The sequence below is a fragment of the Herbidospora sp. NBRC 101105 genome (assembly GCF_030269205.1).
In the GTDB taxonomy this organism is placed as follows: domain Bacteria; phylum Actinomycetota; class Actinomycetes; order Streptosporangiales; family Streptosporangiaceae; genus Herbidospora; species Herbidospora solisilvae.
This window is the reverse complement of the sequence record NZ_BSSX01000001.1, coordinates 1-57671: the sequence shown is the minus strand read 5'-3', so window position 1 is coordinate 57671 and position 57671 is coordinate 1. Positions and strand designations below refer to the sequence as shown.

Genomic DNA, 57671 nt, shown 5'->3' with positions numbered 1-57671 from the left:
GGACTGGTCCGCGTCGGCGACGAGGGTCGGCGCGTAGTAGTAGCCGGGAGCGTCGAGCGGGTCGCCCCCACGGACGACCCGGCCCGACGCCCGCGCGACGAAGCCGTGCACCCTGTCCCGGTGCTCGGCGGAGATGAGCGGACCGATGTCGGTCCCCTCGGCCCAGGGATCGCCCGGACGCACCTTCTCCAGCGCGGCCGCAAGGGCGTCCACGGCCTCGGCGTAGCGTGATCGCTCCACGTAGACCCTGGTCGCCGCTGTGCAGTCCTGTCCTGTGTTGTACGTGGCCCCCATGGTCACGCCGAAGGCCATGGCCTCCAGGTCGGCGTCGGCGAACACCAGGGCCGGGGCCTTGCCGCCGAGTTCCAGGTGGACGCGCTTGAGGCCGTCGACGGCGCCGCGCATCACGGCCTTGCCGGTCGCGGTCGAGCCGGTCACGCTCACCATGTCGACGCCCGGGTCGGTCACGAGGGCCTGGCCCACGTCGCCGCCGCCGGTCACCACACCCAGCAGGCCCTCGGGGGCGCCCGCCTCGGCCATCAGCTCGGCCAGGCGCAGCGTGGTGCGCGGGGTGCGCGGGGCGGGCTTGATGACCACGCCGTTGCCCGCCGCGATCGCCGGGCCGACCTTCCAGACGGCCATGATGAACGGGAAGTTCCACGGCGCGATCGAGCCGACCACGCCGACGGGCCGCCGGATCAGCACCGACGTGTAACCGGCGCTGAGCACGCCCGCGCCCGTCCCGTCGAGCGAGCGGGCCGCGCCGGCGAAGAAGCGCAGGTTGTCGGCGGCGAACGGGAGCTCGCCGTCGCGGAAGACCGCCGCGGGCTTGCCGGTCTCCTCGACCTCCAGGCGGGTCAGTTCGTCGGCGTCGCGTTCGACCAGGTCGGCCAGGCGCAGCAGCACCCGCGCCCGCTCCGACGGGGTGGCCTCGCGCCACTGCTCGAAGGCCGCCCGCGCCCGCGCCACCTTCGCCGGGACGTCGGCGCTGTCGGGGATCTCCTCGATGACCTGGCCGGTCGCGGGGTTGATCAGAGTCGTCATGTGCACGTCTTCTAACTGTCGAAACCGATGCCGAAGCGGTCGAGCACGCGGAGCCACGGCCCGCGTCTGCCCTCGTTCGCGTCGGCGCGGGCCAGCGCCCGGCGGGTGAACTCGACCACCGGCCACCTGATGGGCTCGGGCGGGAACGGCACCGGGCGGCGGCGCACCATCTTCAGCCGGGTACGCCGGGTCTCCCGGCGCGCCAGCAGGTCGAGCCCGGCGAGGGCGCCGAAGCGCGAGGCGCCCACGCCGAGCCCGGTGTAACCGAGGGCGTAGGCCACCCGGCCGCCGAGTGCGGTGCCGAAGAACGGGGTGAAGCGGCTGGTCGAGTCGATCAGGCCGCCCCAGCGGTGGGTCGCCCGCACGCCTTCCAGCTGCGGGAAGGTCTCCAGCAGGTGGCGGGCGAGCAGGGCGTGGGATTCGGGGCGCTGGTCGGTGCCGCCGCCCGCGAAGTTGTAGACGGCGTCGTACCCGCCGAACAGCAGCCGGTCGTCGGCGGTCAGCCGGTAGTAGTGGAACTGGTTGCCCGAGTCGGTGATGCCCTGCGCCTCGGCCCAGCCGAGCGAGGTCCGCCGTTCCGTGTCGAGCGGCTCGGTGACCAGCACGTAGTCCCACACCGGCAGGACGTAGTTGCGCAGCCGCCGCAGCGGCGACGGGAACGCGTTGGTCGCGATGAGCGCCTGGCGGGCCTCGAACACGCCCTGGGGCGTGGGGAGGCGTACCGACGAACCGGAGCGTTCCATGCCGGTCACCGGTGTGTGCTCGTAGATCCGCACGCCGAGGTTCTCGGCGACGCGGCGCAGGCCCCAGGCCAGTTTGACCGGATCGACGAGCCCGCCGGTGCCGCGCAGCCGCAGTCCGCCCAGGTAGGTCGGCGAGTGTACGTCGGCCCGCATGTCGCCGGCGTCCAGGAATGTGGCGTCTTCGCCATGGTCCCGATGGCGCTTTTCGGCGGCCCGCAATTCCGCCACGTGATGGGGCGCGACGGCGACCGACGTCTTGCCGACCAGCCGCAGGTCGGCGTCGATGTCGTGGTCGGCCACGAAATCGGCGATGGCGGCCAGGTTCTCCCGGCCGATCGCCAGCAGCAGATCGATCTCCCCAGGCCAGCGGTGCGCGCCGTGCGTCAGGCCGTGGGTGATCGAGTCGGCGATGAAACCCCCGTTGCGGCCGGTGGCGCCGAACGCGATACGTTCGGCTTCCACCAGAACGACGTCGCACGCGGGGTTTTCTTGTTTGGCCAGCACAGCAGCCCAGAGGCCGGTGAAGCCGCCGCCCACGACCAGCAGGTCGGCCGTCGTGGCGCCCGACAGCGGCGGGTACGCGGCCGGACCGGGCCGGTCGGTCCAGAAGACCCGCGGCAGTGCGTCCGTAATCACGATCCCCTCCGACCGATATTTGTTGAATCGTGATTCAAATACTTATCGAGCAACCACGTCAAGAGCTGCGACACTAGTTGTGAGATCCTCCATACGGGGCGGGGTGCGATGACTCAGCGCAAGAGCAGGGCAGACCGGCGGGTCGAGCTGATCGACGCGGCCAGGCGGGCGATGATCCAGCACGGTGCCGAGGGCGTCCATCTGAACCAGATCGCAGAAGAGGCGGGTCTCACGTCGGGCGCGGTGCTCTACCACTACCCCGATCTGCGCGACCTGCTGATCGAGGCCCACCACGCCGGCATGGAACGCTTCTACGAGCAGCGGGTCAAGAAGATCAGCGGCATCGCCGACCCGGCCCAGAAGCTCATCACGACGATCCGCTCGGGCCTGCCCGAGGGGCCCGACGACGCGGGCGTGCGCCTGCTGTGCGAACTGGGCGGCGCGGCCGGCCGCAACCGCGTCTACGGCACCCTGCTGACCACGCTCTACGACCGCCAGGTGGCGATGTACCAGACCATCCTGGAGATCGGCGCGGCCCAGGGCGTCTTCAAGCTGGCCGGCGACTCCGAGCAGATCGCCCGCAACCTGGTCGCCCTCGAAGACGCCTACGGCTACCGCATCATCGCCCGCCACCACTCGATCGGCCCCGACGAGGCCGTGGGCCTCATCCTCGACTTCGCCCGCATGTCGACCGGCCACCCGCTGAAGGAGACCCCGGCGGCCCGCCCGAAGACGACCCGGACCCCCCGCCCCAGAAACGGCGGCCCGGCCCGCCGCGCCACCACGACCCCGCCCCCAAAGGACGCCTCCTGAAACCGGCGGCAAGCCCTGTCGCGCCGCCGGAGACCTCAGGCCCAGGCAGGCCCGCCCGGGCCGCCACCTGGTTCGGGCCGCCGGACACCTCACGGCGCGGAAGGGCCCAGGCAGTCCCACCCGAGCAGCCCCTGGTTCGGGCCGCCGGACACGTCACCGCGCGGCCGCGGCTTGGCGTCGCAAACCGCCGCAGTTAAGGCGTGCACGGCCGGAAAAGAACCGCCGCGTCCCGGAACGACCGGAACGCGGCGGTGGTGGATCTGAAGCGGTCGTCAGTTCGTGATGAGGACCGCGTCCTCCGGGCGCCACGTCACGCCCACGACGGTCCCGGGGGTGATGCGGGCCGAGCCCTGCGTCGCCGCCAGGACCTTGCGGCCCAGGCCCGTGACCTCGACCGCGATGTGGGAGACGCCGCCGTAGAAGCTCACGTCGACGACCACGCCCTGCACCATGCCGGGGGTGGGTTCGGTCAGCCGGACCCGCTCGGGGCGGATCGCCAGGGCCGCCGAGCCGTCGGCCGTGGTCGCCTTGGACGGCAGCGGGCCGAGACCCTCGGCCGAGAAGACGCCGCCGCGGATCGCGCCCGTGAACAGGTTGTTCGCGCCGATGAAGTCGGCCACGAAGTAAGTGCGGGGGCGGTCGTAGAGGGTCACCGGGGCGTCGACCTGCTCGACCCGGCCCTGGTCCATGACCGCGATGCGGTCGGCCAGCGACATGGCCTCCTCCTGGTCGTGGGTGACCACGACGAAGGTGATGCCGACCTCGTGCTGGAGGCGCTTGAGTTCGAGCTGCATCTCGGCGCGGACCTTCTTGTCCAGGGCCGAGAGGGGCTCGTCCAGGAGCAGCAGGCGGGGGCGCTTCACGATGGCGCGGGCCAGCGCCACACGCTGCTGCTGGCCGCCCGACAGCTGGGCCGGACGCCGGTTCGCCATCGGCTCCAGGCCGACCTTCTCCAGCACCTCGCCCACCCGCGCCTTGATCTCGGCCCTGGGGAGGTTCTCGCGCTCCAGCCCGTACGCGACGTTCTTGGCCACCGTCATGTGGGGGAACAGCGCGTAGGACTGGAACATCAGGTTGACCGGGCGCTTGTGCGGGGCCAGTTTGAGCAGGTCGGCGCCGTCGAGGCGGACGCCACCGCGGTCGGGCGTCTCGAACCCGGCCAGGATGCGCAGCAGCGTCGTCTTGCCGCAGCCCGACGGGCCGAGCAGCGCGAAGAACTCCCCCTGCTGGATGTCGATCGAGACGTCCGAGAGGGCCGTGACGTTCCCGAACTTCCGGGATACCCCCTCGATGGAAAGCAGTGTCATTTGAGGGACTCCGTGATTCGGGTCATGCGCTGGACGGCGAGCACCGCGACGACGCTGACGGTCAGCAGGAGGGTGGCCAGGGCGTTGATGTCGGGGGTCACGCCGAACCTGACCATCGAGTAGATCACGATGGGCAGCGTCGGGTCGGTCGGGCCGGCCGAGAAGAAGGCCAGCACGAACTCGTCGAGCGAGAACGTGAACGCCAGCAGGGCGCCGGCCGCGATGCCGGGGGCCAGGCCGGGCAGGGTGATGCGGAAGAACGTCTGGAGCGGGCTCGCGCCGAGGTCGGTCGAGGCCTCCTCCAGCGAGGTGTCCATCGAGGCCAGCCGCACCCTGACGACCACCGCGACGAGCGGGATGCCGAAGGTCAGATGGGCCAGCAGGATCGACGTCAGGCCCAGCGTGAAGTCGATCGCGGTGTAGAAGATAAGCAGGCCGATGGCCAGCATCAGCTCCGGCAGGATGGCCGGCATCGTGGCGATGGCCTCGATCACCTTCGAGCGGGTGTGCCGGGCCAGGCCGACGGCGAGGAGTGTGCCGACGACCGTCGAGACCAGGCAGGTGCCGACCGCGACGATGAGGGTGTTGCCGAGCCCCTGGAGGATGGTCTCGTCCCCGGCGAGCTTGCCGTACCAGTCGAGGCTGAAGCCCTTGAAGACGTAGGGGTTGTCGCCCGAGTTGAACGACATGAAGACCACGACCGCGATGGGCACGTAGAAGAACACGTAGACCAGCCACAGGGGCAGGAAGACGATACGCGACGGCTTCTTACGCACTGCGCGTCCTCCGCGAGACGACCGCCTGGGCCAGCAGCAGGATCACCGTGACCACGACCATGACGAGCGCGATCGTGGCGCCGAAGGGCCAGTCGCGGGCCTTGAGGAACTGGTCGCGGATCAGGTTGCCCACCATGATCGCCTTTCCGCCGCCGAGGATCTCCGGCACGACGAAGTTCCCGAAGCTGGGCACGAACACGAGCACGGCCCCGATCAGCGCGGACGGCAGCGTCAACGGCAGCGTGACGCTGAAGAACGTGCGCACAGGAGAGGCGCCCAGGTTGGCGCTGGCCTCCCGCAGGCGCGGGTCGAGCCGCTCGACCGCCGAGTAGATCGGCAGGATCATCAGCGACAGATAGCCGTAGAGCAGGCCGACGACCACGGTGCCCCGGTTGTAGAGCAGTTCGAGCGGCTTGTCGATCAGGCCGATGCCGGTGAGCGCCTCGTTGACCAGGCCGGGACCGCTGAGCAGGATCGTCCAGGCGTACATGCGGATCAGGAAGTTCGTCCAGAACGGCAACATGATGGCCAGCAGCGCGATCGTCTTCCACTTCGGCGGAAGCTGCGCGATGGCGTAGGCCGTCGGATAGCCGATCAGCAGCGCCAGCACCGTCACCAGGCCCGCGACGACCAGGCTGTCCTGGATCACGTTCAGGTAGAGCGGCTGGAACAGCCTGCTGAAGTTGGCGGTGGTGAACTCGTAGACCACCCCGCCGAAGCGACCGCGCTGGAAGAACATGGTGCTGAGCATCAGCAGCATCGGCACCACGGCCAGCAGCGTCAACATGATCAGCCCAGGTCCGAGGAAGATCAACCGCGCGAGGTTCGAACCTCGCCCACGCGACATATCGGGCCCCCCTTCTGATGTTTGGCGAGTGTTGCAGGAGACATCAAATTAGACAAGACTGTGCCGCGCGGGGTGAGCTCTGAGTTTGTGCTTCCAGTTGAACCGACATTCAGGAGATCGCGGTGGAGTCCGCAGACTGGGCGTTGCCGGGGAACGTCGTGCTGCGCCTCGGCGAGGAGCTTGAGGCGGGTCCCGGGGTGACCGAGCAGGTCCTCAGGAACCTGGGCGCCGCGCCGGCGCCCTTCAGGGTGCGCGAGATGCGCCCGCTGCCGGACTTCCCGGCGGGAGAACGCGCGATCACCGTCGACCAGACCCACCGGTCGGTGGTCGTCGGCGAGAAGGTGATCGTGAAGTGGTTCCCCCGTCCGTCGGAGGGCCCGCATCCCGGTCTGGAGATGCTGACCCATCTGGCGAGCACGGGGTTCACCCGCACGGCCGAGCCGTATGCGGCGATCTTCTGCGGGGCGGCGCTGGCCGGGCTGGCCACGGCGTACCTGCCGGGGGCGCGCGACGGCTGGGAGTGGTGCGCCGAGCAGGCCGCCGCCGGACGGACCGCCTTCGCGGCCGAGATCGGCGCCCTGGCCGCCGACCTCCACCTGGCCATGGCCACGCCCTCGGAGGTCGTGCCCGAGCCGGTGCGCCTGATGCCGGCCACCGACGGCTGGGCGGAGCGGGCCGGGCGCGCGCTCGACGAGGCGCTGGCCCTGACGACCGACGAGACCGACGGGCGCTGGCTCGCCGACCACGTCGCCGACCTGCGGCGGGAGCTCGCGCCGTTGCAGGTGGCCGGGGAGACGCAGGTGATGCGCGTCCACGGGGATCTGCACGTGGGCCAGATCCTCGAATGGGAGGGCGGCTTCTCGCTGATCGACTTCGACGGCAACCCGACCGTGCCGGACGCCTCCCCCTACCAGCCCGCCGCCCGCGACCTGGCCCAGCTCGTGATCAGCGTCGAGAACGCCGGGCAGGTGGCGATCAAGCGGCGCGGCGCCGATCCGCAGGCGGTCTCGGCCTGGGTGTGGGGCGCGCGGGAGGGGCTGGAGAACGCGTACACGAGACGGCTGGAGGAGGCCGGGCGGGGCGACCTGCTCGACCGTTCGCTGCTGCGGCCGTTCGAGGCCGAGCAGCTCTGCCGGGAGCTCATCTACGCGGGCCGGTTCCTGGAGCGCTGGCGCTACGCCCCCATGGGCGTGCTGCGGACCTGGTTCTGAAAGGCTGACGAGATGGACGCCGGAAAGTTCCTCGACGACCTGCTGAAGAAGCCCGAGTCGCTCGACCGGCTGGCCGCCGCGCTCGACGCGGGCGGCCTGTTCGACGGCCTGCCCGCCGACCCTCGGCGGGTGTTGTTCCTGGGCATGGGCAGTTCCCGGTACGCCGCCCGCGTCGCCGCCCTGCGCCTGCGCGCCCTCGGGATCGACGCCGCCGCCGACTACGCCTCGACGGCCCTGGGCTACCCGCCCGACCCGGCGACCCTGGTCGTGGCGATCTCCGCCACCGGCGGCAGCCGCGAGACCCTCGCCGCGGTGGCCCGCCACCAGGGCGTGTCGTTCGTGACCGCGCTGACCAACAAGGACGGGTCGCCGATCACCGAGGGCGCCGACCACGTCGTCCCGATGCTGGCCGGCCCGGAGGAGGGCGGGGTGGCGTGCCGGACCTTCCAGCACACCCTGGCCCTGCTGCTCGCCCTGACCGACCGCACCATGGACGGTTCCCTGGTCAGGCGGGCCGCCGAGGCGACGCAGGATCTGCTCGACCGGCGGGCCGACTGGCTGCCGGGGGTGCTGGAGCTGCTCGACGGCCCCCACGGTGTCTACACGATCGCCCCCGCCGAGCGCCTGTCGTCGGCCGACCAGTCGGCGCTGATGGTGCGCGAGGGGCCGCGCCGCCAGGCCACCGCGTGCGAGACCGGCGACTGGGCCCATGTCGACGTCTACCTCACCAAGACCTACGACTACCGCGCCCTGCTGTTCCCCGGTTCCCCCTACGACGACCAGGCGATGGAGTGGGTCAGGGAGCGCGGCTCGACGGTCGTCGCCGTCGGCGGCGAGGTGGCCGGGCAGGCCGGGAGCGTGCGTTACCGGCATGACGACGATCCCGGCGTCGCGCTCCTCACGGAGACGCTCGTGGCCGAGCTGGTCGCCGCGTCGTGGTGGGCGCACGGGTAGGAAAGCTACCGGTGTTCCGGCTCCGCCCGGACCCTAAGTGGCTCAATAGTGACATTCCACACCAATTCATAGAGGCCCACCGGGGCGGGGCGCGATCCGTCCCGGTGGGCCCAAATCACGCTAATCCCGGACGATTTCCCACTCAAGTGCCGGTTGGCGTGATGCGATATTTCGCCATACCAGTGAGTCTGATGCGGTTTAGGATCGCGGCGTGACCCTCGAAAAGGCACCCCCCGGCGTCGACCCCCTCACGCCGAGTGTGGCCCGGATGTACGACTACTTCCTGGGCGGCAAGGACCATTTCGCGGTCGACCGCGAGGCCGCGGAGGCGATCGACGCCATCTCCCCCGACGCGAAGGACCTGGCGCGGGCCAACCGCCGGTTCCTCGGCCGGGCCGTCCGCCACCTGGTCGACCAGGGCGTGCGGCAGTTCCTCGACGTCGGCGCGGGCCTGCCCACCCGCGACAACGTGCACGAGGTGGCCCTCCGGCACGCGCCCGACTGCAGGGTCGTGTACGTCGACAACGACCCCATGGTGCTGGTGCACGCCCGCGCGATCCTGGCCGACAACCCGCAGACCATCGTGACCGAGGGCGACCTGCGCGAGCCCGACTGGATCGTCGGCCACCCCGGCGTGCGCGCCCACCTCGACTTCTCCCGGCCGGTCGCGGTGCTGATGGTCGCGGTGCTCCACTTCGTCACCGACGACGAGGAGGCCCGTCGGCACGTCGCCGGGTTCCGCGACGCCCTGGCCCCCGGCAGCCACCTGGTGATCTCCCACATGAGCCCCGGCACGGCCGGCGGCGACGACCTGGCGGCGGGCCGCGAGATCTACGCGAGGAGCACGGCCGGCGGCCTCGCCTTCCGCACCCACGACGAGGTCCTGTCGCTGTTCGACGGCTTCAACCTGGTCGAGCCGGGGCTGGTCGAGGTCGCCGACTGGCGCCCCGACGACCCGGCGGCCCGGAGGCCGGCGACGCCGTCCAGCGGCGCGATCGGGCTCGCCGGAGTGGGCCGCTTGGATAGCTAACATATCCAGCGTGCGGATCTCCCAGCTCAGCGAAACGACCGGCGTGCCCATCCCGACCATCAAGTACTACCTGCGAGAAGGGCTCCTGCCGCCGGGCGAACAGGTCTCCGCGACCCGTTCGGTGTACGGCGCCCCGCATGTGCGGCGGCTCCGCCTGATCAGAGCCCTCCTCGAAGTGGGCAAACTGCCCATCTCCGCCATCCGGGCCGTGATCGAGGCCGTCGAGGACGAGACGATGGGCGTGCACGAGATGCTCGGCACCGCCCACTACGCGCTGTCCCCGAAGACCGAACCCGAGGACACCGAGGAGTGGGAGGCCGCGCGGGCCATGGTCGACGAGCTCATCCGCGAGCGCGGCTGGCGGGTCGAACCGGCCGCCCCCGGCCGGGCCGAACTCGCCCAGACCATCGTGACCCTCCGCCGCCTCGGCCAGGAGGTCACCCTGCCCGACCTGCGCCCCTACGCCGCCGCGGTCGGCGGCCTGGTGCGCGACCACGAGATGGCCCGCATCCCGTTCGACGGCCCCCGCGAGACGGCGGTCGAGGCCCACGTGATCGGCACCGTGCTCTACGGCCGGGTCCTGGACGTCGTGCGCCGGCTGGCCGAGGAGTCGGAGTCGGCCCGGCTACTCGCAGATGCCGACGGGCTGGCGAAGTAGCCACTGGGCCGCACGGCACAACAGCGTGCGGTGGACCGGCGAGTCGTAGGAGCGTGTGTCGTGGCCGAGGGCGTCGTACACGAGCCGCCCCCTTCTGACGTTCCGCGCCCACAGGACGGGCTGGCCCATCGACGTGGCCAGCGGCGTGACGTCGGGGAGGACGTCGAGGTCGCTGTAGACCTCGTCGACGACGTCGAAGTCGCGCAGCCCGTCGGTGATGACGTGGTCGCGGTTGACGTGGACGGTGGTCCAGCCGATCGGCGGATGATGCGACTTGCCCCACTTCCACGAGGCGCCCAGCACCCGCGGCCAGCCCTGCCAGTCGTCGAAGCAGATGGAGGCGGTGTGCATGGCGAGCAGGCCGCCGCCCTTGTTCAGGTGGTCGAGCAGGACCGCGCGGGCGTCCTGGCCGAGCGGCAGGTGCCACTGGTCGCGCTGGTCCTCGAAGTGACCACGCTGGTTGCACCAGCGCATGGCGTTGAGGGTGATCAGGTCGACCTGCGGGGGTTCGGAGAGGGCGCCCGCGATGTCGTCGGTGATCTCCGACTCGACGCCCGCTTCGAGGAGGACCTCGGCCAACGTCCGGGACGTGGCCGCGAAGTCGTGGGCCACACCTCCGGAGAGAATGAGATTTCGCGCCATACCCGCAACTGCATCACACGTCCCTAGGATCGGGGAATGGCCAAGCGGGTGACCTACGCCGACGCGGTTGAGTTACTGGGCGGCGATTCGAAGGTGATCAGAGCCCTCGACAACGCGCTGGGGGTGGCCCTGTTCGCGGGCGGCCCACTGACGCTCAGCCTGTTCGACGCCAAGACGGAGGCCGTTCGGCTGGCGAACCAACTTCTGGGGAGCCTGCGCGAAAAGCTGGGCCGGGCACCCCGCGCGACCCGGACCGAACGGCTGGTCGCCGCCCACGAGATCATCATCACGACGGCCTTCTTCGAAGCGCTCGACGACGTGAAGCTGCCGGTTCGGCTCGAAGACCTGCGGATCGACGAACCAGCCGCCGAGTCGCTGATGAGCAGCGTTAGAACGTTGCGTTCCTGCCTGGTCGAACGCGATCCGGTGACACCGACATCGGTCCATCTCGACGAACTGCGGCGGACCTACGCGCTCGCCGGCAGCCAGATGAACATGATCATCGAGGTCGTCGACCCGGGCCAGGTCAGCCCCGGCCGGTGGGAGCAGTTAATGTACGCCTTCTCCAGCCGGCTGCCCGACGCCGCGACGCGCCGTTACGAGGACCTCTATCACCGGCTCGCCTCCGACTTCCCCGAGTTCGCCTTCTGGGCGCAGATGCGGGCCCACGAATCGACCCAGACGGCGCTCGCCGGCCTGGAGCAGATGCTGATGGAGGTGACGGCCGGGCGGACGCCGTCGGCGAAGGTGCGGAGCATCCACGCGCTCAACGCCGGGGCGCTGATCCGGCCGATCACCCGAAGCGACGAGCAGGTCGGCGACCTGCGCATCCCCAGCCTCGGCGAGGGCTACGTCGTGCCGCTCTTCCGGCGGGTCGGCGACCCGAGCGGCAGCGACCTGAGCCTCGAGTCGACGTGGGAGCAGGAGGAGGTCCGCGGCGACCTGGGCCGGTTCCTGGCCGGGCACCTCACCTCGTTCGAGGCGTTGCGCGCGCCCCTGCTCGTGCTCGGCCAGCCCGGGGCGGGGAAGTCGGTGCTGACGCAGATGCTCGCGGCCCGGCTGCCACCGAGCGACTTCCTGCCGATCCGGGTGCCGCTGCGGCAGGTGCCCGCCGACGCGGGCATCCAGGAGCAGATCGAGGCGGGTGTCCACGTGACGACCGGCGAGACGATCTCGTGGCCCGAGCTGGCCCGATCGGCGGAGGGCGCGCTGCCCGTGGTGCTGCTCGACGGCCTCGACGAACTGCTCCAGGCGACCGGCGTCAACCGGGCCGACTACCTGCGGCAGGCCATGGAGTTCCAGGACCGCGAAGCGTCGCTGGGCCGCCCGCTCGCGGTGATCGTGACGACCCGGACCGCCGTCGCCGACCGGTGCCGGGTGCCCCGGGAGTCGGTGGCGCTCCGGCTGGAGCCCTTCTCGAACGAGCAGGTCGAGGCCTGGGTGGATTCGTGGAACCGCAGCACCGGCTCTCGCCTGTCGTCGCACGACGTGCTCTGCTATCCCGACCTGGCCCGGCAACCGCTGCTCCTGCTGATGCTCGCCCTCTACGACGCCGACGGCGCCGCCCTCACCGGCCGGTTGCGCCAGTCCGAGCTGTACGAACGCCTCCTGCGACGGTTCGCCGCGCGGGAGATCCGCAAACACGAGCAGGACCTCGACGACCCAGGCCTTGCCGAATCGGTCGAGTTCGAGTTGCTGCGGTTGTCGGTCGCCGCGTTCGCGATGTTCAACCGGGGCCAGCAGTGGGTCACCCACGACGACCTGAACCGCGACCTGTCCGCGCTCATGCCGCAGGGCACGGTCGCGACGACCGGGTTCCAGCGGTCACTGACCGCCGCGCAGAAAGTGCTCGGGCGGTTCTTCTTCGTCCACCAGGCACAGGCACAGCAGGACACCGACGCCTTCAGCACCTACGAGTTCCTGCACGCCACTTTCGGCGAATATCTCATCGCCCGCCTGATCAGAAGTCAGGTCACGGAGGAAGCCGAGCAGGAGGGACGCCGCAGGGCCTTCCAGCAGAGGTCACAGACGATTCTGGCCGATCTCCTGTCGTTCGCCGTCCTCGCCGTCCGGACGCCGATTCTGCGTTTTCTCAGCGAGATGCGCGAGGACGATCCGCGCGAACGACTGCTCCTTCTGCGCCTCTTCCGAGACGCCTATTTCGATGCCACCGTGACCGTCGGCGACTACCGCCCGAGTCCGGTCTCCGCAGCGCAGAACGTGGCCCGCCGCACGGCCAACCTCGTGCTGCTGCTCAGCGTGCTGAGCGGGCCGACCCGGGCCGGCGAGCTGTTCGGCGCGCCGCCGGCGCACATCCACCACTGGCAGAACCTCGTCGACCTGTGGCGGGCGGGCATGGCAGGCGAGGAGTGGCACGCGCTCAACGACTGGCTGACCATCGTGCCGACGTGGGAGGAGGGGAACGAGCGGGAGATCACCGTGATGCTCGGCGAACCCCTTGTCGAGGCCACCATGCCCGACGAGATCGCCAGATGGACCTATGAGATACCTCCAGGCGACCAAGAGGCGGCCTGGGTGGTGCGACCGGCTCGCACGTCTCTGGACACCGGAAGCGGACGCCACCTGATAAACGCCCTCGCGGGCGCGGTGCTCCGCCACCGGCCGATGCTTGCGAGGACCTTCGTGAGCACTTCCGCCCAGTCCGCCGACTCGCTGATGGGCGCGCTACTCGACGCGTGGCTCAGGATCTCTCCACGCGCACGTCACCTCGGTTTCCCTTTCCAAGACGACCCCTGGATGAATCGTCGTCTTCTGCAGCTTGTCCAAGGTGAGCGACAGCACCTGTCCGTCGATTTCATCGCCACGATCTGCAACCGGTACTCGGATTTCGAATACTCGGCCGAGCTGCTCGACTGCGTTTTGTATGTGATCGCCCACGACAGGAGGAATCTCGACCTCGTCGACCAGGTGCTCCGAAAACACCAGGCCACGCCCTCGGGCGCGTTGCTGGCGGCCGTGACGTTGATGGAACTCGATGTCGACCCCTCGCAGATTCCGGTGGTGGCGTTCGACTGGGTGCGGCAGATGACGCCCGAAGACTTCGAGGAGATCGCCCGGTCCGACCCGCACCTGTTCGCCCGCGCCCGCCGTGTCATCCGCGCCGAAGGCGGTCGCTACCGCCTCATCTGGCCTGGACCAAGCCCATCACCTTCCGGATGACCGTCTCCCCCGACACCCGCAGCCCGTCGTGCTCGAACTCGTTCGTGACCCACGTCGTCACGTTCGCGACCTCGCGGGCCGTCTGTGCCGACAGGCCCTCGTCCACGTACATGTCGTCGTAGTAGACGACCGCGCCGACCGGCACCTCGTTGGCGGCCAGGCGGGCGGGGTCATACAACGCCGGCCAGGTCATCCGGGCCAGGCATTCGGCCGTCTCCCGGAACGGGCGCAGCGCGCGGATCTCGTCGAACATCCAGGGATAGATCATCTCCCCGGTCAGGGGCAGGTCGAGGGCCAGGCGGGCCGCCGACCAGTTCGTGGGGGCGCCCTGCGAGTAGATGGACTCGTGCATGACCGCGTACAGGGGATTGCCGGCGAAGGACGTCTCGGCCATCACCTGGTAGAGGAACTCGTCGGACAGTTCGCCGCCGACCCATGCCTCGGTCAGGAGCCAGTGCAGGGACTCGGCGCCGCTCGCGGTGCCCAGTTCCATGCCGAGGAACTTGAGGCGGTGGGGGGTGAGGCGGTCGCCGTCCGGGAGGCGGACGTCGTTGGCCGCCAGGTGGGCGAGCAGGCCGTCGAGGGCGGCGCGGTCGTCGGGGTAGCGGGTGAAGTAGCGGCGGAGTTTGTCTTCGACGCGGCGGTAGGTGCGGCTGTAGACCTCGTCGGCGTCGGCGTGCAGGCCCGCCAGGCCGCCCGTCACGTAGCAGGCCGACAGGGAGCCGGGGGCCTTGGACAGGTAGGTCAGCGTCACGAAGCCGCCGTACGACTGGCCCAGGGTCGACCACCGTTCGACGCCCAGCGCGCGCCGGATGTGCTCGGCGTCGTCCACGATCGCGTCGGCGCGGAAGTGGCGCAGGTAGGCGGCCAGTTCGGGGCCGTCGGGGGCGGGGAGGGACTTCGCCGTCACGGGGGTGCTGCGGCCGGTCCCGCGCTGGTCGAGCAGGAGCACACGGTGGGTCAGCAGCGCGTGTTCGAGCCAGGCGTCTCCCGACATCGGGCGGGGGGCCTTGCCGCCGGGGCCGCCCTGCAGGAACAGCAACCACGGCAGGTCGTCGCCCGCGCGCCGGGAGTCGGCCGCCTCCCGGGCGAACAGCTCGATCGAGCCCCGGGAGGGGTCGGAGTGGTCCAGCGGGACGGTGAAGACGTGGTCTGTCAGGGAAACGGTCACCGCGTCACGATAGCGACTCGGCCTCGGCGGCCGCCGCGTCGGCTTCGGCGGGCCGTCCGGCCGCGCGGAGCACCCGCGACAGGGTCGCCAGGGAGACGATCAGCGACGGGCCGCCGAGGCCGCGGGCCAGGGTGACGGCCTCCTCGGCCAGGGGCAACGCCATCGCGGGGCGGCGGATGAGGGTGTCGGCGCCCGACCGGAGGGCGCGTACCAGCGTGCCCTCGTGTTCCTCGGCGTCGTGTTCGCAGAGCAGCCGGGCCGCGCGGATCGCGCCGTCGACCGAGGCGGGGGAACGGGCGACCCGGGCGTGCGCGAGGAGAGCGTCGACGACCTCCGGGCCGGCCGCTCTTCGGGCTATCGCCGCGAGGTGCAGGCGGATCTGCTCCTCGTACTCGTTCGGTTCCACTCGGCCCAGCGTCTTCCCGACGCCGAGTCACACGCAACCCTCAGAGCCTTTGGAGTCCCAGGTCTTCTGTCACGCGGCGGAGGTCGCGGGGGTTGCCGAAACCCAGTTTCACCTGGATGCGGACGACCAGTTGGTCGACCGAGAGCTCCTCGATGTTCATCGCCTTGGCCGTCTCGGGATGGGTGCATCCCTTCGCGATGAGCCGCAGCGCCTCGGTCTCGCGCGGCGACAACGCGGGGCGCAGGCAGAGGGTCGAGGTGGCCGACGCGAGCTGGCCGCGCAGCACCAGGGCCAGGCCCTGGCCGAGCACGAAGCCGCCGGAGGCGACCTGGAGGACGGCCTGGCGGAACTCGTCGGGCGTGGTGTTCCTGGGGAGATAGCCGGACGCGCCGGCCTGGAGGGCCTCGACGACGTCGGAGGGATCGCCCCCGGCGGCGGTCACGAGGACGCGGGCCCGAGCCGTCCACCCCTCGATCGCGGCGATGGCCGGGCGGCGGTCGTCGCCGTAGAGGGCCAGCAGGACGACGTCGATCTCGGCGTCGGCGGGCGGGGCGGCGACGATCGACCCCACCTCGGGCATCCGGGTCAGCAGGCGGCGGATCCCGGCCTGCGCGTGCGGGTGATCGTCGGCAACGGCGACTCTGATCATGGTGTCCCACCCCCAAAATTAGATTCTGGACACGCGATACGGTCCTGGACAAGGGGATATCCGGACGAACTTTTTCGCTAATTGCGCACGTCCGCGATACGGACCGGGCATACCGGTCACCTCTGTCTTCCAGTATCCCCAACGGACATCCATGCTCGGGCCGAGTTCGCCAAGGTCGCGCCAACTTCGCAGGTCAGCGGCTCGCGACTGTCGGTTACGCCCTATGCCCAACCGGTTTGCAGCGACAAGGTGACATTTCTAGTCCGGTGACAAGCTGACGATGCGGTGAGACCTTCGTATGAGTACGCGGCGTTAGGTGACATTTCGCGCCGGGTGCCCGATGGAGGGGGCTTCGCAGTTGAGCACGTGGACGGTCCCGGGCTACCGGGAGGTACGCGAACTCGGCGCCGGGGGTGGCGGCCGGGTCGTGCTGGCGACCTACGAGACGACCGGAGCTTACGTCGCCATCAAGTATCTGAGCGAGACGCTGCGACGTGACCCTGGCTTCCTGGCCAGCTTCCAGCGTGAGGCCCGGCTCATGGTCGAGCTGGAGAACCCGAACGTGGTGCGGCTGTACGAATACGTGCAGTCGCCCCAAGGCGACGCGGCCATCGTGATGGAGCTGGTCGACGGGGTGTCGCTGCGGAGCATCCTGGCCGAGCACGGCAACACCTCGCCCGAGGCGGCGCTGGTCGTGCTGAAGGGGTCGCTGCTGGGCCTGTCGGCGGCGCACGCCCACGGCGTGGTGCACCGCGACTACAAGCCCGAGAACGTGCTCGTCCAGGCCGACGGCACCAGCAAGCTGGCCGACTTCGGCATCGCCAGCCACGTCGGCGAGGCGGGGCAGGCGACGGGCACGCCGTCGTACATGGCCCCGGAGCAGTGGGCCGGGAACCCGGCCAGCCCGGCGACCGACGTCTACGCGGCGACCTGCGTGTTCTTCGAGTGCCTGACCGGCCACCGGCCCTACCACTCGCTCGACGTGGGCACCCTGCGGCGGCAGCACCAGGGGGCGCCGATCCCGACCATGGAGGTGCCCGGATCGGTCCGGGCGCTGGTCGGGCGGGGCATGGCCAAAGACCCGATGGCCCGGCCGCCGACCGCCGACCAGTTCGTCGCCGACCTGGAGCTCGCGGCGCTGGCGGCCTACGGCCGCGACTGGGAGGAGCGCGGCCGGCGGCACCTGGCCGAACTCGCCACCCTCATGGCGCTGATGTTCCCGCTGGCCAAGCCCTCGTCGCCGACGCCGCAGGTGAACACCTCGCTGGCGCGCACGATCCTGAGCCAGCGGCTGACCCGGTTCGCGCCTCGCTTCGCCATCGCCGGGTCGCTGGTGGCGGCGGTGGTGATCGCGATCGTGGTGGCGGCCAACGGCCAGACCCCGGTCGCGGGCGGCACCACGTTACGCCCGCCCACGCAGACGCCGGCGCAGGAGCCGGCCCAGGAGCCGCCGCCGGTCGTACCGGACGAGGAGACCACCCCCCCGGCCACCCCGGACGAGCAGCCGACGACGGAGGAGCCGTCGGAGGAGGCCACCACCGAGCAGCCGTCGACGGTCCAGCCGCCGGGCGCCGTCACCCCGACGGTCACCGCGACCGCCACGGCCACCGCGACCCCGGCCGCTCCCCCGCCGCTCAAGGTCTCCGGCCTGAACATCCAGTCGTTCGACGGGCAGTCGGCCACGGTCCGCATCGTGACCAACACCCCGGCGCAGGTCACCATGACGGTCCGGTTCGCCCAGGGGACCGAGAAGGACGCGCTCGACACGCTCCCGCCGCAGGTGGTCCCGCTCGCGGGCGCGACCGCCTACGCCCCCGTCGTGCAGCAGGCCTTCACCCCGCCCGCGTGCGGTACGACCTCCTACCGGCGCATCACCGTCGAGACCTCGCCGTCGGCGGGCAGGACGGCGTCCAGGACCGTCTCGGTCAAGGGCGGCCCGTGCCCACCGCCGACGGTCGAGAACGTCACGATCACCGGCTGGGACGGCAAGGCCGCCGGGGTGCGGCTCAAGGCCGACGGCACCGGCCGGGTCAAGGTGCTGGCCCGGTTCGGCCGCGACGGCGAGCTGACCAAGTCGTCGAGCACGACCCTGTCCGGGCACCGGGAGTACTCCTTCACCGCCCGCACCGACCTGGGCGAGCCGGCCTGCGGCCAGACCTCGACGTACGTCGTCCAGATCACCACCGAACCGGCGGCGGGCAACGGCCCCCAGACCAGCCGGAAGCAGGTCACCGGGCCCGACTGCGCGCCGCCCGCGGTGAGCCTGCAGGGATGGGACGGGTCGCTCGCGACCGTGAAGGTGACCTCGGGAAGCACCGCGCCGATCACGCTGACGGTGACGTTCACCCGGACGGTCCGGGTCGGCGAACGGCAGACCAGCCCGATTGTGACGAGCTCGACGGCCGAGGTGAGCGGCGCGAAAGACTACACCCGCACCTTCCAGACCGGCTACAAGCAGGCTCCGTGCGGGGCCCGGGACATCCGGCAGGTGAGCGTGACGGCCTCTCCGGGAGGAGACACGGCCACCCGCGAGGTCACGCTCGACTCTCCGGCCTGTCCGGTGGAGGAGGAGCCGGAAACCCCGACGCCGTCGGACTCGGGGCCTGGCCGGATCACCTGACCTGGGACTATCACGTATGTCCCGTTTGGTCATGTTTGAGTAAAGTGAGTTGACCTGCCCCTTAAAGGTCCATGAACATCCCATTCACGCAGATTGACCCCGAAGCGTAATGGATGTCACATATGACCCCAGAGATGCAGAAGCTCATCACGTTGCTGAGGAAGGAGATCGGATACCAAGAGCAGTCCGGCGGCTACACCAAGTTCGGGGACTGGTACAACGCCGTCGAGACGGACGCTGACTACTCGTACCAGCCGTGGTGCGACATGTTCCTCTCGTGGGGGGCGAACAAGCTCGGCTACAGCGACTGGTTCGGAGAGTTCTCCTACACGGTCGCGCACGCGGAGTGGTTTCAGGCGCAGGGGGCCTGGGGCCGCGAACCGGAACCGGGTGCGGTCGTCTTCTTCGACTGGGACGGCGGAGGAAGCGTCGACGGTATCGATCACGTAGGACTCGTGACCGAGGTGAACGGATCGCAGTTCACCTCGATCGAGGGCAACACCAGCAACATGGTCAAGGAACGAACCCACGACGAGGGGACGGTCGTCGGGTTCGGCTACCCGGAGAAGATCCTGGAGAAGACCACCGGCTCCTCCGAGACGAGTACCGACACGGGCCGGGACAGCGCCTCCGACACCCAGACCGACACCGGCACGAGCACCGGCCCCGGAACCGGCACCGACGGCCGACCCGGCACCCTGCCGGGCACGGGCCACCACCCCCGGCCGTGGGACAGGCCGGACACCAGGTCCGGCGGCGGCTCCGAGGACAAACCAGGCATCGGCCACGAGGGCAGGCCAGGGATCGGCTCCCACCCCGGCTCAGGCCCAGGACAGGGAGCCGGCCCGGACACGAACTCCGGCACCGGCCCGGACACGGAGCCCGGCTCCGACAGCGGCACGGGCACCGACCACGGATCCGACACCCGGCCGGGCACCAGCCCCGGAACCGACACCGACACGAGCACCAGCCCCGGCACCCACACCGGCACGAGCACCAGCCCCGGCACCCACACCGGCACGAACACGAACCCGAGCACCGGCCCGAACACCGAATCCGGCTCCCACAGCGGTGCAGGCACCAACCACGGAACCGACACCAGACCAGGCACCAGTCACGGAAACGACAACGGCACGGGCACGGGCCCTGGAACCGACACCAGCACGAACACCGGCCCCGGAACCGCCACCGGCACGGGCACCAGCCCCCGAACCAACACCGACACCGGCACGGACCCGAACACGAACCCGGGCACCGGCCCGGACACCGAATCCGGCTCCGACAGCGCTGCGGGGACCAACCACGGAACCGACACCGGTGTTGGCACGAGCCCTGGAACCGACACCGACGCGGGCGCCAGCTCCGGAACCCACATCGGTACGGAAACGAACCCGGGCACCGGCCCGAACACGCAATCGGGTTCCGACAAGGGGGCGGGCACCGACAACGGCTCGGAGACCGGGACCGGCAACGGCTCCGACACCGCGACCGACAACGGCTCCGATGCCACGAACGGGACCACGTCCGGCACCGACTCCTACGGTCCCGGATCCCAGTCCGGCATCGGATCGCACATCATGCCCAAATTCGGGATCGGCGCGCGGCCGGCCGACCGCCCCGACACCCGCTCCGGTGGCGGTTCCGAGGACGGGCCCGGGTTTCACGTCTGGTCCGGCATCGGCGTCGACGGCACTCCTGGGATCTCCTCCGACTCCGGCTCGCGTGCCGGTGTCGGCCCCGGTGGGTGTACCGGCAACGACGAGAACGGCTGTCCGGACCGTGGTCCGCTGGTCTGGGCCGACACCCCCGCCTTCGTCCAGCAGGCCCAGAAGGCCCCCGAGGCTCCCCGGGGTCCCAGCCCCAAGGCGCTCCTCCTCAAGGAGATGGCGGCGGAGACGTCGCTCGTCCACGTCGAACCGGCCCCGGAGATCAGCACGCTCCCGGTGGCCGCGAGCCGGCCCGCGCCCTCCTCCGTCCCGCACGCGCTGAGCGCGCAGGGGCTGGTGGCGCCGCTGCTGGTGGTGCTCCTGGCGATGGCCTTCCTGGTCAGCCACCGGCGCCCGGCGTCGTCGGCGCCGAAGGACTACCAGGGGCGTCACCGCCGGTAGAGCTCCGGATTCCCCAGGCGCGCGGCCCTGAGCCGCGCCCGGTGCAGGCCGGTGTCTCCGTACGCCGACCCGAGTGACCACACCCGTGCCACCCAGAGGTCGTGCCCACGCGGTCCGTGCCGCAGGATCGTGTGGGCCGCCTCGGCGGCGGCCTCCCCCGCGGCGGCCTTGGCCGCGCTGACCGCGCGCACTATTTCCCCTTCGGGCAGCGAATGGTCGCCGGCGACGACCGCGGCCTCGTCCACGAGGGAACCGGCGCACTCGGCCGCGCCGGACGGCAGGTCCGCGACCGCGCACAGGTGCCGGGCCAGGCCGACGAGCTGGGCGGCCACCGCGACGGTCGCGATGCGCAGCGCCGGCAGGGCCGCGACCCGCGTGCCCAGCGGGATGCCGGGACGCTCGGTCGACACGCTGAACAGGCGGCGGGCGGGGTCGAGGCCGGGGCGGGGCGTCAGCCGTACCGAGGAGGGCGGGTGCGCCTCCAGCACACCGCCGGGGCGTTCGACGATCAGCAGGCCGGCGGCGTCGGCGTCGGGGGCGTACACGGTGTCGCCGATGCGGGCCGAGACCCGCAGCTCGCCGCGGGCGAGCGGCCCCAGGAAACGTTCCGGCAGCAGCAGCGCGCCGAGCACGCACGTCTCCACCAGCGGGCCGGGCAGCGCCGCGCGGCCGGTCTCGGCGAACGCGGGCACCGTGTCGGCGAACCGCAACCCGAGCCCGCCCGAAACCGGCGATACCAAACACCCGAGGAATCCGGTCGCGGCGAGCGTGTCCCAGCCGGGCGGCCGCGGGTCCCCGAGCGACGGCAGGAGGGCGGCCCGGACCAGGGCGGCCAGGCCCAGCTGCTGATCGGTGTAAGCCACGATCTGACATGTACGTTCCGGTGCATCCGTTGGCCATGTCACTAATCGCCGAATCTGACGGTGAGGCCGCCGGTCTGGTCACGACCGCCGTGGCAATCTACGATTTCTGCACACATCGGGTGAACGTGCAACCGGATCAACGCGTCAGCTCTGTGACGCACGTGAAGGGGGTGACGTCCCGTCGACAGGGGCCTCGGCCGTGTCCGGCTCCTGCGTGAGCTGGAATCGGCTCTCCGGGAAACGCCGCGCACCATCCTGATCACCGGTGCCGCGGGGCTCGGCAAAACCCATCTGCTGGGTGAGCTGACCTCCCAGGCGGCGGGCTTCCGCGTGCTCCGAGGCCGGGCCCGCGAGCTCGACGAGGGCCTGGCCTACGCGCCGCTCGTCGACGCCCTGGACTCGCTGGGCCGCGAGCCGAAGGCGCAGCCGCGGTTGTGGGAGCTCTACGACGCCATCGACCGCGCCGCGCTCGGTCGTCAGGCGGGCCGTTCGGTGGCCGCGCCGGGAGCGCTGGCCGCGCAGCTCATCGCCGATCTGCCGGGACGCACCCTGCTCGCCGTCGACGACGTCCACCACGCCGACGCCGACACGCTGCGACTGCTCAAGACGCTGCCGCGCACCTGCCCCGGCCTCGCGATCGTGCTGACCGCGCGGCGGCCGCCGTCGCTCGAGGTCGACCTGGCGGTACGCCTCGACCCCCTCTCCCGCGCCGAGGTCAAGAACCTGATCACGTCGCTGCTCGACCGGGCGCCGAGCGACAGCATGGTCGACCGGGTGCTGGCCGAGAGCCAGGGCAACCCGTGGTTCGTCCAGGAGGCGGTGCTCGCGCTCGTCCAGGGCGGCGCGGTGCGCTCCCCCGACCCGGGGGCCCGCCGGGGCGCGATCCTGAGCCGCATCTTCCAGCGCGACAAGGCCGGCCGCGACCTCGCGCGGGTGCTGGCCACGCTGGGCCGCACCCGTGACACCACCGCGATCGACACCCCGGGCACCCTGGAGGAGGTCGCCGAGCTGGCCGGGCTCGACAAACGCGCCGCCGAACGCGCGCTGGTCGCGCTCGTGCGCGACGAGGTGCTGGTCGACACCGGCGACGGCTACGCCTTCGCCCACCCGCTGGTCGCCGAGGCGCTGCACGCCGACCTCAACGCGGGCGAGCGCCGCCGCCTGCACGCCCGCATCGCCGCGATGCTCCAGCGGCAGGGCCTCAGCGGGGCCCGCCGGGTGCTCGAATGGGCCACCCACATGGCCGAGGGCGGCGCTCCGCAGGAGGCGCGGGCGGCGATGTTGCGGGCCGCCGAGGTGACCCGCTGGACCGCCCCGCTGTCGGCCGCCCACTGGTTCGGCCGGGCCGCCGAGATCAGCGAGGACAAGGGCGAACTGCTGGCGTTACAGGCGCTGTCGTACTGGAAGGGCTCCCGCCCCGCGCTGGCGCTCAACTCCGCGCAGCGGGCGCTGGCGCTGCTGCCGCCGGGCCGCCGCCACACCCGCACCTCGTATGTGGCCGTCGGCGCCGCCCACGCGATGGGCTGGTACGACGTCGCCCTCGCCATCCTGGCCAAGCAGCTCCCCCGCGTCGACGACCCGACCGCGCTGCTGGCCCAGCGGGCGCTGCTGCTCGGCGAGCTGCGCCGCCCGCCCGACGACGCCGCGCGCCTGGCCTGGGCGGGCCTGCCGAGCTGCCCGCCGGAGGACCGCGTCATCACCGCCGGCGCGCTGGCCATGTGGGCGCTGGTCGAGGGCGACTGGCAGCAGACCGAACGGGCGGTGTCGTTCCTGCTGACGTTCGCCGCCGCGATGCCGCCCGGCGCGCGGCTGGCCGCCCTGGAGTCGGCCGCCCACGTGCTGGCCACGGGCGGCGAGCTGGCCCGGCCGCTGAAGCTGCTGGAGGAGGCCGAGCACATCCACCGCGGCCTCGGCTGGCACGACATCGCCGGGCAGAACGCCCGCACCACGGCCGTGGTGCGCCGCCTGAGCGGCGAGTGGGAGAAGGCCCTGGCCGACATCCGCGCCTCGGCCGGACCGCTGACCGAGGCGGGCCTGCTGGAGAACCACGCGCTGCTGCGCAACGTCGAGGCCGACATCCTGCTCGACCAGGGCCGCTACGACGAGGCGCGGGCGATCCTGGCCGACCCGCCGCCGGCGAGCGCGACGCAGACGGGCCTGCGCCACATGTACACCGCGCGGCTCCTGCTCGGCACCGGCGACCGCGCCGCGTCCCTGCGGTCGATCGAGCTGGCCAAGGCGACCGGGGTGCCCGAGGTGCTCCACCGGGTGCTGGCGGTGGAGGTGATCTGGCACGCCATCGCCGGTGAGACGGTGGGGGCCCGTCCCGCCGCCGAGCAGCTCGACGACGTCGCCCGCAACGGCACCCCGCGCGCCAAGATGGCCGCCGACCTGGCCATGGCGTGGGCGTTCGGCGACGCCGGCCGCGCCCACGCCGCGCTGGAGAAGGCCCGCGGCCTCCCCTACGAGGAGGCCCGCGCCCGTCTCATGATCGGCCTGTACGCCGACCCGGCGCAGCTCGCCAAGGCCCACACCCTGTTCACCGCCCTCGGCGCCGCCCCCTGGCGCGACCGCACGCTCCAGCACATGCGCGAGGCCGGCATCGCCCCCGCCCCCTCCGCCACGCTCACCCCCGCCGAACGCCGTGTCATCGAGCTGGTCGCCGAGGGCCGGTCGAACCCGCAGATCGCCGACGAGCTCCACTACAGCCGCAAGACCGTCGAGGTCTACCTGAGCCGCGTCTACGCCAAGACGGGCCTGCGCTCCCGCCTCGAAGTGGCCCTCGCCGTGGAGCGCGGGGAGCTGTAGGGAGTTCCCTACTGCGACAACCGAAGTCAGCACGGCACCATCGGCTGCATGGGGATCCTGGAGTACGCCGACAAGGTGTGGCGCGGAGCGGTCAGGGCGCACGAGGTGCCGCTCGCCGAGCTCCGGGCCGACGGCGTACAGGAGGTCACCGAGGGCGTGGCCATGTGGCCGGCCTTCGGCAACGTGTACGCGGTCAAGGGGGAGGCCGGGCTGGCGCTGTTCGACACGGGCAACGCCATCGACGCCCCCGCGATGCACCAGGCCATCCGGGCCTGGTCGGACGAACCGGTTCGCTACGCCGTCTTTTCTCATGGGCACTTCGACCATGTGGGGGGAATGGAGTGCTTCGACGACGAAGAGGGGACGCGGCCCATCGTCGTCGCACATGAGGGCGTGGCGAACCGGTTCGCCCGTTACGCCCGCACCGCCGGCTACAACTCGGTCATCAACCAGCGGCAGTTCGGGTTCGGGCAGATGCAGTGGCCGGCCACCTACCGGGTGCCCGACCTGACCTACCAGGACCGGCTCACCCTGACACTCGGGGACGTCACCTTCGAGCTGCACCACGCGCGCGGCGAGACCGACGACGCGACGTGGGCGCACATCCCCGAACGGAACATCCTGCTGACCGGCGACCTGTTCGTCTGGGTGACCCCCAGCGCCGGGAACCCGCAGCGGGTGCAGCGCTACCCCGACGAGTGGGCCGTCGCGCTGCGGACGATGGCCACGCTCGACGCGGAGATCCTGCTGCCCGGCCACGGCCTGCCGATCACCGGCGCCCTGCGGGTGCGCCGGGCCCTGATCGACACGGCCGACTACCTCGACAGTCTGGTCGAGCAGACGCTCGACCTGATGAACGCGGGGGCGCGCCTCGACGAGATCCTGCACACCGTGAAGCCACCGCTGGAGTTGTCGCAGCGCCCCTACCTGCAGCCCTACTACGACGAGCCCGAGTTCATCGTGCGCAACATCTGGCGCCTGCACGGCGGCTGGCACGACGGCAACCCGGCGAGCCTCAAGCCCGCCCCGGACGCCGTCTTCGCCAGGGCCATCGCCGACCTGGCGGCGGGCGCCGGGACCGTGGCGGGGCGCGCGGTGGTCGCCGCGGCGGAGGGCGACCTTCGGCTGGCCTGCCAGCTGGCCGAACTCGCCGTCCAGGCGGAGCCCGACGACCACAAGATCCACGAGATAAGGGCGCGGGTGTACGCCCTCCGCGTCCAGCAGGAGCCCGGGGCGATGGCCCGGGGGGTCTACGCCTGGGCCGCGGCCGAGTCGCGCAGCAAGGTGACCGGCTGCGACCTGCTCGACGTGTACCACGAGGTGTCCGACGGCCGGATGTGGTGGATCCCGGCCCACGACCGGTGACCACAGCCGGGTAACCTGTCCGGCGTGCTGGAACGGATCACGGCGACGCGTTACGTCACGCCGCTGCGCGAGGGCGGCTCGCTGCCCGGTGTGATGGAGGCCGACGACCTCGGCACCTACGTCGTCAAGTTCCGGGGCGCCGGGCAGGGCCGCCGGGTGCTGGTGGCCGAGGTGATCTGCGCCGAGCTGGCCCGGGGCCTGGGTTTCCCCACCCCCGACCTGAAGGTGGTCGGCCTCGACCCGCAGCTCGGCCGCCGCGAACCCGACGAGGAGATCCAGGACCTGCTGAACGCCAGCGCGGGCGACAACCTGGCCATCGACTTCCTCCCGGGCGCGCTCGGCTTCGACCCGCCGGTCTGGAACCCCGACCCGGAGTTCGCCGGGAGGCTGATCTGGTTCGACGGCCTGATCCACAACGTCGACCGGTCGTGGCGCAACCCCAACCTGCTGGTCTGGCACGACTCGATCTGGCTGATCGACCACGGCGCGGCCCTGTGGTTCCACCACAACTGGCCCCGCGCCGACCCACTGCGGCCCTTCGACGCGAGCGACCACGTGATGACCAGGTTCGCGACCGAGGTGATCCCGCTTCCCGTGCCGGAGGACCTGCTGCGCCACGCCGTGGACCAGGTCCCCGGCGAGTGGCTCGGCGACGACTCCCGCGACGCCTACGTCGACCACCTGCTGACGAGAGCCGCCTCGACGGCCTGGCATCCCGACCTGACCGCGGCACCCAAGACTCCCGTGCGGACCAACACGATCGGCGGCTTCTGGCGCACATGACCCGCGACGTCTACGAGTACGCGCTCATCCAGGTCGTCCCGGACATCGAGCGCGGCGAACTGATCAACGCCGGCGTGATCGTCTACTGCCAGCCCCGCGGCTACCTGTGCGCCCGCACCGACCTCGACGCCGCCCGCCTCCAGGCGCTCTGCCCGTCGGCGAACCTGCCCGGGGTGCTGCACTCGCTCATGGCCTACGAACTGAGCTGCTCGGCCGAAGACGGGCCGCTGCGGGAGGAGTCGCTGGGCAGCCGGTTCCGCTGGCTGACCGCGCCGCGTTCGACGATCGTGCGCACCGGGCCGGTGCACGCGGGCCTGACCGACGATCCGGAGGCCGCCCTGAACCGGCTGCTCGACCGGCTCGTCAGAACAGCACCGAGGTGAAGGTGTCGACCTCGGCGAAGCCCACCCGGCGGTAGGCCGCGCGGGCGGGGGTGTTGTAGTCGTTCACGTAGAGGGTCACCACGGGCGCGAAGTACTTGAGGGCCTGTTCGACCACGGTCGCCATGCCCGACGAGGCGTGGCCTCGGCCCCGGTAGAGGGGGTCGACCCAGACGCCCTGGATCTGGCACGCCTGCGGCGTGACCGCGCCGATCTCGGCCTTGAAGACCACCCGGCCGTCGTCGATGCGGGCGTAGGAGCGGCCGATGCGGATCAGCTCGGCCACCCGGGACCGGTAGAGCGCGCCGCCGTCGCCGTTGTCGGGCGAGACGCCCACCTCTTCGGTGAACATGGCCACGCACGCGGGCAGGACGGTGCCGAACTCCTCGGGCCGCACCCGCTTGACCAGCGGATCGGGCGCGACGAGCGGGGCCGCGCTGATCGACATGACGGGCTGGGCCCAGCGGATCGCCCGCGCCGGGCCCCAATGGGGCTCCAGCCTCTCCCACAGGTGTTCGACGGCCGCGGAGGGCCCGACGATCGAGGAGCAGCGGCGGCCCTGCTTGCGGGCCCGGTCGGCGAAGGCGTGGACGGCCTCGCGTGAGGCGTTGACCGGCACCAGGTTCGCGCCGGCGTAACAGAGGGAGGTCAGCCCGCCGCGCGGGCCGAACCCCCACATCTGGCCGCCCAACCGGGAGGGACTCAGGCCGACCGACCTGACCCGGGAGGCGACGAAGACGTTGGCGACCGGATCTGCGTCGAGGATCCGGAGCACCTCGTCGCGATCGTTGTCGTCCAGCACGCGCGACGCCGACGTACGCAGCATCACCCGCCCAGCCTACGCCAGACCCCCCGATTGGTCAGCGACCGAGGAGGACTTGGGTCAGCCTCTCGTGGGCCGGTTTCCCTCCGGTGGAGGCCATCCGGGTCGCCGCCCGCGCCCCGGCCGACGCGCAGGTGAGGTCGGGCTCGCTGCCCGTGCGGCGCCGCTCGGGCAGCAGGCCGTCCTTCAGGTAGGCCGAGACCCGCCGGTCGACGCACGCGTTGCCGCCGAAGCTGACCCCGTGGTTGCCGCCCCCGACCAGCATCAACCGGGCCGACGGGAACCGGTTGCGGACGGTCAGCGCGCCCCGCAGCGGGGTGGCGGCGTCGTAGCGCGACTGGAGGATCAGGATCGGCGGGAGGCTCCGGCCGCCCCCTACGGTGACGGGGGTGCCCCCGGCCTGCGGCCAGAAGGCGCAGGGCAGGTTGTAGACCGTGTTGCTCCAGGTCATGAACGGCGAGTGGGCGTAGATGCGGCGGGCGTCGGCGCGCCAGCGGCTCCAGTCGCGGGGCCAGGCGGCGTCGCGGCACTGGGTGGCCAGGTAGACGGCGTAGCCGTTCTCGTCGGCGGCGTCGGTCTCGCCGTGCTGGCGGTAGGCGTTCACCAGGGCGGTGACGTCGCCCTTGCGGACGTAGTCGGAGAAGGCGCGGGCGAAGGTGGGCCAGACCGCGTCGCTGTAGCCGCCCACGGTGAAGGTGTCGTCGAGCTCGCTCGGGCCCACGATGCCGCCGGCGGGGCGTTCGGCCAGGCGCCTGCGCATGCCGTACCAGGCGAAGGAGACCTCCTCCTCGGTGTCGCCGAGGCGGAAGGCGGCGTTGTGGTCGGACACCCATTCGAGGAAGTCGCGGTGGCGGTCGTCGAAGGCGACGTTCTGGTCGAGGTTGGCGTCGTACCAGACCTTGGTCGGGTCGACCACGCTGTCGAGCACCATCCGGCGGACCCGGTCGGGGAACAGGGTGGCGTACACCGAGCCCAGGTAGGTGCCGTAGGAGTAGCCGAGCCAGCTGATCTTCTCCTCGCCGAGGGCGCGGCGCAGCGCCTCGACGTCGCGGGCCGCGTTCTCGGTGGTCATGTACGGCAGCAGCCACGCGAACTTGTTGCCGCACGCGCCGGCGTAGGCCTCGGCGCGGCCCAGCAGCACCCGCTCGGCGGCCTCGTCGGCCGGCACGTTGTCGGGGCGCGGCGGCGCGTAGAAGCGCTTGGGGTCGACGCAGGTCAGCGCGGGCCTGCTGGCACCGACGCCGCGCGGGTCGAAGCCGATCACGTCGTAGCGGGCGGCCACCTCGGGCGGCAGCGAGGCGGCGACGTGGCGGGCCAGCGTGAGCCCGGAGGCGCCCGGCCCGCCGGGGTTGACCAGCAGCGGCCCAAGGTGGTTGCCGTCACGCGGCGCGCTGCCCTTGAAGCGGTTGAGCGCGATGGTGATCTGCTGCCCGCCGGGCTGCGCCGGGTCGAGCGGCACCCGGACGTTCGCGCACTCGGGGGTGGCGGCCCGGCGGGCCGCCACCGCCTGGCCCAGGCCGCGGCCGTTCCCGGTGAGTTCCTTGAGGATCTCGGCGAGGGTGGCGGGCGGAGCACTCTTGGGGCTGGCCGTGGGGCACGCCCCCCAGACGATCCGCTGCGCCGGCACGACCTGCGCGGCATCGGCCCCTTCGGGCTCTGCCACCAACCCCGTCACCATCCCGGCGGACAGGATCGTGACCCCGGAGACCACTCCGACGACTCGCTTCACGCGCTCTCTCCTCTGCTCACACGACAGAGGCCAGCTTCCCGTAAGTGACGGGGCGATCACACGGAGTCGCCGGGGTGGATTACCGAATCATTAGCGGACGATGACCTGCGGCCCAGGGGCGTCGTCGTCGTCGAGGTCGACGTCGACGCCCATCTCCTCGGCCAGGCGCAGCGCCTCTTCGATCAGGGTCTCGACGATCTGCGACTCGGGCACGGTCTTGACGACCTCGCCCTTGACGAAGATCTGGCCCTTGCCGTTGCCGGAGGCGACGCCGAGGTCGGCCTCGCGGGCCTCGCCGGGGCCGTTGACGACGCAGCCCATGACGGCCACCCGCAGCGGCACCTTCAGCCCGTCGAGCCCCGCGGTGACCTGGTCGGCGAGGGTGTAGACGTCGACCTGGGCCCGGCCGCAGGAGGGGCAGGAGACGATCTCGAGGCCGCGCTGCTTGAGGTTGAGCGACTCGAGGATCTGGTTGCCGACCTTGACCTCTTCGACCGGGGGCGCCGACAGCGAGACGCGGATGGTGTCGCCGATGCCCTCGGCCAGCAGGGCGCCGAACGCGACCGCCGACTTGATCGTGCCCTGGAAGGCCGGCCCGGCCTCGGTGACGCCCAGGTGGAGCGGGTAGTCGCACTTCTCGGCCAGCAGCCGGTAGGCCTTGATCATGACGACCGGGTCGTTGTGCTTGACGGAGATCTTGATGTCGCGGAAGTCGTGCTCCTCGAACAGGGAGCACTCCCACAACGCCGACTCGACGAGCGCCTCGGGGGTGGCCTTGCCGTATTTGGCCAGCAGGCGGGGGTCGAGGGAGCCGGCGTTCACGCCGATGCGGATCGGCACGCCGTGGTCCTTGGCGGCCCGGGCGATCTCGCCGACCTTGTCGTCGAACTTCTTGATGTTGCCCGGGTTGACCCGGACCGCCGCGCAGCCGGCCTCGATGGCGGCGAAGACGTACTTGGGCTGGAAGTGGATGTCGGCGATGACCGGGATCTGGGACTTCCTGGCGATCGCCGGGAGGGCGTCGGCGTCGTCCTGCGAGGGGACGGCGACGCGGACGATCTGGCAACCCGACGCGGTGAGCTCGGCGATCTGCTGAAGCGTGGCGTTGACGTCGGCGGTGAGCGTGGTGGTCATGGACTGCACGGAGATCGGGGCGTCACCCCCGACCGGCACCGAGCCCACCATGATCTGACGCGAGCGGCGCCGGGGGGAGATCGGCTTGACCGGCAGGGAGGGAATCCCGAGATCAACAGACATTTCAGCACCTTGCGCTAAGAGTCGTCCTTGACGTCCATCAGTCTAGGCAGGCGCCGGATCACCCACACCCGCGCGGCCACCCGCTGCCCCAGCTTCTGATGAATCATTCATCCCCGACCTGGGCAAAAGCCGCGAACGACCGCTGTGACCTGGGCACCCCGGAAACCCCGGTTTACATTCCGAATCGCGTGAGCGCTCCCGCAGCAGTGCGGCGTTTGGCCGCCCCGTAACGAGGCTGGCAGCAGCCACGGCCAGGTGAAAGGGACATCCGTGGTCGGACCACGTAGTAGAACGCTCAGATTCAGGATCACCGCCATCGCCACCGCAGTGGTCGCGATGGCGGCCACGGCGGTGACCGTGCTGGTCGCCAGCCCCGCCCAGGCACATGGCGCGATGATGATGCCGGGCAGCCGTACGTACCTGTGCTGGAAGGACGGCCTGAACTCAAGCGGCGCCATCCAGCCCAACAACCCGGCGTGCGCCGCGGCCGTCGCCCAGAGCGGCACGAACTCGCTCTACAACTGGTTCGCGACGCTGCGCTCGGACGGCGCGGGCCGGATGTCCGGGTTCATCCCCGACGGCTCGTTGTGCTCCGGCGGCGCGGTCGTCTACAACTTCAGCGGCTTCGACCTGGCCCGCAACGACTGGCCGGTGACCCACCTGACCTCGGGTGCGAACATCCAGATCCGGTACAACAAGTGGGCCGCCCACCCGGGCACGTTCCGCCTCTACATCACCAAGAACACCTGGTCGCCCACCCGGCCGCTGGCCTGGAGCGACCTGGAGTCGACGCCGTTCGACTCCTCGACGAACCCGCCGAGCGTCGGCAACCCGGGCAACGAGAACGCCTACTACTACTGGAACGCCAACCTGCCGTCGGGCAAGAGCGGCCGCCACATCATCTACTCGGTGTGGCAGCGCTCCGACAGCAACGAGACGTTCTACGGCTGCTCCGACGTCGTCTTCGACGGCGGCAACGGCCAGGTGACCGGTGTCGGCCCGGGCGGCCAGAACCCGGACCCGAGCCCCACGCCCAACCCGACGCCCACCCCCACGCCGACCCCCACGCCCACTCCCACGCCCACGCCGACCCCCACGCCGACGCCGACGCCCAACCCGGGCGGTGCCTGCTCCGCCACCTACACGGTCTCCAGTAGCTGGCCGGGCGGATTCCAGGGATCGGTGACCGTCAAGGCCGGCAACTCCGCGATCCAGGGGTGGACGGTCAAGTGGAACTACGCCAACGGCCAGTCGATCAGTCAGATCTGGGGTGCGGCACAAACCACCTCAGGCGGACAGGTGACGGCCACACCGGTGGACTACAACCGCAACCTGGCCGCGAACGCCACCGCGACGTTCGGCTTCCTGGCCAGCCAGTCGGGCACCAACCCGGTCCCGACCCTGACCTGTACCTCTCCGTGACCTGAGACGACCTGAAGGGCCCGGGGCGCCGACCGCCCCGGGCCTTTCGGCTGCTCAGGCGGTCAGCTCTGCCGCCCGCGTCCGCGCCCAGGCGTCGGCGGCCAGGACCTCCTCGATCGACTCGGCCCGGCCGACGGTGTGCTCCCCGACCACCTCGGCCACCGTGTCGACGATCGCGAGGAACGGCAGCGCGCCCTTCATGAACGCCTCGACGCACACCTCGTTGGCCGCGTTGTAGACCGCCGGGGCCGTGCCCCCCTGCTCCCCCACGTGACGGGCCAGCGGCACCGACGGGAACGCCTCCACGTCGAGGGGTTCGAAGGTCCACGTGTGGGCGCGCGTCCAGTCGACCGGCGACGACACGTGGGGCAGCCGCCCGGGGTGGCTCAGCGCCAGGGCGATCGGCAGCCGCATGTCGGGCGGGCTCGCCTGGGCCACCGTCGAGCCGTCGACGAACTCGACCATCGAGTGGATCACCGACTGCGGGTGGACGACCACCTCGATCCGGTCGAACCCGATGTCGAACAGCAGGTGGGCCTCGATGACCTCCAGGCCCTTGTTCACCAGGGTCGCCGAGTTGATCGTGATGACCGGCCCCATGTTCCAGGTCGGGTGGTTCAGCGCCATCTCGGGGGTCACGTCGGCCAGGTCGGCCCGCCGCCGCCCCCGGAACGGCCCGCCGCTGGCGGTCACGACCAGCTTGCGCACGGCCTCGGGCCGGTAGCCGGTCGGACCGGAGGCCCACAGGCACTGCGCCAGCGCCGAGTGCTCGGAGTCGACCGGCAGCAGCTGGCCCGGCGCGGCCAGCCGCTTGACCAGCGGACCGCCGATGATCAGCGACTCCTTGTTGGCCAGCGCGAGCGTGGTGCCGGCCTTCAGCGTCTCGAGCGTCGAGGTCAGCCCCAGGGCCCCGGTGATCCCGTTGAGCACGATGTCGCACGGCCGCCCGGCCAGCTCGGCCACCCCCTCGGGCCCCGCGAGCACCTCGGGCGCGGCCCCCAGCGCCGAGAGCGCCTCGCGCACGGCGGGCAGCGCGGCCGGGTCGGCCACGGCCACCACGGGGGCGCCGGTCTCGGCCGCCTGCCGGGCCAGCAGGTCGGGACGGCCCCCGCCGGCGGCCAGCCCGGCCACCCGGAACCCGTCGCGGGCGAGGACGTCGAGGGCCTGGGTGCCGATCGAACCCGTCGAGCCGAGCACCATGATCGAACGTGGGGGGATTTCCGGTCGGTTCACCGCACCATTGTGCGCCACGCCCCGGTACGCCTGAGCCTCGGGTTATTCCACGCTATCTATGCCCGTATCCCGCTATATCCATATGTGCATAAAGGAGAAAGGGGCACAGCGGGGTCGCTAATTTCGCGCGTCAGGACATCCGATAACGGAGGTACGCATGCATGGCTCGGCGCCCCGCCGCCTGACCCGTTTGGCAGCCTTATTCACCGTCCCGGTCGTGGCCGCGCTGCTGCCCGCGACGGCCGCCGCCGCCCAGGGCGCGGAGCCCAAGCCGGTGGTCGTGGCGGCCGCCGACAGCAAGAGCGAGCAGCGCGCGGTGGAGAACTTCTGGACCGAGGCCAAGATGGAGGCCGCCAAGCCGCTCGACGCCCCGGCGGCCAGCGTCCAGCGCTTCGCGAGCGGGGCGGCCGCGTTCCTCGACCTGCCGGACGCCAAGCCCGCCTCGGTCCGGCCGACCCTCACCGCCGAGGCCGCCGCCGGGGAGCCGGCCGCCGCCTCGGCCACCTCCGACGGCGCCCCCTGGAAGGGCGGCGGGGCCGTGGTGACGACCTCGGGCCGGGTCTTCTTCACCGTCGCCTCCGGCTCCAGCGCCGGGAAGAACGCCTCCTGCTCGGGCAACGCCGTGACCAGCGCCAACAAGAGCGTCGTCATCACCGCCGGGCACTGCGTGCGACTGGGTGGAGCGTTCCACAAGAACTGGGTCTTCGTGCCCGCGTACGACAACGGCCAGCGCCCCTACGGCACCTGGGTGGCCACCACCCTGCTGACCACGCCGCAGTGGAGCCGCAGCGAGGACATGAACCACGACGTGGCGGCGGCCGTGGTGGCCCCGCTCGACGGGGAGTACCTGACCGACGTGGTCGGCGGCCAGGGCATCGCCTTCAACCAGCCCCGGGGCCGCCAGATGTACGCCTTCGGCTTCCCCGCCGCGGCCCCCTACAACGGCTCGACGCTGACCTACTGCAGCGGGCGGGTCTTCGACGACTTCCTGCTCTCCGACGACCTCGGTTTGAACTGCGACATGACCGGCGGGTCGTCCGGCGGCCCCTGGTTCTCCAGCTTCAACGAGAAGACCGGCGCCGGGCTGCTCAACTCGGTGAACAGCTTCAAGTACAACTTCGCCAGTTTCTGGATGTTCGGTCCCTACTTCGGCGGCGAGGCCCAGGCGCTCTACAACACCGCCCAGCGAACCGCGCTCACCTGATTTACCAAAAGTAGTCATACGAACACGGATAGTGGTCCACAATCTGGGGCCATGACCCCCGTCCTGACCGCGCTGACGCTTGCCCTCGCCTCCCTGCACCCGGCCGCCGTGCCGCCGCCGCCCGACGTCGTCCACCACTGGGCGGCGGCCGCGCCGGCCGGCTACTGGACCGCGGAGCGCATGGCGAAGGCGCTGCCCATCGGGCTGCTGGAAGTCGTCCACACGCTCACCACGGGCCTGGGCCCGAAGAGCACGCCGAGCCCCGGCGCGACGGGGCCAGAGAGGCGGCGGCACGGCCGGCCGGCGGCGCCCGCGAAGGTGCGGCAGCGGGGTCCGGTGTCCTCGGCGCGGTGGCAGTCCGGCGGCCTGGTGGGGCGGGCGGCCGGACGGGTCTTCCTGACCATGGACGGCGTCGACTTCGTCTGCTCGGCCGCCTCGATCCGGTCGGCCAACCGCGACGTGGTGGTCACCGCCGGGCACTGCGTCAAGGACGGCACCGGCGTGTGGGCCCGCAACTGGGTGTTCGTGCCCGGCTACGACGAGGGCGCCCGCCCGCTGGGCACGTTCTCGGCCCGCCGCATGTTCGTCGCCGGGCCCTGGTCACGCGCCGCCGACGACAGCTACGACGTGGGCATGGTCGCCCTCAACGCGCAGCTCGGCCGCCACGTCAACGACGTCGCGGGCGCACTGGAGATCGGCTTCGGGGTCAAGCGCGGCCAGCAGACCCACGGCTTCGGCTACCCGGCCGACCCGCCCTACGACGGCGAGCGGCTCATGTACTGCGCGGGCGCGGCCCGCCCCGACCCCCACAGCCAGACCCACGACCAGGGGCTCCGGTGCGACCTGACGGCGGGGGCGAGCGGCGGCCCGTGGCTGACCGGCTTCGACGCCGCCACGGGGCGCGGCACGGTGACGTCGGTCAGCAGCTTCAAGTACAGCGACGACAACTCGATGATGTACGGCCCCTACTTCGGCAGCGCCGCCAAGCAGGTGTTCGACATGGCCGAGAAGGCCTAGAGGCTGAACTCGGCCGTGTCGTCGGAGAGGTCCTCGTCGACGATGTCGGCGGCCTTCCGGACGATCAGGGGATCGGGGGTGCCGACGATCGTGGTGTCCTTGTCGTCGTAGTCGAACAGGCTCAGCACGTAACGCATGGCCTCGACGCGCCCGCGCTTCTTGTCGTTGGACTTGATGACCGTCCAGGGGGCGTCGTCGGTGTCGGTGCTGACGAACATGCGCTCCTTGGCCTGGGTGTACTCGTCCCACTTGTCGAGGGAGGCGATGTCCATCGGCGAGAGCTTCCACTGGCGCACCGGGTCGACCTGGCGGATCACGAACCGGGTGCGCTGCTCGGCGCGGGACACCGAGAACCAGAGTTTCACCAGCTTGATGCCGTCGCGGACGAGGAGCTTCTCGACCAGCGGGGCCTGGATCATGAACTCCTCGTACTGCTCGTCGGTGCAGAAGCCCATGACCCGTTCGACGCCGGCCCGGTTGTACCACGACCGGTCGAACAGGACGATCTCGCCGGCGGCCGGCATGTGGTTGATGTAGCGCTGGAAGTACCAGGAGGTGCGCTCGCGTTCGCTGGGCTTCTCCAGCGCGACCACGGTGGCGCCACGGGGGTTCAGGTGCTCCATGAAGCGCTTGATCGTGCCGCCCTTGCCGGCCGCGTCGCGGCCCTCGAACAGGATGACCAGGCGGCCTCCGGTGTCCTTGAGCCAGTACTGGAGCTTGAGCAGCTCGATCTGGAGCAGGCGTTTCTCGCGCTCGTAGCTGGGGCGCTCGAGGCGCTGGTCGTAGGGGTAGTGCTCACGCCAGGTGTCAACCGGGCTGCCGTCCGAACGCAGCAGCACCGGATCGTCGTCGCCGTCTTCGTCATTGACCCACAACCCCGGGGTGCGGCCCAGGAGGTCCACGACATCGTCCGCCTTCATGGCCGAAGCCTTTACCTAATCAAGGAGACCCAATCCCCTATGCCCGTTTTTGTCACCCAAAATTCGTCAGAGTGTCAGGCCCGTAAGGACCATCACCTTCTCGTACGTGTAGTCGTCCATTGCCGAACGCAGGCCTTCCCGGCCGACGCCGGAGTCCTTCACACCGCCGTAGGGCATCTGGTCGGCCCGGTACGACGGCACGTCGCCGATGATCACGCCGCCCACCTCCAGCTCCCGGTTGGCCTTGAAGGCCAGGTCGAGGCTGCGGGTGAAGACGCCCGCCTGGAGGCCGTACGCCGAGTCGTTGACCTCGGCGAAGGCCGCGTCGGGGCCGTTGACCCGCTGGACCACCAGGACCGGCCCGAAGACCTCCTCGCGCACGACCTTGGCGTCCTTGCGCACGTTGGCGAGCACGGTCGGGGCGTAGGTGGCGCCGTCGCGGGCGCCGCCCGCCAGGACCTTCGCGCCGGCGGCGACCGCCTCGTTCACCCAGGCCTCGACGCGCTCGGCGGCCTCGACCGAGACGAGCGGCCCGACCTGGGTCTTCTCGTCGGCGGGGTCGCCGGTGACCAGGGCGTTCACGGCCTCGACGAGCCTGCCCTCGAAGGCGTCGGCGACGAGTTCGTCGACGATCACCCGCTGGACGGCGATGCAGCTCTGCCCGGCCTGGTAGTTGGAGAACAGCGCGATCCGGGTGGCGGCCCAGTCGAGGTCGGCGTCGGCCAGCACCACGGCCGCCGCGTTGCCGCCGAGTTCGAGGGTGACGTGCTTGCGGGGGACCTGGTCCATGATCGCGTACCCGACGGGGCTGGAGCCGGTGAAGGACACCACCGGCAGGCGCGGGTCGTCGACCAGCGCGGCGGCCCGGTCGTTGGGCACCGGCAGGATCGAGAACATGCCCTCGGGCAGGTCGGTCTCGGCCAGGATCTCCCCCAGCACCAGCGCCGACAGCGGCGTCTTGGGAGCCGGCTTGACGATCACCGGCGCACCGACCGCGATGGCCGGGGCGACCTTGTGGGCGACCAGGTTGAGCGGGAAGTTGAACGGTGAGATCGCCAGGATCGGCCCGCGCGGCACTCGGGAGACGTAGGCCATGCGGCCGGTGGCGGCGGCCTCGGTGTCGAGCCGCACCACCTCGCCGTTGAATCGGCGGGTCTCCTCGGCGGCGAAGCGGAAGGTGGAGACCGCCCGGCTCACCTCTCCCCTGGCCCAGAACATCGGCTTGCCGTTCTCACCGCTGATCAGCCGGGCCAGCTCGTCGGCCCGCTCGGCGATCCGCCGCGACACGTGGGCGAGCGCCTCGGCCCGCACGTGGATCGGCAGCGCCGCGGCCTGGCGGGCCACGGCGTGGGCGGCGGCCACCGCCTCCTCGACCTGCTCGGGGGTCGGGACGGACGTCACCCCGACGGTCCGGCCGTCGTGGGAGTTGGTGACGGTCAGCTCGGCCTCTCCCGTCGCGGGACGGCCGGCGATCCAGAAAGGCATGGCAACGCTCATGCAACCGACGCTATGCCACTATCGTGTAACGGGCCTTACTCCGCATCGCACAATCGGCTGCAATCTTCTGGCCATTGCGGACAAGTCCCCATGCTCCAACCCCATGTCACGGTTGCGCCGCAATTTCGGGATGTTTTCCATTGCGGTGCGGTTTGAACGCTGAGTGGCGTGGTTAAGTCAAGGTTCGGGTCCGATGCGAGGGCCCCTTGATGAGAAGGGCTCGTCGCTCATGGCCACGCCGGTCCCGCTCGGATTGCAGGGCGCGTACGCTCTCGGCCAGCGGAGTACCTACGACGAGCTGCGCACCAAACTCCTCGACGTCGCCAGCGAACTGCTGATCAGCGCGGGGCCCGAGAGCCTGACCGTGCGGCGCATCGCCGCCGAGGCCGGGTGCGCCACGACCGTCATCTACACGATGTTCGGCAGCAAAGAGGGCCTGGCCGAGGCGCTCTACCTCGAAGGCTTCGAACGTTTCCGCCGCCGCCTGGCCGCCGTGCCCGCGCGCACCGACCCGTTCGAATATCTCCAGTCGCTCGGCCCGGCCTACCGCGAGGCGGCGCTGGCCGAACCCGGCTACTACAGCCTCATGTTCGAGCGGGCCATCCCGGGCTTCGTCCCGTCGGAGCGGGCCCGGACCCTCGCCCGCGCGGCGCTGAACCTGTTCGACCGGGTGATCGCCGACTGCATCTCGGCCGGCTACCTGACGCCGACCCAGCCCCGCAAGATCGCCGACGCGTTGTGGGCCGCCGCCCAGGGAGCGATATCACTGGAACGTGCCGGTCATCTGCCCGACGCCCAGACCTACACCGTGGTCACCAACGCCACGATCAACCAGTTCGTGGTGGCGAGGGAACACTGAGGGCGATCCACAGTTCAGCTCGCGTGGCCGGATCGTCGAGGTCGCGGCCCAGCAGTTCGGCGGCCTTCTTCATGCGGTAGCGCAGGGTGTGCCGGTGCACGCCCAGGCGTTGCGCGGCTGCGTCCCAGTGGCCGTTGCAGGCCAGGTAGGCCTGGAGAGATTCCCGCAGGTCACCCCGCTGCTCGTCGAGCGGAGCCAGCAACACCTCGGCGTAGGCGCGCACCGCGCCCGCGTCGAGCAGGCCGAGCAGCCCCTGGCCCGCCAGGTCGGCGAAGCTCAGCTTGCCCCGCCCGGCCCGGTAGGCCCGGACCGCCTGGTCGACGGCCGTCGCGACGCGGCTCAGCGGGCCGGGGAGGCTGATGCCCACCGGTCCGTCGAGGGCGTCCCGCAGGGCCGGTGCCTCCGCCTCGGCGCAGATCACGACGGTCAGGTCGCCGTGGGGGGCGTGGAAGGCCCTGATCGGGCCGCTCTCGGCGACCGCCAGGGCCACCACGGGGTCGTCCGGCAGGGTGACCCCCACGTCGGCCAGGACCTCGCGGGCCGTCTCGGTCTCCCCCGCGATCAGCAGCCGGAGGACCGCCGAGCGCAGCCGTTCGGGCGCGGCGCCCTGTTCGAGCGCCAGGGTCAGCAGCGAGGCCGCCGCGTTGACGATCGTGTGGGCGATCGGCGTGAACGGATGTCCCGCGCCGACCGCGAAGAAGCCGCGCCCGCCGAGCGGCTGGACCACGACGTTCTCCTCGGGCCCGGCCAGCGCGACGGCCGCCGCGCCGCTCCTGAGCCGGGCGAACTCGCTGCGCAGCCCGGCTGCGCGCTCCTCCGCCTCGGGCGGGGTGGCGTGCCGGACCGTGCCGGTCTCGTCGAGCAGCACCACCCAGCCGCCGAGCTCCCTGGCCAGCCGGTCGGCCACCGACGCCGCGCCGTCGCCCCGCAGGGCGGCCCTGGTCAGGCGGCCCTGGGCCTCGAAGGCCCCGGTGATCTCCTCGTAGTGTTCGGCGGCCAGCAGGTCGCTGACGGTCTTCCCGATGGCGATGAAGGGCGTCTCCCTGGCCACCTCGACCAGGGGCAACCCGGCGTCGGCCGCCGCCGCGACCAGCTCGTCGGGCACCCGCGCGTGGCTGAGGCCGATGCCGAACCCCAGGCCCGCGACGCCGCGGTCCACGAGCCGGGTGATGTACGGTCGCCACGAGGCCGTCCGCATCCCGGTGGTGAGCACCAGCTCGTCACCCTCCAGGAACGGCGTGGGGTCCTCCAGCTCGCTCACTGCGACCCAGCGCACCGGGCGGTCGAGCGCGGCCCGTCCGGCCAGCACCCGCAACCCGGCCATGCCGGTGACCCTGCGCAGGGACGGCGCCACCTATCGGCCCCCTCATTGTCCATTCCGGCACGTGGCGAACCCCGATTCTGCCACGTCGGAGCATCGAGACTTCGCACCGGGGGACGTAACGTCGACCACATGACCACTACAGCCCACGGCGGCCCGGGGCTTCCCCAGGAGCGCCGCCTCGTCACCGAGATCCCCGGCCCCAAGTCGCGCGAGATGTTCACGCGCAAGCAGTCGGCGGTGCCCGCCGGCGTGGGCACCACCCTGCCGGTCTTCGTGACGAAGGCCGGTGGCGGCGTGCTGGTCGACGCCGACGGCAACTCCCTGATCGACTTCGGTTCGGGCATCGCCGTCACCAACGTCGGCAACGCCGCCCCCAAGGTGGTCGAGCGGGTGCGGAACCAGGTGGCCGACTTCACCCACACGTGCTTCATGATCACGCCGTACGAGTCGTACGTCGCCGTCTGCGAGAAGCTGAACGCGATCACCCCGGGTGACCACGAGAAGCGCACGTTCCTGGTCAACAGCGGCGCCGAGGCGGTGGAGAACGCCGTGAAGGTGGCCCGCCTGGCGACCGGCCGCCCGGCGGTGGTCGCCTTCGACCACGGCTACCACGGCCGCACCCTGCTGACCATGACCCTGACGGCGAAGAACATGCCGTACAAGCAGGGCTTCGGGCCCTACGCCCCCGAGGTCTACCGCATGCCGCTCGCCTACCCCTTCCGGTGGCCGGGCGAGAACGTGGCCGAGGAGGCCGCCGCGCAGGCGATCGACCAGATCACCAAGCAGATCGGCGCCGAGAACGTGGCCGCGGTGATCATCGAGCCGATCGCCGGCGAGGGCGGCTTCATCGTGCCGGCCAAGGGCTTCCTGCCGCGGATCGCGGAGTTCTGCAAGGCCAACGGCATCGTCTTCATCGCCGACGAGATCCAGACCGGCTTCGCCCGCACCGGCCAGATGTTCGCCTGCGAGGACGAGGGCATCGTGCCCGACATCATCACCACGGCCAAGGGCATCGCGGGCGGCCTCCCGCTGGCCGCCGTGACCGGCCGGGCCGACCTCATGGACGCCGTGCACGCCGGCGGCCTGGGCGGCACCTACGGCGGCAACCCACTGGCCTGCGAGGCGGCCCTGGGCGTGCTGGAGACGATCGAGGAGGAGGGCCTGGTCGAACGGGCCCGCGCGATCGGCGACGTGATGCTGCCGCGCCTGCGCGGCCTTCAGGAGCGGTTCGGCATCATCGGGGACGTCCGGGGCCGGGGCGCGATGACGGCGATCGAGCTGGTCGTCCCGGGCACCAAGGACCCGAACCCGGCCGCGGCGTCGGAGATCGCCAAGCGCTGCCACGCCGAGGGGCTCGTGGTGCTGACCGCCGGCACCTACGGCAATGTGCTCCGGTTCCTCCCGCCGTTGGTGATTCCGGACCACCTGCTGGAGGAGGGTTTGACCATCCTCGAGAAAACCGTCAGCGAGGTGTGATTCACCCCAAAAAGGGCACCCGGCTTGTTGCCGAGTGCCCTTTTTGTTGTTGTTCGACCCGTCGGATGTCAGTCATTTAACCCTGACTTGGCGTCGTGCTGGTCGATCACACCAGGTAGTCGCGTTATAACGGTTCCGACACATGACCGAGGAGGCGGACAGGTTTGCTGACGTTCGACCCGGCAGGTCTCACCTCGCTCCAGCGCGACGGAGACGCCTGTGTGGTCTGCCACAAGAAATGGCCTCGCCCCCGCGTCCGAGTCGGCCGGTTGCCCGACGACACCACCGTCCACGCGTGTGACGAGTGCGCCGAAGCCCTGTTGCCGGTCGTGCCCAGACGCCGTGAGCGACAGCTCACTGCTCGCGGAGCGCCCAAGGAGAGCCGTAGTCGTTGAGCAGGTCGAGGAACGGCACCGCGTCGAAGGCCTCCGGGCCGAGCACGCCCTTGCCCTTCCACACCCCGTTGGCGAGCAGTTCCAGCGCGACGACCGGGTGCACCGCGGTCTGCCACACGACGGCCTGACAACCGTACTCACGCATCGACCACTCGTTGTCGACCACGTGGTAGAGGTAGACCTCGCGCGCCCGGCCGTCCTTGCCGACGCCCTTGACCCAGGTGCCGGCGCAGGTCTTGCCGCGCATGCGGTCGCCGAGGGTCGAGGGGTCGGGCAGCGAGGCGGCCACGACGTCGCGGGGTGACACGTCCAGGCCCTTCACCTTCACGGTGCCGGGCGAGTCGAGGCCGAGCTTGCGCAGCGTCTTCAGGACCTCGATGAACTCGTTGCCGAGGCCGTACTTGAAGGTCACGCGGCGGGTGTCGACCCACCGGGGCACCAGCAGCACCTCTTCGTGCTCGACGTTCACGCACTCCACCGGGCCGATGCCCTCGGGGAAGTCGAACACCTCCGGCTCGCTGAACGGCTCGGTGGTGTGCCAGCGGCCGTCCTCCCAGACGATCGGGGGGTTCAGGCACTCCTCGATGGTGGTCCAGATGGAGAAGGTCGGGGCGAAGTCGTAGCCGTCGACGCGCAGGTTGGAGCCGTCGCGGATGCCGATCTCCTCGATGGTCTCGAAGAGGTGGTCGGCGGCGTAGCGGGCGAACACGTCGGCCAGGCCGGGCTCGACGCCCATGCCCACGAGGGCGAGCTGGTCGCGCTCCTCCCACTTGCCGGCGAGGGCGAACTGGTCGTCGCCGAGCTTCACGCCGGGCACTTCGTAGGGGCGCTGGGGGTGGCGGGCGCTGAGCGACATCGCCATGTCGAGGTAGGTCACTCCGGCGTTCAGCGCGGCCGTGAACAGCGGCATGTCGAAGCGCGGGTCGACGGCGTTGAACAGCACGTCGCACTCGTGGGCCCGCAGGGCCGCCTCGACCTCGGCCGCGTTCGAGGCGTCGAGTCCGATCGCCGAGAAACGGGGGTCTTCGATCCGGGCACATGCGGAAACGGCCCGGTTCACGTCGTAATCGGCAACAACGATGTGGTCGTAGAAACTGCGCCGGGAGGCGATGGCCACCATGGCCGAACCCACGCCACCAGCGCCGACAAGGAGGATCCGCATGGAGAGCAGGCTAACAGCTGACTGACTGACCATTCAATAAGATGGACGAATTCGACTGGTCCACCAATCAGCGAACCGGACGGCCCTACTCCTCCTTGAGGGAGTCCCAGGCCTTGATCCAGTCTTCGTAGGCGGTGCACGACCCCGCCTCGCCGCCGCAGTCGAGGGCCGGGAAGGTGGCGAACACCACACCCTTGTCCCGGTGCTCGTCGCACAATCTCTCGACGCGGTCCTGCTTGGCGGCCTCGCCGGGCGGGGCGTCGTCAGAGATCTTGTACGTGCACGCCTTCGGGTTCGCCGGAGCAGTGCCCGTCCACCACGCGACCTCGCGCTGCACGTCGGGCCGCAGCGACCATTCGAGCCAGCTCTCGGCGCACGAGGGATGGGCCGCCCGCGCGGAGACCATCCACGACATGACCCAGCCGGTGGCCGGGCCCGCGGCCCGGGTGACGCCGAGCCCCGCCTCGGCCATGCCGGCCAGCACGTAGGGCGTGGCCTGGGCCATCGTCGCCCCGCCCGCGAACCCCTCGATCACCTGGATCGGGTCGCGCCAGTAGGACCGGCCGTCCTTCTTCTTCTCCAGCAGCGCCACGGCCTCACTCAGCTGCGCCGGGCTGAGCTGGTAGGGGTTGTCGAAGCCGAGCGACAGGGCGGCGTCGGCGATGGTCAGCGGGGTGTCGCGGAGCAGCACCGGCCCGTCGGCGTCGAAGACCGACCCCTTCGCGCCGTCCTTCACCGCCACGACGGTGGTGTCCCACACGTAGGGCACGCCGTGGTCGCCGACCAGCTCGCGCGTCCACTTCGGCAACCCGGAGTATCCGGCGACCTTCCCGGTGTCGATCCGGGCCGCGCCCCCGTCGGCCACCAGCTTCCCGGCCAGGTCGGGCCCGGCCGCCACCACGTCGAAGGTGTCGACGTTGACGGGGTTGCCGGCGACGTACTCCCACGGCCGGTAGGTCACCCGGCAGCCGCTCTCGCGCTCGAACGGCGCGACCCAGTTGACCTTCCGGTCGTTGCCGCCCCACTCGACGAAACCCCGGGGCGCCAGGACGGTGAGCGCTCCCTCACCGCCGCCGGACGCGGTCGGCGACGGCGAGGCGCTGCGCGACGGCGACGGGGTGGCGGACGGCGTCTTCGACGCCGCGTTCGCGGAGGCGGAGGAGGACGGGGCGGGCGCGGAGGCGACCTGATGACCACACGCGGCCAGCAGCAGAACGGCGGCCCCGGCGAGGGCGGTGAGACGACGCGACGCCAACGATCCTCCACGGCCTGGAACCGGACTCCCCGGAAGCCTACTCGCAGGTCCTAGGACCAATATCCGAGTGAGTTCTGTCGGCGGGCGTCCGTAGAGTCGAGCCCATGAGCTCCACCCTGTTCCCGCCACCCTGCTCCACCGGCGCCGTCCATCGGCGGCCCCTCGCATGAGCGCGCCCGCCTCCGCACCCTCCGGCGTCGTCGAAGACGCGCCGCTCGACCGCACCGCGATCACCGTCATCGTGCTGGCCTGTCTCGGCCAGTTCATGGTCGTGCTCGACGTGTCGATCGTGAACGTGGCGCTCCCCGCCATGCGCGCCGAGCTCGGCTTCACCGAGACCGGGCTCCAGTGGGTGGTCAACGCCTACGCGCTCACCTTCGCCGGGCTCATGTTGCTCGGCGGCAGGGCGGCCGACCTGTTCGGCCGCAAGCGCGTCTTCCTCACGGGCGTCTCGGTGTTCGCGCTGGCCAGCCTGCTGGGCGGGCTGGCGGCCGACCCCGGTCTGCTGATCGCGGCGCGGGTGCTGCAGGGCGTCGGCGCGGCCGTGCTGGCCCCGACCACCCTCACGATCCTGACCACCACCTTCTCCGAGGGGCCGCGCCGCACCGCCGCCATCTCGGCGTGGAACGCCGTCGGCGCGGCCGGGGGCGCGGCGGGCGGCATCCTCGGCGGCACCCTCACCGAGCTGCTGTCCTGGCGCTGGACGCTGCTGATCAACGTGCCGATCGGGCTGGCCATCGTGGTCACCGGCCTGCGGGTGATCGCGCGCGACCGGCCCGAGGGCTCGGCCCGGCTCGACCTGCCCGGCGCGGCGCTGGTCACCGCCGCGCTGACGGCCATCGCCTACGGCACGGTCGAGACCCACGAACACGGCTGGGGGTCGCCGGTCGCGCTGGTGCCGCTGGTCCTGGGCGTGCTGGGGCTCGGCGTGTTCGTCCTGGTCGAGAAGAGGACCGCGAGCCCGCTGGTGCCGCTCTCGCTGCTGGCCCGGCGCACGGTCGCCGGCACCACGATCATCCAGGTGCTGTCCGGGGCGATCTTCTTCGCGATGTGGTACTTCCTGTCGATCCACATGCAGGGCGACCTCGGCTACACGCCGATGACGGCCGGGCTCGCGTTCCTGCCCCACGCGCTCACCCTCATCGCCACCGGGCGGCTCGCGCCGCTGCTGCTGCGCCGCATGACGCCGCGCACGCTCCTGATCGGCGCGACGGTCGTCGGCATCGCCGGCATGCTGCTGCAGTCGGCCGTGCTCGACGGCTACGTGCTGGGCATCCTGGTCCCCGGCGTGCTGATGTGCGCGGGCGCCGGCATGGCGTTCACCCCGCTGGTCGTGCTGGCGACCAACGGGGTGCAGCGGTCGGAGTCGGGCCTGGTGTCCGGCATCCTCGGCGCCTCCCGGCAGGTGGGCGGCTCGCTCGGCCTGGCGGCCCTGGCCACGGTCGCGGCCACCATGGCCACCCCTGAGGCCGGCTACGGCGCCGTCTTCCTGATCGGCGCCGTGCTGATGGCGGTCAGCATCGTGGTGGCGCTGGTCGTCCTGCCCAGCCGCGCGGCGACGAGGCGGGCCGACCAGGCCGCGGCGTCGTCCTAGCCGTTCGTCGGGAAACCCAGGTTCACGCCCCCGTGGGAGGGGTCGAGCCACCGTGAGGTGACGACCTTCCCGCGGGTGTAGAAGTGCACGCCCTCGACGCCGTGCACGTGGGTGTCGCCGAAGAGGCTGGCCTTCCAGCCGCCGAAGCTGTAGAAGGCCATCGGGACCGGGATCGGCACGTTCACGCCGACCATGCCGACCTCGACCTCGTTCTGGAAGCGCCGGGCGGCGCCGCCGTCGTTGGTGAAGATGGCGGTGCCGTTGCCGTACTCGCCCTCGTTGATCAGGGTCAGGCCCTCCTCGTAGGAGGCCACCCTGACCACCGAGAGGACCGGGCCGAAGATCTCCTCGCGGTGGGTGCGGGAGCCGGGCGGCACGTGGTCGATGACGGTGGGGCCGAGCCAGAAGCCGTCGCCGTCGGGGAGGTTCTCCCGGCCGTCCACGACGATCTTGCCTTCGCCGAGGTCGAGGTAGGAGGCGACCTTGTCGCGGTGGACCCTGGTGACCAGGGCGCCCATCTCCGAGGCGGGGTCGTCGCCGGGGCCGATCTTGATTCTGCGAGCCCGCGACGCGATCTTCTCGACCAGTTCGTCACCGATCGGGTCGACGGCCAGCACGACCGAGATGGCCATGCAGCGCTCGCCCGCCGAGCCGAAGCCGGCCGACACGGCCGAGTCGGCGACCAGGTCGAGGTCGGCGTCCGGGAGCACCAGCATGTGGTTCTTCGCGCCGCCCAGCGCCTGCACGCGCTTGCCGTTGGCGGTGCCGGTCTCGTAGACGTACCGGGCGATCGGGGTCGAGCCGACGAAGCTGACGGCCTTCACGTCGGGGTGCGCGAGCAGCCGGTCGACGGCGACGTTGTCGCCCTGCACGACGTTGAAGACGCCGTCGGGCAGCCCCGCCTGCTTCCACAACTCGGCGATCAGCAGCGACGCCGACGGGTCGCGCTCCGACGGCTTCAGCACGAACGTATTGCCGCAGGCGACGGCGACCGGGAACATCCACATCGGCACCATGGCCGGGAAGTTGAACGGGGTGATCCCGGCGACGACGCCGAGCGGCTGGCGGATGGAGAACGAGTCGACGTTGGTCGAGACGTTCTCCGAGAAGCCGCCCTTCAGCAGGTGCGGGATGCCGCAGGCGAACTCGACGACCTCCAGGCCGCGCGCGACCTCGCCGAGGGCGTCGGAGTGCACCTTGCCGTGTTCGGCCGAGATGAGGGCGGCGAGGGCGTCGCGGTTGGCGTACAGGAGCTCCCGGAATTTGAAGAGCACGTGGGCGCGCTTGACCAGCGAGGCGTCGCGCCAGGCGGGGAAGGCGGCCTTCGCGGCGGCGACGGCGGCGTCGACATCGTCGACGGAGGCCAGCGCCACCTGGGCGCTCACCGAGCCGGTCGCCGGGTTGTAGACGTCGCCGGACCGGTCGGAATCGCGCGGGACTCCGCCGATCCAGTGGGTGATGCGCTTCATGACTTCTCCAGTGCGGTCACGACGGCTCCCGGGCGGATCACAGGTTCTCCAGGGCCGTCACGATGATGCCCAGGCCTTCGCGGGCCTCCTCCTCGGTCAGGGTGAGAGGCGGGGCCATGCGGATGGTGTGGCCGTAGAGGCCGCCCTTGCCCGCGAGCAGGCCGAGCTTCTTCGTCTCTTCCATGAACGCGGCGGCCAGCTCGGGCGACGGTGAACCGTCCGGGCCGACCAGCTCGACGGCGAACATCAGGCCCTTGCCGCGCACGTCGCCGACCACCGGCAGGCGCGGCGCGGCCTCGCGCAGGCCCTCGATGATGATGGCGCCGGTCTTCGCCGCGTTGGCCTGGAGGTCGTGGTCGAGCACGTAGTCGAGGGTGGCGTTGGCGGCGGCCATGGCGACCGGGTTGCCGCCGAAGGTGGCCAGGCCGACGGCGTGCAGGTTGTCCATCAGGTCGCCGCGCGCGACGACGCCGCCGACGGCGAAGCCGTTGCCCAGGCCCTTGGCGAAGGTCATCATGTCGGGGGTCACGCCGTGGTTCTGGATGCCGAAGAACGCCGATCCGGTACGCCCCCAGCCCGTCTGCACCTCGTCGGAGATGAACAGGATGCCCTGCTCGTCGAGCACCTCGCGGTAGGCGCGGAACAGCCCGTCGGGGGCCATGGTGAACCCGCCGACGCCCTGGATCGGCTCGGCGATGAGCGCGGCGACGTCGCCGCCGACGGCGGTGGCCAGCACGTGCCGGAGGTCGTCGACGCAGGCCGCGATGTACTGCTCGTCGTTCATGCCCCTGAACTGGGTCAGGTGCCGGTCGGCGCCGTGCAGGAAGTGCACGTTGAGCGGCGACAGCGAGTTGTTCTTCCACGACCGGTTCGAGGTGACCGCGACGGTGCCGAACGACCGGCCGTGGTAGCTCTGCCGCATCGCGAGGACCTGGTCGGTCTTGCGGGCGTAGGTGGCCAGCAGCAGGGCGGTCTCGTTGGCCTCGGTGCCGGAGTTGGTGAAGAAGACCTTGGCGTCCGGGATGCCCGACAGGCGGGCGATCTTCTCGGCCAGCTCGACCTGGCCGCGCAGCAGGTAGACGGTCGAGGTGTGCACGACGCCGGTGGCGATCTGGCGCTCCACGGCGTCGCGGACCTCGGCGACGTCGTACCCGATCATGTTGGTCAGGATGCCGGCGAAGAAGTCGAGGTAGGACTTCCCGTTCGCGTCGACGACGCGGTTGCCCTTACCGCTGACGATCTCGATGGGCTCGTTGTAGTAGAGGGCCAGCCAGTTGGGCATCACCGCGCGGTGGCGGGCAAGAAGGTCCGACATGCCTTGAGTATCCCGGCTCACAGGGGCGAGCCATACCCACATCATGTCGGACCATCCACACGTTCCCTTACATTTTGACGGGCTCGGCGACCGGCTCGGCGGCAGGCGCCTTCCTGGGCAGCACCAGCACCGCGACGAGCGCCGCGAGCAGCGAGAACCCGGCTCCCACCCACGAGCCGATCGACATCGCCGACAGGAACGACTCCTTGCCCTGCCGCACCAATTCGGCGACGCCGCTGTCGAGGGCCGCGCTGATCGACTCCCGCGCCGCGGCCGGCGCGTCGTCCGGCATCGCCGCCGTGTACGCCGCCGCCAGCACACTCCCCAGCACGGCGATCGACAGGGCCGCCCCCACCTGCTGCACCGTGTCGTTCAGCGCCGAGCCGACCCCGGCGTGCTGCGGCGGGACCGCCCCCATCAGGGTCGCGTAGGCCGCCGGACCGGCCAGGCCGCCGCCCACCCCCATGATGATCAGGCAGGCGATGAGGAAGCCGTAGCCGTCGTCGACGTCGAGCGTGGAGAGCAGGCCGAAACCGCCGGCCAGCACGATCAGCCCCGACACGATCAGGGCCTTGTTGGACGCCTTCTTGCCGAGGGCCGCCCCGACGCCGCTGAACACCAGGGACGCCAGCACGTAGGGCACGAGGGCCAGACCGGCGGTGAGGGGCTCGTACCCGAGGACGAACTGCAGGTACTGCGTGAGCGCCAGCATGAGCGCGCCCGCGCCGAACGCGAGCAGCACGATCGAGAACGACGCCCCGGAGAACGCGCGGTTGCGGAACAGCTCCAGCGGCAGCAGCGGATGCGCGGCCCGGCGCTCCCAGAGGATGAATCCGACGATCGCCAGCACCGCCACCGCCGACATCAGCGGATCGAAGCCGTGCTGCGGCAGCATGATCACGACCCAGACGGCGGAGCTCAGGCCGATGATCGAGAGCAGCACTCCGACCGGGTCGAAGCCCCGCGGCTCGCCCTTGGACTCGGGCATCAGCACCAGCGCGGCGGTGATCGCGACGATCGCGATGGGGACGTTCAGGAGGAAGACCGAGCCCCAGTAGTAGTTGTGCAGCAGGAAGCCGCCCAGGGTCGGGCCGGCGATCATGCCGATGGTGGCGACCGCGCCCCAGGCCGCGATGGCGGTGCGGCGCTCGTCCTCGTCGAAGACGGTGATGAGGATCGACAGGGTCGACGGCATCATGAACGAGCCGCCCACCCCCATGAGCACCCGCGCCCCGATGAGGTGCCAGGGCTCGGTCGACACCATGGCCAGCGTGGAGGCCGCGCCGAAGATCACCAGGCCGAAGACGAGGGCCTTGCGTCGTCCGTAGCGGTCGGAGAGGGATCCGGCGGTCAGCAGCAGCCCCGCGAAGACGAGGATGTAGCCGTCGATGATCCACTGGACGTCGGCGGGCGTGGCGCCGAGGTCGCGCATGAGCGCCGGGATGGCCAGGTTCAGCACGGTGTTGTCCACCACCAGAACCAGCACGGCGAGACAGAGGGCGACGAGAATCCACCAACGCCTGGGGTCTCGTACAGTGTTCGAGGTCACTCGCACACTGTACGACGATTCTCGAACGGTGTGCGAGAGATTTACTGTGGAGGGATGCCGGAACAGCGCTTCACCAGCGTGTGGACGCGGGAGCACAAGCCGCGCCGCGCGCAGCAGGGCCTCAGCCGTGAGCAGATCGTGCGGGCGACGGTCGAGCTGCTCGACGCCGAGGGCATGGAGTCGCTCAGCATGCGCAAGCTCGGCGCCAAACTCGGCGCCGGGGCCACCAGCCTCTACTGGCACGTCGCGAACAAGAACGAACTGCTCGAACTGGCCATGGACGAGGTCTTCGGCGCAGTTCGCATCCCGCAATCGGACAGCTGGCGGGAGGTGGTCGGCAACGTGGCCTGGGGGCTGCGCGCCGCGATCCTGGCCCACCCGTGGTTCACCTTCGTGCTGGGCTCGCTGCCCGCGCTCGGTCCCAACGCCATGAACTGCTCGGCCACGCTCTGCACCGCCCTGGCGCGCGCGGGCTTCCAGAAGCACGACATCGACTACGCCGGGGCGGCGGTGCTGTCGTACACCGTCGGCGCCACCGCGCCCGAGGCGGCCTACACCTCGGCCCTCAAGAGCCGCGGCATCACCATGGAACAGGCCCAGAAAGATCTGGCCCCGGCCGTCGAGAAGGTCGCACGCGCCCACCCCGAGGTCCACGCGCGTTTCCAAGAGGCCGTCGAGAGCACGATCGATCCGCTCGCGCACCGGCAGCTCGCGTTCGACTTCGGCCTGGTCTCGATGCTCGACGGCCTGGCCATGCGACTGCCCAAAAGCGCCGATATGTCAGCAAATCACCAGACACATTGACACACTGAGCGACTACGCTCGCTGACATGCTCCCCACCGTCGCTGACGTGCTCTCGCTCGACACGGTCCGGCGTGGCGACCCTGCCGTGGTGGCGGGCGCCGACCGGCTGAACGGCCGGGTGCGCTGGGTTCACGTGGGCGAGATCACCGACATCGCCCCCCTGCTGCGCGGCGGCGAGCTGGTGCTCACCACCGGCGTGGCGCTGCCGCCCGAGCCCGACAAGCTGGCCGACTACGTGGCCGACCTCGCCCAGGTGGGCGCCTCGGGCCTGGTCGTCGAACTGGGCCGCCGGTTCGTGCGCGAACTGCCCGCCGCCGTGGTCAGGGCGGCCGAGGACCACGGGCTGCCGCTGGTCACGCTGGCCCGCGAGACGCCGTTCGTGCAGATCACCGAGTCCGTCCACAACATGATCATCGACTCGCAGATCCAGGAGCTGCGGGCCTCCGAGCAGCTCCACGAGATCTTCACCGAGCTCTCGGTCGAGGGCGCGTCGCCGGCCGAGGTGCTCGCCCAGGTGGCCCGCTTCTCCGGCCGCCCGGTCATGCTGGAGAACCTGGCCCACCAGGTGCTCGCCTGCGACTCGGCCGGTCAGGACGTCGGCGCGCTGCTGGCGAGCTGGGAGACCCGCTCCCGGGCGGTCGACCCCGAGGGCCGCACCGCCTACGACGAGGCCGCCGGCTGGCTGGTCACCGTGGTCGGCGCCCGGGGCCAGGACTGGGGCCGGCTGATCCTGCTCGCCGACGGCCCGCCGGGGCCGCGCGACATCGTGCTGGCCGAACGGGCCGCGACCACCCTCGCTCTCGGACGTCTCCTCGAACGCCACCAGCTCTCCCTGGAGCGTCAGGCCCACGGCACGATCCTCACCGGCATCCTCAGCCACGCCTACGCCGACCCCGACGAGGCCGCCGCCCGGGCCCGCGCGGTGGGCGTGCCGCTGACCGGACGCAAGCTCGTCAGCGTCGTGATCAGGCCGACCACACCCGGCGAGGGCACCTTCGACGAACAGGCCCGGCTCGCCGACCTGGCCGACCTCACCGCCGCCGCCTGCCGCGACGCCCGGCTGCCCGCCCTGGTGGGCGCGCTCGACCAGGCCCACGTCGGCGTGCTGCTCCCGCTGCCGCCCCGGGTCGGCGCCGAGGCAGCCCTCACGACGCTGGCCGAGCGGCTCCGCGCCGCCGGGGCCGTGCTCGCCGCCGGTTCGACGGTCGACTCCATCCGCGACGTACGCCGCAGCTTCCTCGAAGCCGAACAGGTCGCCGACGTGGCCGTCCGGCAGCACGACGGCCGCCCGTACTACCGCCTGCCCGACCTGCGCCTGCGAGGGCTGCTGCACCTGCTGCGCGACGACGCCCGGCTGCAGACCTTCGCCGAGCGGGAACTCGGCCCGCTGCTGGCCCACGACGCCCAGCGCAACTCCGACCTGACCCGCATCCTGCGCATCTACCTGGAGGCGGGCCGCAACAAGGCGGTCGCCGCCCAGCGCGCCCACCTGTCGCGGCCGGCCTTCTACGACCGCCTGCGCCGCCTGGAACGGGTGTTGTCGACCGACCTCGACGACGTCGACTCCTGCCTGTCGCTGCACGTCGCGCTGCTGGCGCTCGAATCGTTCAGGGAGACCCGGTGAGGGCCCGCGACTTCGGCATCGTGATCGGGACCTTCCCCACCGGTGCGCACAACGCCGTCACCGACGTGCCGGGGGTGAAGGTCGGCCACACCACACTCGTCTCGGGCGCGTCGGTCCGGACCGGCGTGACGGTCATCCTGCCGCACGACGGCGACACCTTCGCCGAGCCGGTGTTCGCCGGATACCACTGGCTCAACGGCAACGGCGAGCTGACCGGGCTGGCCTACGTACGGGAGCTGGGCATGCTGGCCTCCCCCATCGGCCTGACCAGCACCGGGTCGGTCGGCGTGGTCCGCGACGCCCTGTCGGCCCTCGACCCCGGCGGCCAGGGCTGGTCGCTGCCCGTGGTCGGGGAGACCTGGGACGGCTCGCTGAACGACATCACCGGCCGCCACGTGACCGCCGAGCACGTGGTCGAGGCCTTCACCTCGGCGTCCACGGGCCCGGTCGCGGAGGGCGCGGCCGGGGGCGGGACCGGGATGATCTGCCACGGCTTCAAGGGCGGCGCGGGCACCGCCTCCCGGGTCGCCGGCGGATACACGGTCGGCGTCTACGTGCAGGCCAACCACGGGCACCGCGAGCGGCTCACCGTGAACGGCGTCAACGTCGGCCGTCGTCTCGGCGCCTCGGAGGTCCCCCACGAGGGCGCCGGGTCGATCATCGGCGTCGTGGCCACCGACGCGCCGCTGCTGCCGCACCAGTGCGCCCGCCTGGCCAGGCGGGCCGGGCTCGGCGTCGGCCGCACGGGCGGCGCGGGCGAGAACTCCAGCGGCGACGGCTTCCTCTGCTTCAGCGTGGGCAACCGCAACCTGCCGGTGAACGTGCTCGGCGCGGAGGTCCCGCCGACCTACCAGGTGACCGTCATGGCCGACGACCACCTCGACCCGCTCTACCACGCCGTCATCGAGGCCACCGAGGAGGCCATCGTCAACGCGCTCGTCGCCGGAGACACGATGACCGGTTTCAACGGCCTGACCGTCGAGGGCCTCGCCGGCGCCCGGCTGGCGTCTCTCCTCCTCGCGACAAGGTGAGATAAGGATTCGTTTCCACCAGGTGTAAAACCTGCCCCACCCCACGAACCGGGCATTCCGGGTTCACCCTCCGGGACGTGATTGTCTCGCTACGTGACGATAACCGAGTCCGAGACACCGCCCCGCGCCTTCCCGGCCCCCGACCACCGCGCGATCGTCCGCGCCCTGTCGGCGCGCTTCCCCCACTGGAGCATCTGGTACGGCTCCGCCACCGGCCACTACTGGGGCCTGCGCCGCTTCGACGACGGGCGGATCGGATTCATCGAGGCGCTTTCCCCGCAGGAGTTCGTCCGTCAGGCGACTACCGGGTATTGACCAGGCGAAATACTCAATTCAGTCGAGATTTCTCATACCGATTGGCGTGTTTCGCCCACTTATAAGCGCCAATCTCGCCACGATGGTCACTCACGACCACTATTGGGGAGAGACCATATGAGAGGCCGTCTGACCGTCGCAATTACCGCGCTGGCATCCGTTTTGCCGGTTATGCCGGTTTTTGCCGACAGCCAGAAGACCACGGGACCGCCGTCGTCGAGCTTTCCGCTGGGGGTTCCCGGCCTTGCGAAGACGACCTCGAAGATGGTCATACCGGGCATCGAATACATCACCTTGCGGCACGGCACGAACAAGGACGGCTACACCGTCAGCGTGCTGGCCGGGGCGAACGACGCGTACACCCAGCGCACGGCGGAGAAGCAGGCCCTGGCCGTCCAGATGGCGGGGTTCGAACCGGTGGTGGTGAAGTTCACCCGGCCGGCGATCGCCGACTTCCCCGCGCAGGACTACTGGATGGTCCGCGTCGGCCAGTGGCCCCTGAGCGCGAAGAAGGAGGCCGACAAGGTCGTCAAGGAGCTCAAGGAGGCCGGCATCAGCGCCAAGGCCGACTACACGGGCGACGACGGCTTCGTCACCGCGGGCCCCTGGTCGATGAAGATCCTGATGGTCGACCCGAGGTCGTTCCGCGGCAGCTTCGCCGCCAGCCTCGGCAAGAAGACGGCCGTCCGGGAACGCGTCACCGACATGGCCAAGGGCGCGGGCGCAATCGCCGGCGTCAACGGCGGCTTCTTCGACATCCACACGGGCGCGGCCTACCGGGGCGACCCCACGGGCATCTCGGTCGTCGGCGGCAAACTGCTCAGCGAGGCCGTCGAGGGCCGTACGGCGGTGGTCCTGAAGGGCCGCACCGCCCGCATCACCGAACTCAAGTCGTCGGTGAACGTCGCAGCCGGCGGCGCGATGGCCCCCGTCGCGGGCGTCAACCGGGTCGGCAGGGACGGCGAGCTCGTCCTCTACACCGAGGAGTTCGGCGCCAGCACCCCCAAGGTCGGCGCCACCGAGGTCGTCATCGACCCCGACGGCGTCGTCACGGCGGTCCGCTCACCCGGCGCCAAGATCATGAAGGGCATGCGGGTGCTCCAGGGCGTCGGAGCCGGCGCCGACTGGCTCGCCGCCTACGCCCAGGAGGGTGGCAAGGTCCAGCTCAAGACCACGGTCACCGACCTGCGCAAGAAGCGGACCGTTCCGCTGACCCCCGACACCCACATCGTGGGCGGCGGCGTGGGCCTGGTGAAGAACGGCAAGACCTGGATCACCGCTGCCACTGACGGCATGGCCAACATCAACATGATCGTCCGCCGCCACCCGCGCACCCTCGCGGGCGTCACGAGGAACGGCAAACTGATCCTGGCCGTCGTCGACGGCCGCGCCCCCGGCCAGACGGTCGGCGCCTCCTTCCACGAGGCCGCCCGCGTCATGCAGTGGCTGGGCGCACGCGACGCCATCAACCTCGACGGCGGCGGCTCCAGCGCCATGGTCGTCAAGGGCAAGGTCGTCAACAAGCCCTCCGACGGCGCCGAGCGCGCGGTCGGCGACGCCCTGCTGATCAGGCCGTAGTGCGCAACTTGGCGATCATCTCGTCATCGCACGACGCCCAGAACTGACCGACGACGTCTTCGAGGTGGTCGAACGAGGCCGCCTCGAAGAGCACGTCCTGGTACTTGGTGATGTCGTAGACCGTCGTGCCCATGACGGTGACGTCGAGGGGCCGGATGTCCATCCCCCGGAACTCCTCGATCTCGCCGTACGAGCTGAGGATCCCGGCCCCGTAGGCCTTCAGCTCGCGCCCCTCCCGCATCACCCCGAACTCCAGGGTGAACCAGAAGACCTTCGAGACGAACTCCAGCGCCTCGGCCGTCTCGACCCTGCGCGCCGCCTGCCCCGCGAGCCGGTAGAGCGCCGCGAACCGCTCGGACGCGAGCGTGTTGCCGTGCCCGATGACCTCGTGGATGACGTCGGGCTCCGGGGTGTAGAACGGCACCGAGTGATGCCGGATGTACTGCGTCGAGTGGAAGAACGAGTCCGCCAGCACGCTGTAGAACTCCCGCAGCGGCACCAGCCCCGCGGCCGGGATGTAGCGGAACCCGGTCAGCGGCTTCAGCAGCTCACTGACCTCTTCGAGCTGCGGGATACGGTCCTTCGGCAGCCCCAGCGCCTCGGCGGCGTCGAGGAACTCGGAGACGGCGTACTTCCGGTGCTTGGCGGCCAGCTCCCGGGTCACCAGAGACCAGACCTCGTGCTCCTCCTCGGAGTACTCGGCGTGCGGGATGGGCTCCCCTCGCGTGTAACCCACGGCGAGCCCGGCGATGGCGTTGCGACGCGCCCGATATACGGGGTCGGCGAACCCCGGGTGGCTCTTGGCCAGCTCAACGGTGACGGACCCGTCCTCGTTGGCGGCGACAGGAGCGAAGTACTGCGCTTCCTCAAACATCTACAAATGACAACAAGAGGGGAGGCAGAAGAGCAAGTATCCGCAGCTCAACCTGGACAATCCGGTCAGTTTGCCTGGCGGATGGGGGTGCGGACTGGACAGATTGCCGAGTGCGCGGAGAGTCGGGTTTGGCACGGCTCGCCGGGGAGGCGATCGCCGCCGCGACGGGACTGGTGTTGCTCGTGTGACTCACGATCCATGTGTGCGTTCGGGGCTGTGGACCCCACCGGCCTGGGTCCGGCGGTACACCGCACGAGGTCGGGCGACCGGCGACACGGTGACGTGGGCCACGCCTCCTCGCCACGCGGCCGGCTTCGCCACAGAGCAATCTCGCCACCCGCTCCGTAGACCACGAAAGCCCGGCCACATGGCCGGGCTCCTCGAAAACACTCGTCCAGACGCCACGCCGGCCCGACACCACACACCAGGACAACGACAGCCTGACCACGGCGGCCAGACCCTGAACGGTTGATGTGTGAAATGACGAAGGCCCGGCCGCATGGCCGAGGCACCCCCGGAACACCACGCCGACCGACGTGGACGACCCCTTCCGCCAACAACGACCACCTGATCAGCGCCGCCACGCTAGAACGGTTGGTCTGGAATGAGGCCCGGGCCACCCCCGGCGGGGGCCGGCTCGACGTGGCCGAACCCCCGTGGCCGAACCCCCGTGGCCGAACCCGGTGGCCGAACCCACGCAAACAACAGCCGCAGTCACGCCTCACCGATCAGCGGGTGAAACGCAGAAAGCCCGGCCGAATGGCCGGGCATCATCCCCTGAAACGTCGAAGGCCCCGATCAAATGATCGGGGCCTTCGGTATAAAGATTGTCCGGCGGTGTCCTACTCTCCCACACCGTCCCCGGTGCAGTACCATCGGCGCTGGAGGGCTTAACTTCCGGGTTCGGAATGTAACCGGGTGTTTCCCCTCCGCCATAACCGCCGTAACTC

Annotated in this window: 47 protein-coding genes, 1 rRNA gene and 1 pseudogene (1 of these 49 running past the window's edge); 24 read left to right on the top strand and 25 right to left on the bottom strand. The window is 70.9% G+C overall.

Features of this window, described 5'->3' with window-relative positions; genetic code table 11:
* Window positions 1-1044 carry the 5' portion of an aminobutyraldehyde dehydrogenase gene (locus QSK34_RS00245; protein ID WP_285578592.1) on the bottom strand. 348 nt of this gene lie to the left of the window's left edge, so the window shows 1044 of its 1392 coding nt (coding positions 1-1044); its start codon is at window positions 1042-1044; its stop codon lies beyond the left edge, outside the window.
* 11 nt (window positions 1045-1055) lie between these two features.
* A complete protein-coding gene (locus tag QSK34_RS00240) occupies window positions 1056-2423 on the bottom strand; it encodes an NAD(P)/FAD-dependent oxidoreductase (RefSeq protein WP_285578590.1) in 1368 nt (455 codons plus the stop codon).
* A 108-nt stretch (window positions 2424-2531) separates the two neighbouring features.
* On the opposite strand from QSK34_RS00240, the gene QSK34_RS00235 reads away from it, so the two are divergent.
* Window positions 2532-3236: a TetR/AcrR family transcriptional regulator gene (locus QSK34_RS00235; RefSeq protein WP_285578589.1), complete on the top strand. Its 705-nt coding sequence runs from the start codon at window positions 2532-2534 to the stop codon at window positions 3234-3236.
* A gap of 272 nt (window positions 3237-3508) precedes the next feature.
* Here QSK34_RS00235 and QSK34_RS00230 read toward each other — a convergent pair whose 3' ends face one another.
* The 3 genes from QSK34_RS00230 to QSK34_RS00220 are packed head-to-tail and all read right to left on the bottom strand — an operon-like array spanning window position 3509 to window position 6133.
* A complete protein-coding gene (locus tag QSK34_RS00230) occupies window positions 3509-4543 on the bottom strand; it encodes an ABC transporter ATP-binding protein (RefSeq protein WP_285578587.1) in 1035 nt (344 codons plus the stop codon).
* Window positions 4540-5319 (bottom strand): ABC transporter permease, encoded by a 780-nt coding sequence (locus QSK34_RS00225; protein ID WP_285578586.1) that lies wholly within the window; start codon window positions 5317-5319, stop codon window positions 4540-4542. Before QSK34_RS00225 ends, QSK34_RS00230 begins: the two co-directional genes overlap by 4 nt.
* Window positions 5312-6133 carry an ABC transporter permease gene (locus QSK34_RS00220; protein ID WP_231515310.1) on the bottom strand — a complete coding sequence of 274 codons (822 nt, stop codon included), beginning with the start codon at window positions 6131-6133 and terminating at the stop codon, window positions 5312-5314. The genes QSK34_RS00225 and QSK34_RS00220 overlap by 8 nt, the downstream gene beginning before the upstream one ends.
* Before the next feature lie 155 nt (window positions 6134-6288).
* Between QSK34_RS00220 and QSK34_RS00215 the strand changes: the two genes are divergently transcribed.
* The 4 genes from QSK34_RS00215 to QSK34_RS00200 all read left to right on the top strand — a co-directional run bounded on the left by QSK34_RS00215 (window position 6289) and on the right by QSK34_RS00200 (window position 10019).
* Window positions 6289-7377: a hypothetical protein gene (locus QSK34_RS00215; protein WP_285578579.1), complete on the top strand. Its 1089-nt coding sequence runs from the start codon at window positions 6289-6291 to the stop codon at window positions 7375-7377.
* A gap of 12 nt (window positions 7378-7389) precedes the next feature.
* Window positions 7390-8331 carry an SIS domain-containing protein gene (locus tag QSK34_RS00210; protein WP_285578577.1) on the top strand — a complete coding sequence of 314 codons (942 nt, stop codon included), beginning with the start codon at window positions 7390-7392 and terminating at the stop codon, window positions 8329-8331.
* Window positions 8332-8542: 211 nt separating this feature from the next.
* On the top strand, window positions 8543-9361 hold the full coding sequence (locus QSK34_RS00205; RefSeq protein WP_285578575.1) for an SAM-dependent methyltransferase: 819 nt from the start codon (window positions 8543-8545) through the stop codon (window positions 9359-9361).
* A gap of 10 nt (window positions 9362-9371) precedes the next feature.
* A complete protein-coding gene (locus QSK34_RS00200; RefSeq protein ID WP_161480572.1) occupies window positions 9372-10019 on the top strand; it encodes a MerR family transcriptional regulator in 648 nt (215 codons plus the stop codon).
* Here the strand turns inward: QSK34_RS00200 and QSK34_RS00195 are convergent.
* Complete coding sequence (locus QSK34_RS00195) at window positions 9987-10661, bottom strand: ThuA domain-containing protein (RefSeq protein ID WP_285578572.1); 675 nt, start codon at window positions 10659-10661, stop codon at window positions 9987-9989. The genes QSK34_RS00200 and QSK34_RS00195 overlap by 33 nt on opposite strands.
* 36 nt (window positions 10662-10697) lie before the next feature.
* On the opposite strand from QSK34_RS00195, the gene QSK34_RS00190 reads away from it, so the two are divergent.
* Window positions 10698-13841 (top strand): NACHT domain-containing protein, encoded by a 3144-nt coding sequence (locus QSK34_RS00190; RefSeq protein ID WP_285578570.1) that lies wholly within the window; start codon window positions 10698-10700, stop codon window positions 13839-13841.
* Here QSK34_RS00190 and QSK34_RS00185 read toward each other — a convergent pair.
* Genes QSK34_RS00185 through QSK34_RS00175 form a run of 3 tightly spaced genes read right to left on the bottom strand, consistent with a single transcriptional unit; the run spans window position 13804 to window position 16067 of the window.
* Window positions 13804-15012 carry an alpha/beta fold hydrolase gene (locus QSK34_RS00185; RefSeq protein WP_285578569.1) on the bottom strand — a complete coding sequence of 403 codons (1209 nt, stop codon included), beginning with the start codon at window positions 15010-15012 and terminating at the stop codon, window positions 13804-13806. The two genes, QSK34_RS00190 and QSK34_RS00185, sit on opposite strands and share 38 nt — an antisense overlap.
* Window positions 15013-15016: 4 nt before the next feature.
* Window positions 15017-15418 carry a hypothetical protein gene (locus tag QSK34_RS00180; protein WP_285578567.1) on the bottom strand — a complete coding sequence of 134 codons (402 nt, stop codon included), beginning with the start codon at window positions 15416-15418 and terminating at the stop codon, window positions 15017-15019.
* 40 nt (window positions 15419-15458) lie between these two features.
* Window positions 15459-16067, bottom strand: coding sequence for a LuxR C-terminal-related transcriptional regulator (locus QSK34_RS00175; RefSeq protein WP_285578566.1), 609 nt, complete (start codon window positions 16065-16067; stop codon window positions 15459-15461).
* Window positions 16068-16425: 358 nt separating this feature from the next.
* Between QSK34_RS00175 and QSK34_RS00170 the strand changes: the two genes are divergently transcribed.
* Both QSK34_RS00170 and QSK34_RS00165 read left to right on the top strand, forming a co-directional pair.
* Window positions 16426-18687, top strand: a complete 2262-nt coding sequence (locus QSK34_RS00170; protein ID WP_285578564.1) for a serine/threonine-protein kinase — start codon at window positions 16426-16428, stop codon at window positions 18685-18687.
* Between the two features lie 134 nt (window positions 18688-18821).
* The gene (locus QSK34_RS00165; protein WP_285578562.1) at window positions 18822-20795 is read left to right on the top strand and encodes a CHAP domain-containing protein; all 1974 of its coding nucleotides are present in this window, start codon (window positions 18822-18824) and stop codon (window positions 20793-20795) included.
* Here QSK34_RS00165 and QSK34_RS00160 read toward each other — a convergent pair.
* Window positions 20783-21658, bottom strand: a complete 876-nt coding sequence (locus QSK34_RS00160) for a hypothetical protein (RefSeq protein WP_285578559.1) — start codon at window positions 21656-21658, stop codon at window positions 20783-20785. The genes QSK34_RS00165 and QSK34_RS00160 overlap by 13 nt on opposite strands.
* A 207-nt stretch (window positions 21659-21865) precedes the next feature.
* Between QSK34_RS00160 and QSK34_RS37710 the strand changes: the two are divergent.
* The 5 genes and pseudogenes from QSK34_RS37710 to QSK34_RS00140 form a co-directional block, all read left to right on the top strand.
* Window positions 21866-22294 (top strand): annotated as a pseudogene (locus tag QSK34_RS37710) (ATP-binding protein); the annotation flags it as partial.
* 126 nt (window positions 22295-22420) lie between these two features.
* Window positions 22421-24466, top strand: coding sequence for a helix-turn-helix transcriptional regulator (locus QSK34_RS00155; protein ID WP_353051371.1), 2046 nt, complete (start codon window positions 22421-22423; stop codon window positions 24464-24466).
* Window positions 24467-24514: 48 nt separating this feature from the next.
* A complete protein-coding gene (locus QSK34_RS00150) occupies window positions 24515-25831 on the top strand; it encodes an alkyl sulfatase dimerization domain-containing protein (RefSeq protein ID WP_030450957.1) in 1317 nt (438 codons plus the stop codon).
* 24 nt (window positions 25832-25855) lie between these two features.
* On the top strand, window positions 25856-26614 hold the full coding sequence (locus tag QSK34_RS00145; RefSeq protein WP_285578557.1) for a HipA family kinase: 759 nt from the start codon (window positions 25856-25858) through the stop codon (window positions 26612-26614).
* On the top strand, window positions 26611-26997 hold the full coding sequence (locus tag QSK34_RS00140; RefSeq protein ID WP_285578555.1) for a DUF3037 domain-containing protein: 387 nt from the start codon (window positions 26611-26613) through the stop codon (window positions 26995-26997). The genes QSK34_RS00145 and QSK34_RS00140 overlap by 4 nt, the downstream gene beginning before the upstream one ends.
* On the opposite strand, the gene QSK34_RS00135 is transcribed toward QSK34_RS00140, so the two are convergent.
* The 3 genes from QSK34_RS00135 to ispG form a co-directional block, all read right to left on the bottom strand.
* Complete coding sequence (locus QSK34_RS00135; protein ID WP_285581985.1) at window positions 26978-27820, bottom strand: GNAT family N-acetyltransferase; 843 nt, start codon at window positions 27818-27820, stop codon at window positions 26978-26980. The genes QSK34_RS00140 and QSK34_RS00135 overlap by 20 nt on opposite strands.
* A gap of 34 nt (window positions 27821-27854) precedes the next feature.
* Window positions 27855-29546, bottom strand: coding sequence for an alpha/beta hydrolase (locus QSK34_RS00130; protein ID WP_285578554.1), 1692 nt, complete (start codon window positions 29544-29546; stop codon window positions 27855-27857).
* Between the two features lie 90 nt (window positions 29547-29636).
* Complete coding sequence (gene ispG, locus QSK34_RS00125; protein ID WP_030450962.1) at window positions 29637-30803, bottom strand: flavodoxin-dependent (E)-4-hydroxy-3-methylbut-2-enyl-diphosphate synthase; 1167 nt, start codon at window positions 30801-30803, stop codon at window positions 29637-29639.
* Window positions 30804-31073: 270 nt separating this feature from the next.
* Here ispG and QSK34_RS00120 point away from each other — a divergent pair, with 270 nt between their 5' ends.
* A complete protein-coding gene (locus QSK34_RS00120) occupies window positions 31074-32225 on the top strand; it encodes a lytic polysaccharide monooxygenase auxiliary activity family 9 protein (protein ID WP_285578550.1) in 1152 nt (383 codons plus the stop codon).
* Window positions 32226-32279: 54 nt separating this feature from the next.
* Here the strand turns inward: QSK34_RS00120 and dxr are convergent, their stop codons facing one another.
* Window positions 32280-33425 (bottom strand): 1-deoxy-D-xylulose-5-phosphate reductoisomerase, encoded by a 1146-nt coding sequence (gene dxr, locus QSK34_RS00115; protein ID WP_285581984.1) that lies wholly within the window; start codon window positions 33423-33425, stop codon window positions 32280-32282.
* Between the two features lie 223 nt (window positions 33426-33648).
* Between dxr and QSK34_RS00110 the strand changes: the two genes are divergently transcribed.
* Window positions 33649-34662 carry a trypsin-like serine peptidase gene (locus QSK34_RS00110; RefSeq protein ID WP_285578549.1) on the top strand — a complete coding sequence of 338 codons (1014 nt, stop codon included), beginning with the start codon at window positions 33649-33651 and terminating at the stop codon, window positions 34660-34662.
* Window positions 34663-34713: 51 nt separating this feature from the next.
* A complete protein-coding gene (locus QSK34_RS00105; RefSeq protein ID WP_285578547.1) occupies window positions 34714-35679 on the top strand; it encodes a trypsin-like serine peptidase in 966 nt (321 codons plus the stop codon).
* On the opposite strand, the gene ppk2 is transcribed toward QSK34_RS00105, so the two are convergent.
* Both ppk2 and QSK34_RS00095 read right to left on the bottom strand, forming a co-directional pair.
* Complete coding sequence (gene ppk2 / locus QSK34_RS00100; RefSeq protein WP_051759253.1) at window positions 35676-36599, bottom strand: polyphosphate kinase 2; 924 nt, start codon at window positions 36597-36599, stop codon at window positions 35676-35678. The genes QSK34_RS00105 and ppk2 overlap by 4 nt on opposite strands.
* Window positions 36600-36665: 66 nt before the next feature.
* Window positions 36666-38096 (bottom strand): aldehyde dehydrogenase family protein, encoded by a 1431-nt coding sequence (locus tag QSK34_RS00095; RefSeq protein WP_285578541.1) that lies wholly within the window; start codon window positions 38094-38096, stop codon window positions 36666-36668.
* A gap of 193 nt (window positions 38097-38289) precedes the next feature.
* Here QSK34_RS00095 and QSK34_RS00090 point away from each other — a divergent pair, with 193 nt between their 5' ends.
* Complete coding sequence (locus QSK34_RS00090; protein ID WP_235966706.1) at window positions 38290-38955, top strand: TetR/AcrR family transcriptional regulator; 666 nt, start codon at window positions 38290-38292, stop codon at window positions 38953-38955.
* Here the strand turns inward: QSK34_RS00090 and QSK34_RS00085 are convergent.
* Window positions 38924-40309, bottom strand: a complete 1386-nt coding sequence (locus QSK34_RS00085) for a PucR family transcriptional regulator (protein ID WP_285578535.1) — start codon at window positions 40307-40309, stop codon at window positions 38924-38926. The genes QSK34_RS00090 and QSK34_RS00085 overlap by 32 nt on opposite strands.
* Window positions 40310-40408: 99 nt before the next feature.
* On the opposite strand from QSK34_RS00085, the gene gabT reads away from it, so the two are divergent.
* A complete protein-coding gene (gabT, locus tag QSK34_RS00080) occupies window positions 40409-41755 on the top strand; it encodes a 4-aminobutyrate--2-oxoglutarate transaminase (RefSeq protein WP_285578533.1) in 1347 nt (448 codons plus the stop codon).
* A gap of 354 nt (window positions 41756-42109) precedes the next feature.
* Here gabT and QSK34_RS00070 read toward each other — a convergent pair whose 3' ends face one another.
* Together QSK34_RS00070 and QSK34_RS00065 are read right to left on the bottom strand one after the other, a co-directional pair.
* Complete coding sequence (locus QSK34_RS00070) at window positions 42110-43312, bottom strand: saccharopine dehydrogenase family protein (protein ID WP_030450972.1); 1203 nt, start codon at window positions 43310-43312, stop codon at window positions 42110-42112.
* A gap of 85 nt (window positions 43313-43397) precedes the next feature.
* Window positions 43398-44567 (bottom strand): type 2 periplasmic-binding domain-containing protein, encoded by a 1170-nt coding sequence (locus QSK34_RS00065; RefSeq protein WP_285578524.1) that lies wholly within the window; start codon window positions 44565-44567, stop codon window positions 43398-43400.
* Between the two features lie 166 nt (window positions 44568-44733).
* On the opposite strand from QSK34_RS00065, the gene QSK34_RS00060 reads away from it, so the two are divergent.
* Window positions 44734-46161, top strand: a complete 1428-nt coding sequence (locus tag QSK34_RS00060) for an MFS transporter (protein ID WP_285578522.1) — start codon at window positions 44734-44736, stop codon at window positions 46159-46161.
* Here QSK34_RS00060 and QSK34_RS00055 read toward each other — a convergent pair.
* From QSK34_RS00055 to QSK34_RS00045, 3 genes are all read right to left on the bottom strand, one after another.
* On the bottom strand, window positions 46158-47630 hold the full coding sequence (locus QSK34_RS00055; RefSeq protein WP_285578519.1) for a CoA-acylating methylmalonate-semialdehyde dehydrogenase: 1473 nt from the start codon (window positions 47628-47630) through the stop codon (window positions 46158-46160). The genes QSK34_RS00060 and QSK34_RS00055 overlap by 4 nt on opposite strands.
* A 37-nt stretch (window positions 47631-47667) precedes the next feature.
* Complete coding sequence (locus QSK34_RS00050) at window positions 47668-48945, bottom strand: aspartate aminotransferase family protein (RefSeq protein WP_285578517.1); 1278 nt, start codon at window positions 48943-48945, stop codon at window positions 47668-47670.
* Between the two features lie 67 nt (window positions 48946-49012).
* Complete coding sequence (locus QSK34_RS00045; RefSeq protein ID WP_285578513.1) at window positions 49013-50431, bottom strand: MFS transporter; 1419 nt, start codon at window positions 50429-50431, stop codon at window positions 49013-49015.
* Between the two features lie 117 nt (window positions 50432-50548).
* Between QSK34_RS00045 and QSK34_RS00040 the strand changes: the two genes are divergently transcribed.
* The 4 genes from QSK34_RS00040 (at window position 50549) to QSK34_RS00025 (ending at window position 54269) form a co-directional block, all read left to right on the top strand.
* The gene (locus QSK34_RS00040; protein ID WP_285578512.1) at window positions 50549-51298 is read left to right on the top strand and encodes a TetR/AcrR family transcriptional regulator C-terminal domain-containing protein; all 750 of its coding nucleotides are present in this window, start codon (window positions 50549-50551) and stop codon (window positions 51296-51298) included.
* Window positions 51299-51324: 26 nt separating this feature from the next.
* Window positions 51325-52923: a PucR family transcriptional regulator gene (locus QSK34_RS00035; protein ID WP_161480595.1), complete on the top strand. Its 1599-nt coding sequence runs from the start codon at window positions 51325-51327 to the stop codon at window positions 52921-52923.
* Window positions 52920-53954, top strand: a complete 1035-nt coding sequence (locus QSK34_RS00030) for a P1 family peptidase (RefSeq protein WP_285578506.1) — start codon at window positions 52920-52922, stop codon at window positions 53952-53954. The genes QSK34_RS00035 and QSK34_RS00030 overlap by 4 nt, the downstream gene beginning before the upstream one ends.
* Window positions 53955-54047: 93 nt before the next feature.
* Window positions 54048-54269, top strand: a complete 222-nt coding sequence (locus QSK34_RS00025) for a hypothetical protein (protein WP_034382748.1) — start codon at window positions 54048-54050, stop codon at window positions 54267-54269.
* A gap of 86 nt (window positions 54270-54355) precedes the next feature.
* On the opposite strand, the gene QSK34_RS00020 is transcribed toward QSK34_RS00025, so the two are convergent.
* Complete coding sequence (locus tag QSK34_RS00020; RefSeq protein WP_285578500.1) at window positions 54356-54541, bottom strand: hypothetical protein; 186 nt, start codon at window positions 54539-54541, stop codon at window positions 54356-54358.
* Here QSK34_RS00020 and QSK34_RS00015 point away from each other — a divergent pair.
* Window positions 54534-55847 carry a phosphodiester glycosidase family protein gene (locus QSK34_RS00015; protein ID WP_285578497.1) on the top strand — a complete coding sequence of 438 codons (1314 nt, stop codon included), beginning with the start codon at window positions 54534-54536 and terminating at the stop codon, window positions 55845-55847. The two genes, QSK34_RS00020 and QSK34_RS00015, sit on opposite strands and share 8 nt — an antisense overlap.
* Here the strand turns inward: QSK34_RS00015 and QSK34_RS00010 are convergent.
* Window positions 55837-56721: a phenylalanine 4-monooxygenase gene (locus tag QSK34_RS00010; RefSeq protein WP_285578496.1), complete on the bottom strand. Its 885-nt coding sequence runs from the start codon at window positions 56719-56721 to the stop codon at window positions 55837-55839. The genes QSK34_RS00015 and QSK34_RS00010 overlap by 11 nt on opposite strands.
* A gap of 829 nt (window positions 56722-57550) precedes the next feature.
* A 5S ribosomal RNA gene (gene rrf, locus QSK34_RS00005) occupies window positions 57551-57667 on the bottom strand.
* Window positions 57668-57671 lie beyond the last annotated feature (4 nt).

Excerpts from the sequence above, each read along its gene's own strand:
- QSK34_RS00235 (WP_285578589.1), top strand. The coding sequence starts at position 2,532 with ATGACTCAGCGCAAGAGCAGGGCAGACCGGCGGGTCGAGCTGATCGAC.
- QSK34_RS00230 (WP_285578587.1), bottom strand. The coding sequence starts at position 4,543 with ATGACACTGCTTTCCATCGAGGGGGTATCCCGGAAGTTCGGGAACGTC.
- QSK34_RS00210 (WP_285578577.1), top strand. The coding sequence starts at position 7,390 with ATGGACGCCGGAAAGTTCCTCGACGACCTGCTGAAGAAGCCCGAGTCG.
- QSK34_RS00195 (WP_285578572.1), bottom strand. The coding sequence starts at position 10,661 with ATGGCGCGAAATCTCATTCTCTCCGGAGGTGTGGCCCACGACTTCGCG.
- QSK34_RS00190 (WP_285578570.1), top strand. The coding sequence starts at position 10,698 with ATGGCCAAGCGGGTGACCTACGCCGACGCGGTTGAGTTACTGGGCGGC.
- QSK34_RS00175 (WP_285578566.1), bottom strand. The coding sequence starts at position 16,067 with ATGATCAGAGTCGCCGTTGCCGACGATCACCCGCACGCGCAGGCCGGG.
- QSK34_RS00165 (WP_285578562.1), top strand. The coding sequence starts at position 18,822 with ATGCAGAAGCTCATCACGTTGCTGAGGAAGGAGATCGGATACCAAGAG.
- QSK34_RS00155 (WP_353051371.1), top strand. The coding sequence starts at position 22,421 with ATGGTCGACCGGGTGCTGGCCGAGAGCCAGGGCAACCCGTGGTTCGTC.
- QSK34_RS00150 (WP_030450957.1), top strand. The coding sequence starts at position 24,515 with ATGGGGATCCTGGAGTACGCCGACAAGGTGTGGCGCGGAGCGGTCAGG.
- QSK34_RS00140 (WP_285578555.1), top strand. The coding sequence starts at position 26,611 with ATGACCCGCGACGTCTACGAGTACGCGCTCATCCAGGTCGTCCCGGAC.
- QSK34_RS00135 (WP_285581985.1), bottom strand. The coding sequence starts at position 27,820 with ATGCTGCGTACGTCGGCGTCGCGCGTGCTGGACGACAACGATCGCGAC.
- ispG (WP_030450962.1), bottom strand. The coding sequence starts at position 30,803 with ATGTCTGTTGATCTCGGGATTCCCTCCCTGCCGGTCAAGCCGATCTCC.
- dxr (WP_285581984.1), bottom strand. The coding sequence starts at position 33,425 with ATGGTGCTCGGCTCGACGGGTTCGATCGGCACCCAGGCCCTCGACGTC.
- QSK34_RS00105 (WP_285578547.1), top strand. The coding sequence starts at position 34,714 with ATGACCCCCGTCCTGACCGCGCTGACGCTTGCCCTCGCCTCCCTGCAC.
- ppk2 (WP_051759253.1), bottom strand. The coding sequence starts at position 36,599 with ATGAAGGCGGACGATGTCGTGGACCTCCTGGGCCGCACCCCGGGGTTG.
- QSK34_RS00095 (WP_285578541.1), bottom strand. The coding sequence starts at position 38,096 with ATGAGCGTTGCCATGCCTTTCTGGATCGCCGGCCGTCCCGCGACGGGA.
- QSK34_RS00090 (WP_235966706.1), top strand. The coding sequence starts at position 38,290 with ATGCGAGGGCCCCTTGATGAGAAGGGCTCGTCGCTCATGGCCACGCCG.
- gabT (WP_285578533.1), top strand. The coding sequence starts at position 40,409 with ATGACCACTACAGCCCACGGCGGCCCGGGGCTTCCCCAGGAGCGCCGC.
- QSK34_RS00070 (WP_030450972.1), bottom strand. The coding sequence starts at position 43,312 with ATGCGGATCCTCCTTGTCGGCGCTGGTGGCGTGGGTTCGGCCATGGTG.
- QSK34_RS00060 (WP_285578522.1), top strand. The coding sequence starts at position 44,734 with ATGAGCGCGCCCGCCTCCGCACCCTCCGGCGTCGTCGAAGACGCGCCG.
- QSK34_RS00055 (WP_285578519.1), bottom strand. The coding sequence starts at position 47,630 with ATGAAGCGCATCACCCACTGGATCGGCGGAGTCCCGCGCGATTCCGAC.
- QSK34_RS00050 (WP_285578517.1), bottom strand. The coding sequence starts at position 48,945 with ATGTCGGACCTTCTTGCCCGCCACCGCGCGGTGATGCCCAACTGGCTG.
- QSK34_RS00040 (WP_285578512.1), top strand. The coding sequence starts at position 50,549 with ATGCCGGAACAGCGCTTCACCAGCGTGTGGACGCGGGAGCACAAGCCG.
- QSK34_RS00035 (WP_161480595.1), top strand. The coding sequence starts at position 51,325 with ATGCTCCCCACCGTCGCTGACGTGCTCTCGCTCGACACGGTCCGGCGT.
- QSK34_RS00015 (WP_285578497.1), top strand. The coding sequence starts at position 54,534 with ATGGTCATACCGGGCATCGAATACATCACCTTGCGGCACGGCACGAAC.
- QSK34_RS00020 (WP_285578500.1), bottom strand. The coding sequence starts at position 54,541 with ATGACCATCTTCGAGGTCGTCTTCGCAAGGCCGGGAACCCCCAGCGGA.
- QSK34_RS00010 (WP_285578496.1), bottom strand. The coding sequence starts at position 56,721 with ATGTTTGAGGAAGCGCAGTACTTCGCTCCTGTCGCCGCCAACGAGGAC.